Source organism: Acinetobacter sichuanensis, assembly GCF_003024515.2.
In the GTDB taxonomy this organism is placed as follows: domain Bacteria; phylum Pseudomonadota; class Gammaproteobacteria; order Pseudomonadales; family Moraxellaceae; genus Acinetobacter; species Acinetobacter sichuanensis.
Window position 1 is genome coordinate 1 of sequence record NZ_PYIX02000004.1, and the last position, 57,671, is coordinate 57,671.

62 protein-coding genes (1 of these 62 running past the window's edge) are annotated in these 57,671 nt (G+C 37.3%); 38 read left to right on the forward strand and 24 right to left on the reverse strand.

The window, feature by feature from the left end; all coding sequences use genetic code 11:
• Positions 1-67 precede the first annotated feature (67 nt).
• Positions 68-1,438 carry a dihydrolipoyl dehydrogenase gene (locus C9E89_RS03865; RefSeq protein WP_107008273.1) on the reverse strand — a complete coding sequence of 457 codons (1,371 nt, stop codon included), beginning with the start codon at positions 1,436-1,438 and terminating at the stop codon, positions 68-70.
• A 144-nt stretch (positions 1,439-1,582) separates the two neighbouring features.
• On the opposite strand from C9E89_RS03865, the gene C9E89_RS03870 reads away from it, so the two are divergent.
• Positions 1,583-3,118, forward strand: coding sequence for a hypothetical protein (locus tag C9E89_RS03870; RefSeq protein ID WP_107008274.1), 1,536 nt, complete (start codon positions 1,583-1,585; stop codon positions 3,116-3,118).
• A gap of 384 nt (positions 3,119-3,502) precedes the next feature.
• Here the strand turns inward: C9E89_RS03870 and C9E89_RS03875 are convergent, their stop codons facing one another.
• Complete coding sequence (locus C9E89_RS03875) at positions 3,503-3,838, reverse strand: TIGR01244 family sulfur transferase (protein ID WP_107008275.1); 336 nt, start codon at positions 3,836-3,838, stop codon at positions 3,503-3,505.
• A 123-nt stretch (positions 3,839-3,961) separates the two neighbouring features.
• On the opposite strand from C9E89_RS03875, the gene C9E89_RS03880 reads away from it, so the two are divergent.
• The 4 genes from C9E89_RS03880 (at position 3,962) to C9E89_RS03895 (ending at position 6,551) form a co-directional block, all read left to right on the forward strand.
• The gene (locus C9E89_RS03880) at positions 3,962-4,864 is read left to right on the forward strand and encodes an alpha/beta hydrolase (protein WP_107008276.1); all 903 of its coding nucleotides are present in this window, start codon (positions 3,962-3,964) and stop codon (positions 4,862-4,864) included.
• On the forward strand, positions 4,861-5,289 hold the full coding sequence (gene trxC / locus C9E89_RS03885; RefSeq protein WP_107008277.1) for a thioredoxin TrxC: 429 nt from the start codon (positions 4,861-4,863) through the stop codon (positions 5,287-5,289). The genes C9E89_RS03880 and trxC overlap by 4 nt, the downstream gene beginning before the upstream one ends.
• A gap of 77 nt (positions 5,290-5,366) precedes the next feature.
• A complete protein-coding gene (locus C9E89_RS03890; RefSeq protein ID WP_378227166.1) occupies positions 5,367-5,735 on the forward strand; it encodes an acyl-CoA thioesterase in 369 nt (122 codons plus the stop codon).
• A 72-nt stretch (positions 5,736-5,807) separates the two neighbouring features.
• Positions 5,808-6,551 (forward strand): SMI1/KNR4 family protein, encoded by a 744-nt coding sequence (locus tag C9E89_RS03895; RefSeq protein ID WP_107008279.1) that lies wholly within the window; start codon positions 5,808-5,810, stop codon positions 6,549-6,551.
• A 42-nt stretch (positions 6,552-6,593) separates the two neighbouring features.
• On the opposite strand, the gene C9E89_RS03900 is transcribed toward C9E89_RS03895, so the two are convergent.
• The 3 genes from C9E89_RS03900 to C9E89_RS03910 all read right to left on the reverse strand — a co-directional run bounded on the left by C9E89_RS03900 (position 6,594) and on the right by C9E89_RS03910 (position 8,278).
• A complete protein-coding gene (locus tag C9E89_RS03900; RefSeq protein WP_107008280.1) occupies positions 6,594-7,112 on the reverse strand; it encodes a nuclear transport factor 2 family protein in 519 nt (172 codons plus the stop codon).
• A gap of 145 nt (positions 7,113-7,257) precedes the next feature.
• Positions 7,258-7,761 carry a DUF4442 domain-containing protein gene (locus C9E89_RS03905; protein ID WP_107008281.1) on the reverse strand — a complete coding sequence of 168 codons (504 nt, stop codon included), beginning with the start codon at positions 7,759-7,761 and terminating at the stop codon, positions 7,258-7,260.
• A 28-nt stretch (positions 7,762-7,789) separates the two neighbouring features.
• On the reverse strand, positions 7,790-8,278 hold the full coding sequence (locus C9E89_RS03910) for a YajQ family cyclic di-GMP-binding protein (RefSeq protein ID WP_107008282.1): 489 nt from the start codon (positions 8,276-8,278) through the stop codon (positions 7,790-7,792).
• A 91-nt stretch (positions 8,279-8,369) separates the two neighbouring features.
• On the opposite strand from C9E89_RS03910, the gene C9E89_RS03915 reads away from it, so the two are divergent.
• A complete protein-coding gene (locus C9E89_RS03915; protein ID WP_107008283.1) occupies positions 8,370-8,684 on the forward strand; it encodes a rhodanese-like domain-containing protein in 315 nt (104 codons plus the stop codon).
• A 61-nt stretch (positions 8,685-8,745) separates the two neighbouring features.
• Here the strand turns inward: C9E89_RS03915 and mnmC are convergent, their stop codons facing one another.
• From mnmC to C9E89_RS03935, 4 genes are all read right to left on the reverse strand, one after another.
• Positions 8,746-10,683 carry an FAD-dependent 5-carboxymethylaminomethyl-2-thiouridine(34) oxidoreductase MnmC gene (mnmC, locus tag C9E89_RS03920; RefSeq protein WP_107008284.1) on the reverse strand — a complete coding sequence of 646 codons (1,938 nt, stop codon included), beginning with the start codon at positions 10,681-10,683 and terminating at the stop codon, positions 8,746-8,748.
• 64 nt (positions 10,684-10,747) lie between these two features.
• Complete coding sequence (locus C9E89_RS03925; protein ID WP_107008285.1) at positions 10,748-11,236, reverse strand: hypothetical protein; 489 nt, start codon at positions 11,234-11,236, stop codon at positions 10,748-10,750.
• Positions 11,237-11,240: 4 nt separating this feature from the next.
• Positions 11,241-11,543 carry a YciI family protein gene (locus C9E89_RS03930; protein ID WP_107008286.1) on the reverse strand — a complete coding sequence of 101 codons (303 nt, stop codon included), beginning with the start codon at positions 11,541-11,543 and terminating at the stop codon, positions 11,241-11,243.
• Between the two features lie 14 nt (positions 11,544-11,557).
• Positions 11,558-12,169: an inner membrane-spanning protein YciB gene (locus tag C9E89_RS03935; protein ID WP_107008287.1), complete on the reverse strand. Its 612-nt coding sequence runs from the start codon at positions 12,167-12,169 to the stop codon at positions 11,558-11,560.
• Positions 12,170-12,216: 47 nt separating this feature from the next.
• On the opposite strand from C9E89_RS03935, the gene C9E89_RS03940 reads away from it, so the two are divergent.
• Positions 12,217-13,068, forward strand: a complete 852-nt coding sequence (locus C9E89_RS03940) for a PHP domain-containing protein (protein WP_107008288.1) — start codon at positions 12,217-12,219, stop codon at positions 13,066-13,068.
• 131 nt (positions 13,069-13,199) lie between these two features.
• Here C9E89_RS03940 and C9E89_RS03945 read toward each other — a convergent pair whose 3' ends face one another.
• Together C9E89_RS03945 and radC are read right to left on the reverse strand one after the other, a co-directional pair.
• A complete protein-coding gene (locus tag C9E89_RS03945) occupies positions 13,200-14,111 on the reverse strand; it encodes a bestrophin family protein (protein ID WP_107008289.1) in 912 nt (303 codons plus the stop codon).
• Positions 14,112-14,163: 52 nt separating this feature from the next.
• Complete coding sequence (gene radC, locus C9E89_RS03950; RefSeq protein WP_107008290.1) at positions 14,164-14,886, reverse strand: RadC family protein; 723 nt, start codon at positions 14,884-14,886, stop codon at positions 14,164-14,166.
• Between the two features lie 114 nt (positions 14,887-15,000).
• On the opposite strand from radC, the gene coaBC reads away from it, so the two are divergent.
• The 4 genes from coaBC to C9E89_RS03970 all read left to right on the forward strand — a co-directional run bounded on the left by coaBC (position 15,001) and on the right by C9E89_RS03970 (position 18,488).
• A complete protein-coding gene (gene coaBC / locus C9E89_RS03955; protein WP_107008291.1) occupies positions 15,001-16,266 on the forward strand; it encodes a bifunctional phosphopantothenoylcysteine decarboxylase/phosphopantothenate--cysteine ligase CoaBC in 1,266 nt (421 codons plus the stop codon).
• Positions 16,267-16,483: 217 nt separating this feature from the next.
• Positions 16,484-16,858, forward strand: coding sequence for a cytochrome b562 (locus tag C9E89_RS03960; RefSeq protein ID WP_107008292.1), 375 nt, complete (start codon positions 16,484-16,486; stop codon positions 16,856-16,858).
• A gap of 159 nt (positions 16,859-17,017) precedes the next feature.
• A complete protein-coding gene (locus tag C9E89_RS03965; RefSeq protein WP_378227164.1) occupies positions 17,018-17,905 on the forward strand; it encodes a methylated-DNA--[protein]-cysteine S-methyltransferase in 888 nt (295 codons plus the stop codon).
• The gene (locus C9E89_RS03970) at positions 17,877-18,488 is read left to right on the forward strand and encodes an alpha-ketoglutarate-dependent dioxygenase AlkB family protein (RefSeq protein WP_228198979.1); all 612 of its coding nucleotides are present in this window, start codon (positions 17,877-17,879) and stop codon (positions 18,486-18,488) included. The genes C9E89_RS03965 and C9E89_RS03970 overlap by 29 nt, the downstream gene beginning before the upstream one ends.
• Before the next feature lie 11 nt (positions 18,489-18,499).
• Here C9E89_RS03970 and C9E89_RS03975 read toward each other — a convergent pair whose 3' ends face one another.
• The 5 genes from C9E89_RS03975 to rsgA all read right to left on the reverse strand — a co-directional run bounded on the left by C9E89_RS03975 (position 18,500) and on the right by rsgA (position 21,458).
• The gene (locus C9E89_RS03975; protein ID WP_107008294.1) at positions 18,500-18,979 is read right to left on the reverse strand and encodes a hydrolase; all 480 of its coding nucleotides are present in this window, start codon (positions 18,977-18,979) and stop codon (positions 18,500-18,502) included.
• A gap of 145 nt (positions 18,980-19,124) precedes the next feature.
• Positions 19,125-19,583: a protein-export chaperone SecB gene (gene secB / locus C9E89_RS03980; RefSeq protein ID WP_107008295.1), complete on the reverse strand. Its 459-nt coding sequence runs from the start codon at positions 19,581-19,583 to the stop codon at positions 19,125-19,127.
• Positions 19,584-19,623: 40 nt separating this feature from the next.
• Positions 19,624-19,881, reverse strand: coding sequence for a glutaredoxin 3 (gene grxC / locus C9E89_RS03985; RefSeq protein WP_107008296.1), 258 nt, complete (start codon positions 19,879-19,881; stop codon positions 19,624-19,626).
• Positions 19,882-19,897: 16 nt separating this feature from the next.
• The gene (locus tag C9E89_RS03990; RefSeq protein WP_107008297.1) at positions 19,898-20,305 is read right to left on the reverse strand and encodes a rhodanese-like domain-containing protein; all 408 of its coding nucleotides are present in this window, start codon (positions 20,303-20,305) and stop codon (positions 19,898-19,900) included.
• Positions 20,306-20,399: 94 nt separating this feature from the next.
• Positions 20,400-21,458 (reverse strand): ribosome small subunit-dependent GTPase A, encoded by a 1,059-nt coding sequence (gene rsgA / locus C9E89_RS03995; RefSeq protein WP_107008298.1) that lies wholly within the window; start codon positions 21,456-21,458, stop codon positions 20,400-20,402.
• Positions 21,459-21,580: 122 nt separating this feature from the next.
• On the opposite strand from rsgA, the gene orn reads away from it, so the two are divergent.
• The 3 genes from orn (at position 21,581) to C9E89_RS04010 (ending at position 24,019) form a co-directional block, all read left to right on the forward strand.
• Positions 21,581-22,141 (forward strand): oligoribonuclease, encoded by a 561-nt coding sequence (gene orn / locus C9E89_RS04000; protein ID WP_171405072.1) that lies wholly within the window; start codon positions 21,581-21,583, stop codon positions 22,139-22,141.
• Between the two features lie 192 nt (positions 22,142-22,333).
• On the forward strand, positions 22,334-23,068 hold the full coding sequence (locus tag C9E89_RS04005; RefSeq protein ID WP_107008300.1) for a Bax inhibitor-1/YccA family protein: 735 nt from the start codon (positions 22,334-22,336) through the stop codon (positions 23,066-23,068).
• Between the two features lie 147 nt (positions 23,069-23,215).
• Positions 23,216-24,019: an enoyl-ACP reductase FabI gene (locus tag C9E89_RS04010; RefSeq protein ID WP_107008301.1), complete on the forward strand. Its 804-nt coding sequence runs from the start codon at positions 23,216-23,218 to the stop codon at positions 24,017-24,019.
• Between the two features lie 58 nt (positions 24,020-24,077).
• Here the strand turns inward: C9E89_RS04010 and C9E89_RS04015 are convergent, their stop codons facing one another.
• From C9E89_RS04015 to C9E89_RS04045, 7 genes are all read right to left on the reverse strand, one after another.
• Positions 24,078-25,508, reverse strand: coding sequence for an efflux transporter outer membrane subunit (locus C9E89_RS04015; protein WP_107008302.1), 1,431 nt, complete (start codon positions 25,506-25,508; stop codon positions 24,078-24,080).
• Between the two features lie 10 nt (positions 25,509-25,518).
• Positions 25,519-27,501, reverse strand: coding sequence for a MacB family efflux pump subunit (locus tag C9E89_RS04020; protein WP_107008303.1), 1,983 nt, complete (start codon positions 27,499-27,501; stop codon positions 25,519-25,521).
• A 2-nt stretch (positions 27,502-27,503) separates the two neighbouring features.
• On the reverse strand, positions 27,504-28,823 hold the full coding sequence (locus tag C9E89_RS04025; protein ID WP_107008304.1) for an efflux RND transporter periplasmic adaptor subunit: 1,320 nt from the start codon (positions 28,821-28,823) through the stop codon (positions 27,504-27,506).
• A gap of 98 nt (positions 28,824-28,921) precedes the next feature.
• Positions 28,922-29,914: a DNA polymerase III subunit delta gene (gene holA, locus C9E89_RS04030; RefSeq protein WP_107008305.1), complete on the reverse strand. Its 993-nt coding sequence runs from the start codon at positions 29,912-29,914 to the stop codon at positions 28,922-28,924.
• 12 nt (positions 29,915-29,926) lie between these two features.
• A complete protein-coding gene (locus C9E89_RS04035; RefSeq protein ID WP_107008306.1) occupies positions 29,927-30,469 on the reverse strand; it encodes an LPS-assembly lipoprotein LptE in 543 nt (180 codons plus the stop codon).
• 225 nt (positions 30,470-30,694) lie between these two features.
• Positions 30,695-33,316: a leucine--tRNA ligase gene (leuS, locus tag C9E89_RS04040; RefSeq protein WP_107008307.1), complete on the reverse strand. Its 2,622-nt coding sequence runs from the start codon at positions 33,314-33,316 to the stop codon at positions 30,695-30,697.
• 277 nt (positions 33,317-33,593) lie between these two features.
• The gene (locus tag C9E89_RS04045) at positions 33,594-34,151 is read right to left on the reverse strand and encodes a hypothetical protein (protein WP_107008308.1); all 558 of its coding nucleotides are present in this window, start codon (positions 34,149-34,151) and stop codon (positions 33,594-33,596) included.
• A gap of 638 nt (positions 34,152-34,789) precedes the next feature.
• Here C9E89_RS04045 and C9E89_RS23755 point away from each other — a divergent pair.
• Positions 34,790-36,631, forward strand: coding sequence for an MFS transporter (locus C9E89_RS23755; RefSeq protein ID WP_228198976.1), 1,842 nt, complete (start codon positions 34,790-34,792; stop codon positions 36,629-36,631).
• 73 nt (positions 36,632-36,704) lie between these two features.
• Here C9E89_RS23755 and C9E89_RS04055 read toward each other — a convergent pair whose 3' ends face one another.
• Positions 36,705-37,058: a DUF4124 domain-containing protein gene (locus C9E89_RS04055; RefSeq protein ID WP_107008309.1), complete on the reverse strand. Its 354-nt coding sequence runs from the start codon at positions 37,056-37,058 to the stop codon at positions 36,705-36,707.
• A gap of 566 nt (positions 37,059-37,624) precedes the next feature.
• Here C9E89_RS04055 and C9E89_RS04060 point away from each other — a divergent pair.
• The 23 genes from C9E89_RS04060 to C9E89_RS04170 all read left to right on the forward strand — a co-directional run.
• Positions 37,625-39,352: an acetolactate synthase 3 large subunit gene (locus tag C9E89_RS04060; RefSeq protein ID WP_107008361.1), complete on the forward strand. Its 1,728-nt coding sequence runs from the start codon at positions 37,625-37,627 to the stop codon at positions 39,350-39,352.
• On the forward strand, positions 39,349-39,840 hold the full coding sequence (ilvN, locus tag C9E89_RS04065) for an acetolactate synthase small subunit (RefSeq protein WP_107008310.1): 492 nt from the start codon (positions 39,349-39,351) through the stop codon (positions 39,838-39,840). Before C9E89_RS04060 ends, ilvN begins: the two co-directional genes overlap by 4 nt.
• A 113-nt stretch (positions 39,841-39,953) precedes the next feature.
• On the forward strand, positions 39,954-40,970 hold the full coding sequence (ilvC, locus tag C9E89_RS04070; protein WP_107008311.1) for a ketol-acid reductoisomerase: 1,017 nt from the start codon (positions 39,954-39,956) through the stop codon (positions 40,968-40,970).
• Positions 40,971-41,068: 98 nt separating this feature from the next.
• Entirely contained in the window at positions 41,069-41,878 is an 810-nt protein-coding gene (locus tag C9E89_RS04075; protein WP_107008312.1) for an XAC2610-related protein, read from the forward strand.
• A 36-nt stretch (positions 41,879-41,914) separates the two neighbouring features.
• On the forward strand, positions 41,915-42,322 hold the full coding sequence (locus C9E89_RS04080; RefSeq protein WP_107008313.1) for a hypothetical protein: 408 nt from the start codon (positions 41,915-41,917) through the stop codon (positions 42,320-42,322).
• Between the two features lie 260 nt (positions 42,323-42,582).
• Entirely contained in the window at positions 42,583-43,872 is a 1,290-nt protein-coding gene (locus tag C9E89_RS04085; RefSeq protein ID WP_107008314.1) for a glycosyltransferase family 4 protein, read from the forward strand.
• A gap of 28 nt (positions 43,873-43,900) precedes the next feature.
• Positions 43,901-44,452 (forward strand): phosphatase PAP2 family protein, encoded by a 552-nt coding sequence (locus C9E89_RS04090; RefSeq protein WP_107008315.1) that lies wholly within the window; start codon positions 43,901-43,903, stop codon positions 44,450-44,452.
• An 87-nt stretch (positions 44,453-44,539) separates the two neighbouring features.
• Complete coding sequence (gene iscX / locus C9E89_RS04095) at positions 44,540-44,740, forward strand: Fe-S cluster assembly protein IscX (RefSeq protein WP_107008316.1); 201 nt, start codon at positions 44,540-44,542, stop codon at positions 44,738-44,740.
• Between the two features lie 118 nt (positions 44,741-44,858).
• Positions 44,859-45,290 (forward strand): nucleoside-diphosphate kinase, encoded by a 432-nt coding sequence (gene ndk, locus C9E89_RS04100; RefSeq protein ID WP_107008317.1) that lies wholly within the window; start codon positions 44,859-44,861, stop codon positions 45,288-45,290.
• 169 nt (positions 45,291-45,459) lie between these two features.
• Entirely contained in the window at positions 45,460-46,695 is a 1,236-nt protein-coding gene (gene rlmN, locus C9E89_RS04105; protein WP_107008318.1) for a 23S rRNA (adenine(2503)-C(2))-methyltransferase RlmN, read from the forward strand.
• Positions 46,696-46,739: 44 nt separating this feature from the next.
• Positions 46,740-47,540: a type IV pilus biogenesis/stability protein PilW gene (pilW, locus tag C9E89_RS04110; RefSeq protein WP_107008319.1), complete on the forward strand. Its 801-nt coding sequence runs from the start codon at positions 46,740-46,742 to the stop codon at positions 47,538-47,540.
• Positions 47,531-48,325, forward strand: coding sequence for a helix-turn-helix domain-containing protein (locus C9E89_RS04115; protein ID WP_107008320.1), 795 nt, complete (start codon positions 47,531-47,533; stop codon positions 48,323-48,325). The genes pilW and C9E89_RS04115 overlap by 10 nt, the downstream gene beginning before the upstream one ends.
• A 22-nt stretch (positions 48,326-48,347) precedes the next feature.
• On the forward strand, positions 48,348-49,469 hold the full coding sequence (ispG, locus tag C9E89_RS04120; protein ID WP_107008321.1) for a flavodoxin-dependent (E)-4-hydroxy-3-methylbut-2-enyl-diphosphate synthase: 1,122 nt from the start codon (positions 48,348-48,350) through the stop codon (positions 49,467-49,469).
• Positions 49,470-49,472: 3 nt separating this feature from the next.
• Positions 49,473-50,768: a histidine--tRNA ligase gene (gene hisS, locus C9E89_RS04125; RefSeq protein ID WP_107008322.1), complete on the forward strand. Its 1,296-nt coding sequence runs from the start codon at positions 49,473-49,475 to the stop codon at positions 50,766-50,768.
• A 29-nt stretch (positions 50,769-50,797) separates the two neighbouring features.
• The gene (locus tag C9E89_RS04130; protein WP_107008323.1) at positions 50,798-51,499 is read left to right on the forward strand and encodes a YfgM family protein; all 702 of its coding nucleotides are present in this window, start codon (positions 50,798-50,800) and stop codon (positions 51,497-51,499) included.
• The gene (gene bamB, locus C9E89_RS04135) at positions 51,499-52,647 is read left to right on the forward strand and encodes an outer membrane protein assembly factor BamB (protein ID WP_107008324.1); all 1,149 of its coding nucleotides are present in this window, start codon (positions 51,499-51,501) and stop codon (positions 52,645-52,647) included. The genes C9E89_RS04130 and bamB overlap by 1 nt, the downstream gene beginning before the upstream one ends.
• A gap of 194 nt (positions 52,648-52,841) precedes the next feature.
• On the forward strand, positions 52,842-54,251 hold the full coding sequence (gene der / locus C9E89_RS04140; protein ID WP_107008325.1) for a ribosome biogenesis GTPase Der: 1,410 nt from the start codon (positions 52,842-52,844) through the stop codon (positions 54,249-54,251).
• Positions 54,252-54,449: 198 nt separating this feature from the next.
• Positions 54,450-55,073, forward strand: a complete 624-nt coding sequence (locus C9E89_RS04145) for a beta-ketoacyl synthase chain length factor (RefSeq protein WP_107008326.1) — start codon at positions 54,450-54,452, stop codon at positions 55,071-55,073.
• Between the two features lie 3 nt (positions 55,074-55,076).
• Positions 55,077-55,871, forward strand: coding sequence for a lysophospholipid acyltransferase family protein (locus C9E89_RS04150; protein ID WP_107008327.1), 795 nt, complete (start codon positions 55,077-55,079; stop codon positions 55,869-55,871).
• Entirely contained in the window at positions 55,864-56,124 is a 261-nt protein-coding gene (locus C9E89_RS04155; protein WP_107008328.1) for a phosphopantetheine-binding protein, read from the forward strand. Before C9E89_RS04150 ends, C9E89_RS04155 begins: the two co-directional genes overlap by 8 nt.
• Before the next feature lie 9 nt (positions 56,125-56,133).
• Positions 56,134-56,382, forward strand: a complete 249-nt coding sequence (locus tag C9E89_RS04160; RefSeq protein WP_107008329.1) for an acyl carrier protein — start codon at positions 56,134-56,136, stop codon at positions 56,380-56,382.
• Complete coding sequence (locus C9E89_RS04165; protein ID WP_107008330.1) at positions 56,379-56,927, forward strand: COG4648 family protein; 549 nt, start codon at positions 56,379-56,381, stop codon at positions 56,925-56,927. Before C9E89_RS04160 ends, C9E89_RS04165 begins: the two co-directional genes overlap by 4 nt.
• 44 nt (positions 56,928-56,971) lie before the next feature.
• Positions 56,972-57,671, forward strand: the start of a protein-coding gene (locus C9E89_RS04170; protein WP_107008331.1) for an AMP-binding protein. Its footprint extends 986 nt past the window's final position; the window shows 700 of its 1,686 coding nt (coding positions 1-700); it begins with the start codon at positions 56,972-56,974; the stop codon falls past the right edge of the window.

Below are 57,671 nucleotides of genomic sequence, written 5' to 3' on the forward strand. Positions count from 1 at the left end.
AGTTAGAAAATATAAATTCGATAAAAAGTAGGAATAACTGTTTCAATTATTCCTTGTTATATTTTTATTAATCTAATTGTCTCCTTGCATGTTTTAAAGCAGTGCGTAATCCTTCCTCAAGTGTTGGATGATAAAAAGGTTTTATAAGAAGTTCATCAAGGGTCACTTCTTCAGCGATCATCCAAGAGAGTAAGTGTGCTAGATGTTCAGCAGATTCTACAAAAAGTTCTGCGCCTAAGAGCTTTTTTGATTTTTTATCGATATAAATTTCAATAGCACCTTTATTTTTACCTAGTACGAGGGCACGTCCTTGTTTTTGATAGGAGGCGAAGCCAGTGATAAAATCAATGTTTTGTTCTTTTAAGGTTTGATAGCTTTGTCCTACTGTTGCCATTTCAGGTGAGCTAAACATAATAGCAAGTGGTGTTAATGTCTTAATATTTTTAATTGGAGTATTAAGACAGTTATGTGCAGCCATTCTACCTTCATGAGCTGCTTCATGTTGAATAGGTGTATTTGTAAAAGCATCCCCAATAATAAAAATAGGTAAGCTTGCTAATTGCTTCGTCTGAGTATTGACAGGTAGTTTTTTTAGATCTTGATATTCTGGATGAATATTTTCCAAACTTAGGGTGTTTAGCAAAGATTGTCTACCTGTAGCAACTAATAAATAATCAACCTCAAGCTTTTTATTTTCATTATTTTGAGAATAATGAATTTTTACTCCTTGTGTTATTTTTTCAACTTTTTGTGGTAGTGTTTTAAATAAAATATTTAGCTCTTGAGAAATAGTCAGTTGTGCTAACTCTTGTAATTGAGGGCTTGAAAGAGCACCAACTTTTTGACTACGTGCAAAAACGGTTGTCTCTACACCAAGCCGTTGCATTGCTTGGGCTAATTCAATAGCAATTACACCACTGCCTATAACAGCTAAAGATTTGGGAAGTTTCTCTAATTCAAAAATTTGGTCGGATGTAATCAGGCGTTCTTGTAATTCTTTTTTCCATTCTGAATCAAAGGTTGGTGTTGAACCGACAGCAATGATAAAATTTTTAGCTTGATATTGTTGTTGATTCACTTCAATAGTGTTGTGATTAATGAATTTTGCTTTACCTGAAATTTTATGTGAATTATCCCAACTTTCTACATCTTTTAATGTCGCTTTTGTAAATCGGTCACGAAGTTGGCGCACATGAGTCATGATTTGTGTTGTATCAATTTCTGCTTTAATCGCTAATCCAACTTCATCGGCATGTTGTATATCATATAGACGATTTGCACTTGAAATAAGAACTTTACTTGGCATACAGCCAACACGTGCACATGTTGTATCCCAAGGACCATCATTAATAATAAGCAGATTTTGGGTATATTTTACAGCTTCTTTATATGCAGCAATACCTGCTGTACCTGCACCAATAATAATAAGATCTAACATATTTCAAATCCTTAGCTATAAAAGGGATATTTAGTGTCTATTATCTATATATCATTATTTACACAAAACGTGAATTGTGGTTACATAGCAGGGATTTTAATTACAAATTTACTAAGAAAATAACCATAGGGTTTGGGGTAATCGATGACAAATAATAAAATGCATTTGAAGCTATCTGCTATTGCGATTTCTATTTTATTAGCAAGTTGTGGTGGTGGTGGGAGTGATGGCTATTTTGAGAGGGGAAATTCGGGTGGTGGAACAACAACACCTCCTACAACACCTGAAGCTGTTAAAACAAATTATCATTTAGTAATTTCATCAAATAAACCATCAATGTTAATCTCAGGAGATATTGCAACAATTACAATAAAACTTGTTGATGAAAATGGTGGTGGTGTAGTAGATCAAGATGTAACGTTAGCTATTGAAGATACCATTACTAATGGTATTACTATTGATGGAGCATCTAAAGTTAAAACAGATACATCTGGAAACGCAAACTTTAATATTAAACTAGATGCTCAAAATATTAAAGATAAAGCAGCTTTACTCGCAAAAGGTATTCGTTTAAATGCTTCGTTTACTGATGGAACGAAAAAAACGATTACACAAACAACGATTTTAAAAGCGCTTGAATCAATTAATAGTGAAACATCTACCGCGCAATATTTCCTAAATATGTCAACGAATAAACCAACGTTGCTTGTAACAGGGGATAATGCAAAAGTTACTATTAAGGCAGTAGATGTGAATGGTGGTGGGGTAGAAGGACAAACAGTTACTCTTGCTATTCAAGATACTTTAAAAAATGGCGTGACGATTGATGGTTCATCAAAGGCTTTAACAGATACTTCTGGTAATGCTGTTTTTAATATTTCATTACCAGCAGCCACAGGTACAAATGCAACTAACCTATTGGCGAATGGTATTACTTTAAATGCAGAGTTAACAGATGCGAATGGTGTAACAAGTAAACAATCAACAAAAATTTCAGTAGTCTCTGCTGCGGTTGCACAACCTATAGGAAATATCACATTTGGTAATTCGGGCGAATTACAAAAGACTGCTGATGCAAATTATTACAGTGAAGCAGCTTCTGCACATGTTGTTGATATTAATGGTAAACCTTTAGCAAATCAGACAGTTACACTTTCATTAAAAGTATTATCTGCTGGAACTGGTGTCTTTTATCTCAAGAAAGGGCTTGATCAAGCTAAAGATGGTCAAGTTTTAACTTTAAAATCGACACTTGCTGATCCTAAATTAACTGATGCTGAAAAAGTTCAGATTGAAGCATTAATTGAAGCATTAGAAAAATTTGAAAATGATGGTCGAGATCAAAATTATTGTCAATTAAATGACTTGAAAAATACACAATTGGCAACAGGTTTTGTTTCTCCGACAGGCGAAATTAACACAACCTTCACTTATACAACGGACAGTACTGGTAAATTTGACTTTAGAGTCAATTACTTACGTCGTTATGCTGGTTGGCAAAGTGTTGAAATTACAGCTAAAACAAGTGTTAGTGGTAAAACACTCCAGTCTAGTATGAATTATCGTTTAGGAATTTTAAAAACAGATTTGGACGCAGAAACAAGTCAACCATTTGATACCAGTCCTTATGGAAATGAATGTAATAATTACTCATTTCCTTGGAGTTATTTATTAAAATAATATAGTTAAAAACAGCGCCTCGGCGCTGTTTTTTATAGTATAGAGATTAAATAGAACTTCCCATACTCACACCAACAGTTGGCTTAACATTCATTGAGCTACATGCTGCTAGGCTTAAACAGCATAAAATAACCAAAAGAAATTTGTTCATACATTAAAATCCTCATACTTTTGAGCGTTTATTTTCAATCTAAAAGAAAAATAATTGCAGTATAGTAAGGAGAGAATAAAAAGAAATCTGTTGTAAATAGTTACTTAAGTTGTAAGTTTTAAAAATAATTGAGCAAACTAAAAATCAAAAAAATGAGGATATAGTGGAATTGATCTATAACTTTAATTTTGTATTTAAAATCATCATTAATGTTATAGATCAAAGCGAATAAATTAGTCGTCTAATAAATCCATCTGTTTTGCAAGTTGGTATAAGTTATTTGAGCGATTACCTGTACGACAAAACATTAAAACAGGTTTAGGTAGTTCATTGAAATGATTCGCAAAAGCACGTACATCCACTTCAGTAATTTGACCTGCAACTACAGGCTGATAAACATAATCTAAACCAGCATTACGTGCTGCTTCCTCAATTTGAGCACTTGTAGGTTGTTCAGAACCACCTTCTAGATCTGGGCGGTTATTAATAATCGATTTAAAGCCTTTCTCAACGACTTGAGAAATATGTTCAGAACCAATTTGACCTGCAAATCCAACATTGTCACTCATGATGACGCTCCACAATATTTAAAAAAACTATGTTAGTATCATAGCATTAAGCTTTGTCTTACTATTCAGTGATGAAGCAATTTATAAGATAAAACTAACAAAATATAACGTAATGGAGTGCTTATGTACGCGTATACAGTTGAGCCACTGTATGTACCAAGCGGTCAGGAGGTCATAGCTGCTGATTTTTATAGACCTAAAAATATAAAAAAACCAGCAGTAATTGTAATGGCACATGGATTTGCAGCTTTAAGACAATTTCGTCTGATTGAATATGCGAAGCGATTTGCACAGGCGGGTTATGCAGTTGTGTTATTTGACTATCGATATTGGGGTGGGAGTACGGGCTCTCCTCGTGAACAAATCTCATTAACAGATCAACTGAATGATTGGAAAACGGTTGTCGCTTATGTCAGTACCAAAAAATGTATTAATCAACGAAAAATTATATTGTGGGGAACATCATTAAGCGGAGGATATGTATTAACACTGGCTTCTGAAATTAAAAATATTCAGGCAGTGATGGTGCAAATTCCATTTGTAGATGGTGCCGAAACTGCGAAACTTTATCCTATTCATTACTTACCTAAAGCCTTGAAATTATCTAGTCAAGATTATATGAGTACTAAGATTATTGGAATGCAGCCAAAGACCTTACCCGTTGTGCATCCTTTTAACTTATGTTTTATTCCAACGAGAGAGAGTTACAATGGTTATATGTCGATTGTAAATCCTGACTATTATTGGAGTGGTGAAGTTCCTGCACGGGTATTTTTTAATTTAATTCGTTATCGTCCAATTCAAACTGTGAGAACAATTAACATTCCTGTATTGTTTATTGCTGCTAAAAAAGATCAAGTTGTACCGATTGCATCAAGTCGTGAAGCTGCAACGAATATTGCCCCTTTTGTGCAATATTATGAGTGGAATATCTCCCATTATGATATTTATCATGGTCAATGGTTGGAAAAAGCAATTTTGACCCAATTAGAGTTCTTACATCAACATATTGGAGTGAGCTCATGATCATTGTATGTCCAGCATGTGGCGCGAAAAATCGTGTCCCTGAAGATAAATTAACTGCACAACCAAGCTGTGGTCAATGTCATCAGAACTTAGTTCCACTTGCTCCAATTGAATTAAATGAGCAAAATTTTAGCCATTTTGTGAGCAATAGTGATTTACCTATTTTAATTGACTTATGGGCTGAATGGTGTGGACCTTGTAAAATGATGGCACCACATTTTGCTGAGGTTGCAAAAAATAATCCGCACGTGATTTTTGCTAAAATTGATACAGAAGCAAATCCTCGTTTAAGTAGTGCTTTTAGTATTCGTAGTATTCCAACATTAGTTTTAATGAATAAAACGACAGAAATTGCTAGAATAAGCGGCGCTTTACGTTCTAGTCAGTTGCAAGAATGGTTGGATCAGCAAGTGCAAGCTTCTTAATCAATTCTCAGCTTGGAGTTAATGTGTCAGATTCTCATGTAAAACCTGAAGGTACGCTTTCCCTTCAAACGATCGCAATGCCAGCAGATACCAACTGGAGTGGTGATGTCTTTGGTGGTTGGATTGTTTCACAAATGGATTTGGCTGGTGCAATTCATGCTGAGCGTTTTAGTAAGGGACGCTGTGCAACGATTTCAATTAATCAAATGACTTTTTTAGTTCCAGTCAAAGTTGGTGATGTCATCAGTTGCTATACCAAAATTTTAAAAGTAGGCAATACATCAATTCAAATGCAGATCGAAGTATGGGACAGCCATGACAGTTCACGTTCTGCAAAACGGGTAACCGAAGGTGTATTTACCTTTGTTGCAGTTGATGTCACTGGAAATAAACGCCAAATTCCTGATGAAGTCAAAGAGAAGTTTTTTGCTGCGCAAAGTGCTTAACTTTTCAATTAAAAATCCCAACATTGTTTGGGATTTTTAATTGAAGTTGGATTGAAAATAATAAGGAATAAAATGAAAAATTTTGGAAGTGTTTTTAAGGAACAAAGTAAATCTCCAGTTTCAGATCTCGAAATTGCGGTTTTTGAGCAACAATTAAAAACTGAGTTACCTTTAGATTACAAAGAATATTTGAAATTTTATGATGGTGTTCAACCTATTCACGAGGTTTTTTTAATATCTAAAGAAGAAGGGGCTTCGTTATTACATTATTTTTTTGGATTGAAAGAAACAAAATATGAGAGTTTACAAGAGAATTTAAATACATTTTTAGAATTACAAGAATATCCTGAATATGCGAAGACAAGTGAATTTTTAGCGATTGGACGAGATCAGGGTGGAAATTTACTTGCTTTGAATATTGCAGATCATAAAGATCATCATGTTTATTTTGTTGAAGTTCATGGGCTAGAAAATCCAATTTTTCGTGTTGCTTCAACTTTCACTGAGTTTCTAGAAAATCTTTATACATTGTCTTATAAGTCTGAAATTGAAAGGATAATGAAAATTGGTACACTTGAGGAGCTGAAAGCATATATTGGTGAAGACGTAGATATTTTGTTTAATAAGGATCAATATAATAGAGATCTTTTGCTTTATTCGGTGATTTGTATTCGTGAAGATTTTGTTGAATATTTATTACCTTTTTATGGCAAAGAACAAATTGAGGCTTCACAAGAAACAGCTTTAAGTAACTCAATTTTATTTGAAGGTTACGAAGGAATTATTTCTAAACTCAATATTGCTTTAAGAGAATAAGCGTAAAGTTTTATTCTCTTAAATTGCAAAGATCAGTGGTTTTTAAAACATCGTATTGGTGTTAGCACTTTGTGCAGGAACGTCTTGTTGTACATCCCAATGTTCAACAATTTTACCATTTTCAACTCTGAAAATATCAACAATTGCTACACCACGGTCTTGGTCGTTTTGGGTAGAATGAACATGTAAAAAGACTAAATTATCTTCAGCTACCGCACGTTTTATTACGCTTTTTGCTTCTGGATGTTCTTGAAAATGTTGAGTGAAGTAATTTACAAAAGGTGCTTTGCCATCAGGAACATGTGGATTATGTTGAATATATTGATCACCAATATAAAGGTCAGAATAGGCTTTGACTTGGTGTTTTAAAAATACGCCTTCATAAAAATCGACCACAATTTTTTTGTTTTGTTCAGCTTGTTGTGTAGATGAAATTGCATTAAGGGTTTTATCGGTGACAGAGGCAGCGACTTGGTGAGGGTTTTGCTGACATGCAACAAGTAACAAAGCCGTAAGAATAGAGCCAAGTGCTAAAGTTTTTTTAACAGTAAATACTGACATTTTTTTCTCAAGATGATTTTTGAAATATCATCTTGATGTTTTATGGATGATCAATAAAGTGAATAATCGTCACTTATTTTAAGTAATTTGGTAAAATTTTAACTTACCTAAAAGTAAGTTTTATTTACATTTATTTGATTTTTAGTTACTTGTTTTTCAGATGTGACTTTGCAACCCAAGCCCAAAGCATTTCACATTGAATAGGTTCTTGTCCTGACTCATCTTTTACGATGACATGAACAAGGGTTTCACCTTTTTCACTTTCTTGCATCATTTTACGTTGTTCATCTGTGAGCGTTGCAACGGCGGTTAAACCACCTTTAGATGGACGTTTAAATTGAATATTCATGTGTTTGATGAGCACAATGCATGAGTCAGGAATATTCATTCCTGTTACAAAACCTGTTGCAGTTTCAGCGACTAAAGCCATGGCGCAAGCATGTGCTTGACCAATATGATTTTGCATATTTTTATTATTTTCGATTTTCACTTCAACGCGTGAAGGGGTGATTTCTACATAACGTAATTTTGCTGTACCAACCATAGGTACGACTCGACCAAAAGCTTTACTGAGAATTGTACTTTGAATTCCTTTTGGAAGTTTTGAAGTGGCATTTACCAGCTTAGATAGACGATTGGTCTGAGTCATAATTTAACCTATAGCAAACAGGAAAGACTTAGTCTTTGAAGTTATTAAATTGTAAAGGAACACCAAACTGCTGTTCTTTTAAAAACGCCATGACTTGCTGTAAAGTATCGCGCTTTTTATCGGTCACACGAATTTTGTCACCTTGAATAGATGATTGCACTTTGATGCCACTTTCTTTAATGGCTTTATTAATTTTTTTTGCAGTATCAGAGTCAAGACCATCTTTAAGTTTAATGACTTGGATCACGTTTTTACCAGAAGCCGTCATTTTTTGTGGATCAAGTGCTTGAATATCGACTTTGCGTTTAAAGAAATGATTTTCAAGCATGCTATAGACTTGCTCGCATTGGAAATCACTTTCAGTTGAAATTTTAATTTCTTTGGCTTTTTCATTTAATTCAATAGAAACATCCTGTCCGCGGAAGTCAAAACGAGTTAAGATCTCTTTTTGAGTGTTTTGAACTGCATGATTTACTTCAAAAACTTCTAATTCTGAAACAATATCGAAAGAAGGCATGGTTTAGACCTTTACAAAGTGAAAGAATATCTGAGATGCTAGGGATGTTTTCTTCATTTGCCAAGTGTTGTTTACATCAAAGGAGTGTACAATGATCCGTAAACAAGAAATTACAACATTTGAGTTCCCAGAAAATGCAATTATCTGGGATGTTCGTGATGCGAAAGCTTTTGCTGAAGGGCATGTTAAAGGCGCTGTTAATCAGCCCATAGACAGCTTAACTGCGGAAAGTTTAACTCAAGTGGATTCGGATCAGCCTATATATATTTTATGCGGTGGTGGCAGTAAAGCACCACGTGCGGCTGAAAAATTAGAAAGTTTAGATGACTCTCGAGATTATGTCGTGCTTATGGGTGGTACACGTGCAGCACGTGATGCGGGCTTGCCTTTGGAGCAAGAAGCATAAAAAAAAGCGCCGTAAGGCGCTTTTTTAATATTGAAAATAAAAAATACTTTTTAAAAATAACTTAGCCATTTGGTGCTTGATAATAAGGTTTACGTACACGTACTTTCTTTTGACCTCGTTTGGGGCTGAGTTTTTCTAATAAAGTTTGTGAAATAGGGCAAGCTTCTTTTAAAACCAATGCAGCTAAGACTTCACTACACAACGGCGCAAATAAAAAACCTTTTGAACCTAAACCTGCTAGTGTATACAGCTCAATGTGCTCAACACCTTGCCCAACGACTGGAAAATAATCCAAAGTTTGTGCGCGTACAGAAGCACGACCTTGCCAAGTGTCTATACTGGGTAAAGTTTTGGCATATTCAGGAAAGGCATCTTCGATCAGACTATAATTATGAGCATGGTCTTCAGGCAGTACTTCTGTATCATCACGTTCAGGGTAAAAAGAAGCACCTGTAATCAAATGTTCAGCATCGAATTGCATACAATAACCACCAAAGCTATAGGCAAATTGGGGATTTAAAGTTTTATGACTATTTTTAAGCCAACTAACTTGTCCTCGAATTGCTCTAAGGCGTGGATAATGTGAAAAAAATGCTTGGCTTTCACGCGCACAACAAATAATAACGTGATCAAATTTCCCTAAGCTACTTTGATTTTCATCTAAAAGTTGAAGTTGCGTGTCATGCTCTGTATTTTTTGCACAGCTCGAAATATGTGCATGCTGGAAATGAATCAAAGGATGTTCAAGGATCTGATCACGAAGTTGATGTGGTAATACAGCACCTGCTTGTTTTAATTTTAAGTTGTCATATTGGGTTTTCAGCTCAAAGTTGCTTGCGACACCATATTCAAAAACCTCAGAACTATATTGTTCAACTAAAGCCAATGCCTCTTCTGGGTTTTTTTGCAGCATTTGATGAATACTAAGCGGGCGAAAAGCATGAAACTGAGGATAGTAGTGCTTGGCATATTGCCATGCTAATGTCATCAAATGATCTGATGTCTGTGCAATTGGGCTAAGTTTTGGATTCAGTAAGGCAAGGGGGTTACCTGAAGCACCTGCCAATGGCGCTGATTGGTCGTAAATGCTGACTTGATGACCACGCTCGGCAAATGCCCATGCAGCACTTAAACCTGCGATTCCAGCGCCAATAATCGCAATCTGGCGCTGAGTAAAGTTAGGGGATGCATTTAATACAGTTTTTTTTTGAGTTAAATGAATATTTTCAGAGGCTTCATTGTTTGAATCAATATTTTCCTGTGTTTCTGGTGCATTCCACATCGCTTTGAGCATTTCACGTTTATGCCCAAAACCTTTTGGTCGTGAAATTGAGATACCATGTTGTTTTAAACCGCGTTTTAGTACCCCTGCAACACTAAATGAAGCAAAGCTTGTTCCAACGTCAGAAAGTCGAATAATATGATGAAGAATATTTTCTTCCCATAAATCAGGATTACATGACGGCGCAAAACCGTCTAGAAACCAAGCATTGACCTGATGTGTTTTTGCCATTAAAGGAAATACATCATGTGCATCACCAAGCCACAGATCAATAGAAAAACGTTCATCAGGAAAGCTTAAACGGTGACAACCTGCAATTGGCAATGGATATTGTTGAATGAGTTGTTCTGCCAATGGCTTAAGTTCAGTCCAAACATTCAGAGCACGAATCAAATCTTGTTTAGACAATGGAAATTTTTCAACGCTAATCGCATGTAAATGACTGTGATTATTTGGACGTACTTGTTGCCATAACTGCCATAACGCTAAAATATTTAGACCTGTGCCAAAACCTGTTTCACCCACACTAAAATATTCAAAATTATTTAAATTTGCTAAACGATCGGGTAGCTCATTCCCATTTAAAAATACATGGCGTGTTTCAAGTAATCCATTATCTTTTGAAAAATAGACATCACCAAATTGTTTAGAAATAGGAACTTCGATTCCATCAACACATTGCCAATCTAAGTCGGCGGTTTGAATGGCATTTGACAACGTAGATAACCTTTTAAGCGATTAAATAAGTGAGAAAGTGGTTAGACGAGGCAAAGTCAGTGGCTTACCACTGACGACGACGTTTGGTATAAATATAACTTGCAATTAAAAAACCGAGGAGTACGCCAACTGCAATTGTGGCAGCACCATACAAAAACATTTGAGCACTTTGTTCACTTTGTAACACTTGAACTTGTACACCTAAATTATCATTTTTTAACTGTAATTCTTGGTTTTGTGTAAGGGCTTCTAAATTGGCTTTTTCAAGTTGTTGTAGACGAGTTGCTTGGTCTTTGACCAAAGCTTTGACTTTTGCATCTTGAGAGGCTTTTTCTTTGACAATTTGTTCGGCTGTTAACGGTTTATTCTCTTTAAGCTGTGCTTGATTTTGTACAATTGCATTTGCACCAGCCACAGCAGGAATAATACTGGGTTTATGAGGTTGAGTAAGTTGACTCTCAGTCGTTGTGGTAGCGCTTGGAGCTGGTTCAGCCCATGAGAGGGATGAACCAAATAGGGATAAAACAACTAAGCTTGGGATGACAGCGCGCATCATTTTATCCTTTAGGAAACGCTTTATTAAATGGTTTGACATCCACATGACTATAAACCCGTTCTTTTAGGAAAGGTTCATCTTTTAACCATTCATCTAGTGCTTCACGACTTTCAAAGTCTAAAATCATCGTGCTGCCGTAAAAACCTGCTTGAGGGTTTTCACGATCTTTTGGCATTGCACCAGCAACGATTACACGTCCTTCAGCATCTAATTTTTCTAAACGAGCAATATGTTGAGGGCGAACTGCAAGACGTTTTTCAACTGTACCATCTTGGTCGGTACAGGTAATGACAAATAAAGGCATGAAATCTGACCTAATTAATCTGAGGTTTTAAAATGTTTTCTTAAGCAAAACAGTATAACAGCTAGGTAGCTCAAGGATACGATAATATCGCCAAATGCAGTAAATTCGCCCCAGTATTTGCCATCCATATACAAGAAACCAAAAAAGTAATGTAATGCTGCTAATAGAAAGAATTGACCACACCATGCCCAGTTTAGACGCATCCAACCTTGACGTGTTAAATCTAGCATAGAGCCTAGCATCTTTTGAATAATCGGTAAGCGTTCTTTGTTAAACAAAGGTGTAACTAAAAAGCCTATACCTATACCAAGATTTAAAATGACTGCTTTCATTTTAATAAAAGTAACATCGCTAAAAGCAAGCGTAACTCCACCAAAAATCAAAGACATAATGACAATAAACCATTGCATCTTTTCGAGTTTGAATTTTTGAGCAAAGAATAAGCAGCCATAGACCACAAGGGTCGAAATCATCAACGCACAAGTGGCAACCAAAATATGGTTCTGATCGGCATTGCCTGTACTGCCAATGAGTTCAAGGAGAGGATGTTGATTGTCTTTGGGATCTGTCGTTTTATAAAAATAAAAGAAGATAATAATAGGTAGGTAATCAAATAGCGCTTTCATGCTACAGTACAATATTCCAATTTTGGTGGCTTAGCATAATACAAACAATGATTGGTGTCGATTTACATACGCATAGTACAATTTCAGATGGAACTTTCAGTCCTGAAGAATTAATAGAAGCTGCACATGCACTGGGTATAAAGACCTTTGCATTGACAGACCATGACACGATGGATGGTGTGGTACGCGCGCAAAATTGTGCTGAACGTCTGGGAATGCAACTGATTTCAGGGGTGGAAATCTCAAGTCAATGGTCACGACCTGCTACAAAAAAAAGTTATGGAGTACATATTGTTGCATTAAATATGCAAAATCCTGAGCCATTACAACAACTTTTAGCAGAACAAAAAAAAATTCGTGCTGTACGTTCCAAACAAATTTGTGACTTGCTGATTCCTTTAATTGGTCAAGATATTTATGCCGATGTCATTGCAAAAGTAGACGGTGAAGCGGATCGTGTGACACGAACGCATATTGCTAAAACTTTGGTTGAAAAAGGTATTGTACAACGTCCACAACAAGCCTTTGATAAATATATTAAAGAAGGTAAAAAAGCCTATGTGAAATTTGATGGTTTAGGTCTAAAAGAAACCATTGATGTGATTCATCAGAGTCAAGGCTTTGCCGTATTGGCACATCCAACACGTTATGATTTATCAGCAACCAATATTCGTTATCTGATTGAAATTTTTGCTCAATTTGGTGGCGATGCTGTCGAGCTTCCACCAGCGATTGAGTCCGTATCTACCCGACAAATGGTCGATCGGATGATTGAGCAGTTTAATTTAAAAGTATCGGTTGGTAGTGATTTTCATGGCAGTCATATGCCTTGGATTAAACTGGGCAATATTCCACGTGTAAAAGAAGGGCAAGTGGGGATTTGGGAGAGTTTTCATTAATTCATCGTTTAATTTCTCTCTAACCTTATTCCTAAAAAGAAGCAAAACTTCTTATTACTGAAATTTAGAATAGATAAAGCTTCTTCTTGTGGAGGAATGTTAGGTTAGGATCAGAGAAAAGAAAATTCGAGTTAAAGCAAATTATGATCCTGTGCTTGAATCGGCGGTGGTGTTGGTCGACCTAAAGTACCTAATAACTCGATCTCAATCGTACGTACCATCGCATCTAAGGGTAAATCATTACTTTGTGTACCAAAAGGTTCTTCAATTTCAGAGCTTAAAGCATCTAAGCCTAAAAATGTATAAGCTAAAATTCCAACTAAAAGTGGTGTTGCTAAACCCAATAATGAGCCTAAACTAAAGGGCAACATAAAACAGAAAAAATACACAGTACGATTGAGTAAAACAGAATAAGCAAAAGGTAAAGGTGTCGTGGCGATGCGGTCACAACCTGTTTGTACAAGACTTAATTCATTAACATGCTCATTGAGTTGAGTGTAAATAATATCGGAAATTTCACCTTCTTTCAGAGCTTGCATCAGCTCCCATTGGATCAAGCTGAGTGTGTATTGGGGGGCATTGGACTGTTGATATAGCTGTTTTAAAGCCTGTTGACTCATCCCACTCGTTTCAACTAAGACATCGGGACTTGCTGTTTGGTGACGTAAGCGATCGCGTAATACATTTGCAAAAACAATAACATGTTGAATAATTCGCTCACGACGACCTTGAGGGAACATACGACAATCACGGTCAAAATGGCGTGCATTGGCAATGAGCATGCCCCAGAGTTTACGTGCTTCCCACCAACGGTCATAACAAGCCGTATTTTTAAAGCCTAGAAAAATTGATAGTACAACACCGATTAATGTAAATCCGACTAAAGGTAATTCTGGGAAACGATATAGACCCGTATATTCAATTCCACCCACAATGGCAGAAATCAGCATGACAAAACCTAACGGTGGTAGTACCTTGGGTAAAATTGTGCCACGCCATGAAAAAAGTAGTTTAAAAGTATCGTTTTGTTCCCGAACAATCATGTAAATCGAATCATTTATTTTTCTACGATCTTCCTCACTTCCTCACACCTTGTCAATACGATTTCGTAGTTAAATGTACGGCTTTGATTTGTTGATGCTCTGCAAATGAATAATTTTTATCTATTGTAATGATAATATGATCAATGAGTTGAATTTCGACTAACTGACATGCCTGAAAAATTTCTTCTGTTAATTGTAGATCTGTTTCCGAAGGCAATGCTTGACCATAAGGATGGTTGTGTGCGATGACTAAAAAAGTCGCTTGCTTTTGGATGGCATAACGTAAAATTTGATTGATAGAAATAGAACAATAATTAAGTGAACCATAAAATAATTTTTTAAAACTAAGTTTGCGTAATTGGCTGTCTAAGCACAACACAGCAAAAACTTCTTGTGTTTCACCAACCAGTTCATAACGTAGGTATTCTTGAATTAAATCAGAACGACTTAAGTCCATTCCTTGGTATAAATGATGTCTTAGATAGCGCCGCCCTAACTCTTTAACTGCCATCAGTTGTGAGTACTTCATTTCAGCAATACCATGAAATTGTTTTAAATCTTCAAGTGCGGCATCAAATACACGATTTAAACTACCAAAATGTTGAATGAGTAAGCGTGCGAGTTCAACAGCAGAGTGCTGTTTTGATCCTGAGCGTAAAAATATTGCCAATAATTCGGTATCAGAAAGACTTTCTGCACCTTGCTGAAGTAAACGTTCTCGTGGGCGTTCTTGTTCTGGCCATTCTTTGATAGAGGATTTTGTGGAATGATTCATTCTTATTCACTGTATTGATTTATTTTAATTTTCACTTTTCTCCTTTGAGTTACTTGGGAGATACATTATTTAATGATATTGTGAGCGCCACTGCAACAGAAAGGTAGCCTGATCGTGAGTTTCGATCTCAGTGTATTTTCTAATAAAAATATTATTCTTGCTGTCACTGGCGGAATTGCGGCATATAAAAGTGCGATTCTTGTCCGTCGTTTAAAGGATTATGGTTTTAATGTTCGTGTGGTCATGACTAAAGGTGCTCAGGCATTTATTACGCCATTAACCTTTCAGGCATTATCAGGTAATCCAGTTCATACTGAATTATTAGACCCCGAAGCAGAAGCGGGCATGGGGCACATTGAACTGGCACGTTGGGCAGATTTAGTTTTGGTTGCACCTGCAAGCTGTGACACGATTGCTAAGTTTGCAGCAGGTTTAGCAGATGACTTACTCAGTACATTATATTTAGCCACGAAAGCACCTGTTTGGGTTGCACCTGCAATGAATCAACAAATGTGGGCAGCAAAAGCAACTCAACGTAATCTCAATACGTTGGTTGAAGATGGTGTACATGTCATCATGCCTGAAGCAGGTTCACAAGCATGTGGTGATGTGGGTTTAGGTCGTATGCCTGAGCCTGAAGTATTAGCTGAACAAGTCAAAGATTATTTCCACCAAGCCCAAAGAGCAATTGCAGAAAAATTTGGTTTATTGGCAGGGAAAAGAGTGACAATTACGGCAGGTCCTACACGTGAAGCCATAGATCCTGTGCGCTATATTTCTAATCATAGTACTGGGAAAATGGGCTTTGCGATAGCTGCTGCATGTTATAGCGCAGGAGCAAAAGTCACTTTATTAGCAGGTCCTGTGAGTTTAGATACACCAAATGGTGTGAAACGTATCAATGTTTCATCTGCCTTAAAAATGCTAGATGAAAGTATGAACCAGCTCGAAGAAGGCTGTGATATTTTTATCGCAACCGCAGCCGTAGCAGACTATAGAGTGGCTGAAGTTGCTGAACATAAAATTAAAAAATCGGGCGATGAACTCAATGTTTCGCTGATTAAAAACCCTGATATTGTCGCAACGATTGCTCAGCAAGAAAAGCGCCCATTTATGGTAGGTTTTGCTGCTGAAACACGTAATGTCGAAGAATATGCAGCAGGTAAGCTTGTAGCAAAAAAACTAGATATGATTGCTTGTAATGATGTATCTCGTGCGGATATTGGCTTTGCTTCAGATCAAAATGCCATGATTGTGTTCTTTGCTGAACAATATCAAATGGAAAAACGGGATTTAGAGAAAGCATCTAAACAAGAAATTGCTCAGCAACTTGTTGAGGCAATTCATGATGCCTTACATCATGAAATAGAACCCGTTTAATACGATTTAATATTTTAATGATTGAATATTTTAAGATGTATTGCTTAGGTGAAATAAGCTGATCATAACCAAAGAAAATGCAACGAATTCGTTGCATTTTTTATTTGCAATTTTCAATGATTTTAAATTATGTTTAAGCATATAAATGGACAATAAATATAACACTATTGCGCTATTTAATTTTTATTTACAGCCACAGTTTTAAAGGATGATCGAGATGATCAAAAAAACTTTAGCCACGATGATACTTGCTTCAACATTTGTCATGAGCTCAATGAGCTTTGCTGCAAGTCTAGAAGATAATATGAAAACCCTTGCGAAAAACTATAAAGCATTTAATCAGAGTAATAACGCTGCTGATGCCAATAAAGCTTTAGATAATATGCGTGTTGCAGCAAATGATGCTAAAAAAGTTAAACTTAAAGGTCGTGGTGATACACAAGCTCTAAGCTCAACACAATTATATGATCAGATCATTGCAGAAATTGATAAAACTCAATCATTGGTCAAAGGTGGTCACTTAGATCATGCCAAAATAGAAGCAAAGAAAATTGCTGAGATTCGTGATCAAGGGCATAAAATTTATCGTTAAATTGATCATCAAATTTGAAAGTTAAATCTGTCCCTTTTAAAGCCGCATTGAGATGCGGTTTTTTATGGTATGAAATATTAGAAAAGTGCGCATGATCTGGATTTATTTTTATCTTTTCGGTTGATAAGGTGGTTTAAAAGCAAGACGAAAAAGGAGAGCATGATGCAGCAACATATACAGTTTGAGCGTATTGCCAAAGCCATCGAATATATTCAACAGCATTTTAAAGAGCAGCCTAATTTAGATCATGTTGCGGCACAGCTTCATTTAAGTCCTGCACATTTTCAACGTTTATTTACAGAATGGGCAGGGACTAGCCCTAAAAAATTTTTACAATACATCAGCTTACAACATGCTAAGACACTTCTAAATACACCAAAATCATCTTCTATTTTAGATGCGAGTTTTGCGACAGGTTTATCAAGCTCAAGTCGTTTGCATGATTTATTTATTCAAATTGAAGGAATGAGTCCTGCTGAATATAAAAATGGTGGTTCAAATTTATGTATTGAATATGATCTGGCAGAAACACTTTTTGGAAAAGTCTTTATCGCTTCTACATCTAAAGGAATTTGTGCGATGAGTTTTGTGGAAAATAAAGATCAAGGTTTGCAAAATTTAAAAGAAAAATTTTCAAATGCACAGTTTTTGGAAAATAAGAATGAAAGACAAAATAATGCTTTAGATTTTTTTCATGCGATCAAGCGAGGTCAAGAAAAAGATCAAAAACAGCGTTTAGCACAAATAAAATTGCATCTAAAAGGTACAGACTTTCAACTCAAAGTATGGGAATGTCTATTAAAAATTCCTCAAGGACAATTGTCGAGTTATGGCGAAATCGCTGAGTATATTGGAAATCCAAAAGCCTCACGTGCCGTTGGAACCGCAATTGGTCATAATCCTGTGGCATTTTTAATTCCTTGTCATCGTGTCATTCAAGCTACGGGTGCTTTAGGAGATTATCATTGGGGAAAGACACGCAAGAGCGCAATGATTGGCTGGGAAGGAGTACAGTGTGATGAAACGTCTCGCAATGAATCATATTGACCCACAACAAAATTTATTACCCTATGACGGTTATGTCTATTATTTAGGTCAAATATTGACTGAAACTGAAGCAAATGATTATTTTGAAAAGCTACTGATGTCCATTGCATGGCAACATGATCAAGCCATTATTTTTGGTAAAACCCTAACGACAAAAAGAAAAGTGGCATGGTATGGCGATCAAGCATTTGAATATACATATTCCAACATTCACAAATATGCTTTGCCGTGGACACCTGAATTATTGACATTAAAAGCTTTGGTCGAAGCCAAGACAAATGAAACCTTTAACGCTTGCTTATTGAACTTATACCATACAGGTGACGAAGGAATGGCATGGCACAGTGATGCTGAAAAAGACTTAAAAAAGAATGGTGCCATAGCATCATTAAGTTTTGGTGCTATACGAAAATTTGCATTTAAACATAAACAAAGTAAAGAAAAGATAGATGTCATTTTAGAAAATGGTAGTTTATTGGTGATGAAAGACACTACACAGACGTTTTGGCTTCATCGCCTACCACCGACCAAGAAAATAAAGACAGCAAGGATTAACCTAACATTTAGAACGATTGTTGAGTAATTTTGTATGTTCTATGATTCGTCACGGCGAATTAAAAAGCCTATTCCACCAATTGCCAATCCAACCAAACAGCCATAAAAAATAAATGAATAAGGCACTAAAGTTGCCAGTATTTGCGTTTGACTGAGTGGGAAAAATGGATACATATCTGTATGCATGAGCGCATCTAAAAATACATGACTAAAACTACCAATGAATGCACTCAAGATTGCAGTTTTCCATGAGATTTGCCAGTTACTTTCTTTGAAAATGACTCTCAAGGTAAATTCGCTGATCGGCTTCCCGATCACGATGGCAATGCAGCCTATGAGCAATGCACCAAGTAAATGATGAGTGTAGAGGTGTAAAGTGTTCCAACCTAAAATCATGCCAAATAAGGGTTCCAAATCCATTAACACTTGTGTACCTGCAAAAATCATAAAACTAAATTGTTGATGAGCAATCGCTTTGCAGCTTGCACCTAAGCCTAAATGTAATGGGGTAAATGGCATGTTGAAGCCTTTATTTTTTGTTTATTTTCAAAATTATAAAATGGTGTTGTTGTGAGGAGTGTGAAGTTTAGGTGAAATCGAAAGCGCATCAAAATAAAAAAAGACCGCATAAAGCGGTCTTTTTAGCAAAGTCATGGCTTAAAAATTAAGCTTGACCTTCAACAGCAGCGGCTTGAGCACGTTCCATATTTGCTTCGAACTCTGCATCAAAATTGATTGGAGTAAGAAGTAATTGTGGGAAGCTACCTTTAGTCACTAAATCATTTACCGCTTCACGAAGGAAAGGGAATAAAATATTTGGACAATATGCGCCTAAGATGTAAGGAAGACGGTCTTCTTCGATTCCATCAATAAGGAAAATACCCGCTTGAGTGACATCAACGATAAATGCAGTTTCACCTGCATTGTTGGCTTGGACAACAACTTTTAAAGACACTTCAAAGTGAGTAGGATCTACTTTTTCTGCAGAAGAAGACAAATTGATGTTTAACTCAGGTTGCCATTCTTTAGTAAAAACTTGTGCTCCTGGTACTTCAAAAGATAAGTCTTTTGCATAGATACGTTCTAAAGCAAGTTGTGGTTGAGCTTGTTGTTCTTCAGTCATTCTTTATATTCCTTAAGATGAATAGCTAATGTACAGTTGTTTATGCCAATAAATCGTCAAGTTTGCCTTCTTTTTCTAAAGCGTAAAGCTGGTCAAACCCACCAATAAATTGATCTTTAATAAAAATTTGTGGCACAGTACGGTGACGAGTTTTTTGCATAAGCTCAACTTTCACTTCAGGTGCCTCTTGATCGAGATTGATTTCGGTAAAAGCAACACCTTTACGCTCAAGAAGACTTTTTGCACGAACGCAATATGGACAGAAAGTGGTTGAATATACGATTACTTCAGCTGTCATTTTATAACTCCTTAAGTTATTTCGCTTTGACCAAAGGTAAACCTTGGGCTTTCCAATTGCTAATACCGCCATCTAAACGATAGCTGTCGGTATGACCGACTTGTTGTAAAGCACTGCCTGCAACTTGTCCCATATTACAAATGAATACAAGTGGACGATCAGCAGTTTTTAACTCTTCGAGGTGACTGGTAATTTTGCTGTATGGAATATTTCGGCTACCACTGATATGACCTTCGCGAAAATCTTTGGCATCACGTAAATCAATCAACATTGCATTTTTAGCTTTAACTAAAATACCCAATGATTGTGGAGAGATTTTGCGACCGTTGCGTTGACCTTCGAAAACGAAGAACAAAACAACCAATACAGCTAAAATACCGAATAAAAAGGGGTGATTCCCCATAAATTCAAACCAACGTTCCACAATGCACCTAATTACAATCAAAATTTGTGTCGACGAGTATAGCCTATATATATGGTGATCAAAATCACTGCTTCAAGGCTACATTTAAAGAAAATTAATTTTTTTGTTGCGCCTCAGTAATTTCTTCAACTAAGCGTAAATAACTGTCTAAGCGTCGCGGTAAAATTTTACCTTCTGCTACAGCATTTTTTAAAGCGCATTGTTTTTCATGGGTATGGGTACAATTACGATACTGGCAATGCCCTAGAAAATCCGCAATATCAGGGAATCCTGCATCAATTTTCTCTAAATCTAAATGCCAAAGCCCAAATTCACGAATACCCGGTGAGTCAATCAGCGCACCATTTTCACCAAAGCGAATTAAACGTGTAGAGGTCGTGGTGTGTTGCCCTAAAGCTGAATTTTCAGAAATGATATTGGTTTTTTGTGCCGCATTAGGAACAATGACATTGATCAGAGAGCTTTTACCCACACCAGATTGACCGACAAAAGCAACCGTTTCATTATCAAGACGTTGTGCAAGTGGGCTTAAGTCGCCTTCAGATTGTGTAATGAGGACTTCATAACCTAAATCTTGATATTCTTTGAGCATATCTAAAATAGGATCATTTCCTTTGAGTAAGTCAGACTTATTGAGTACCAATAACACTGGAATATCTGCATCAGCGCAAGCAACGAGATAACGATCAATCAGTGTGGGTGCAGGCTCAGGTAAAGCAGCAAACACAATCACAATTAAACTAATATTTGCTGCTACAGGTTTAACCTTATGATAACGGTCAGGGCGGGTGAGTAATGATGTTCGTGGATGAATGGCTGTGATAATACCCAAACCTGTATTGGGATCAGCTTGCCATCTGACTTTATCACCTGTGACCAAAAGTTCTAAGTTTGTACGTGTGTGACAACGCCAAACACTGCCGAGCTCAATGGCTTTCCAAAATGGTTCAGGATCACCTGCTTTAACCTGCGGTTTTTCAGGATGTTGATCAGGAACAGAAAGGGCTTGTACTTCAAGTTGGCGTCCATAATGTTGGACAACCAAACCTTCGAGGTCATTTGAAGTGTCGATTTCTTCTTGACGTGTTTTATGTTGTTTCTGAATGCGACGTTGTTGCTGTTCAGTTAAACGACGTTTACGAATTAAAGCCATTCATGTCCTAAAAAACCATAAAAATAAGAAGGCAAAAATAACATGCTGAACGAATGAATTACAGCGCAGATGTCAGAAATTTGCTACTATTCATGTTTTATAGCCTAATAAGATTGCACTTTATGAGCAGCAGCACCCCAGATACACGCTTGATTTGGATTGATCTTGAAATGACAGGTCTTGATACAGACAATGATCAAATTATTGAAGTTGCGACCATTGTAACGGATGATCATTTAAATATTCTTGCGGAAGGTCCAGTGCTAGCAGTACATCAGTCAGATATTATTTTAAATGCGATGGATGAATGGAATACCAAACAACATGGTCAGTCAGGTCTGATTGAGCGTGTACGTCGTAGTAAATTGACTGCACGTGATGCAGAATTACAAACTTTAGAGTTTTTAAAGAAATGGGTAAATCCAAAATCATCGCCAATGTGTGGTAACTCAATTTGCCAAGATCGTCGTTTTTTACATCGTTTAATGCCTGAAATGGAACAATATTTCCACTATCGTAATTTAGATGTATCGTCTGTGAAAGAGTTAGCAAAACGCTGGCGCCCTGAGATTATGAGTGGTCTTAAGAAAAATGCCTCACATTTGGCAATGGATGATATTCGTGACTCAATTGCAGAGTTAAAATACTATCGTCAATATTTCTTTATCTCAAATCAAGATTAATTCGATATTTTGTAAGCGAAGAAGGGGCAGAAATTGCCTCTTTTTTATGCACTGTGTATTTTAAAAAATTAAGTTATACTGCTTTAGGCAATATTTTTGGTTTTGTTACAAAAAGAAGTAAGCTGTACATCAATTTTAAAATAATCCGTTTTACAATCCCTTTATATTTTAAATATTACAATGAGTTGAAATATGCAAAGTAATAACCCTATTTTAACCCGTGTGGAAACACATGCAGATTATAGTCAACCCATGACCATTCAAGGTGCAATCCAAAAGTCAGTATTATTGACTGTAATTGCGGCTGTGCTTGGTTTAGGTGTTTTTCTTTATAGTTTCGCCACTGCGAATTTTGGTCTTGCTTATGCAGCGGCAATGGTCGGTGCTATTGGTGGTTTAATCATTGCTTTAGTGGCAACTTTTAAGCCAAATACAGCGCGTGTTCTTGCAATTCCTTATGCTTTATTTGAAGGTGCATTTTTAGGTGGTGCATCTGTGATTTTTCAGTTGAAATTTCCAGGTGTTCCTTTACAAGCATTACTGGCAACTTTTGTAACGACTTTTGTGATGTTTGGTTTGTATCGTTTTCAAATTATTCGTGCAACTGAAAAATTTAAATCGATTGTGATGTCTGCAACAATCGCAATTGCTTTGGTTTTTGTTGTGCAATTCATCATGAATTTGGCATTTGGTTCAAGTATTCCTGGTCTATTTGAAAGCAGTTGGTTAGGCATAGGCTTTGCAGCTTTTGTTGCTGTAATCGCATCATTAAACTTGATATTAGATTTTGATTTGATTGAAAATGCTGCTGCGCAACGCGCACCGAAAGCATTTGAATGGCTATGTGGTATCGCATTATTAGCAACCTTAGTTTGGATGTATTATTCATTCATGCGTTTATTTAGCTTATTACAAGGCGATGATTAATCCTTGATGATGAACATTTGAGAAATCGCTCTTTATGAGCGATTTTTTTATGATTTAGTGAAAGATATAAAAAAAGATGCATTATGCAATTTTGTTCTGTCTTGAGTCTTGGCATTATGCATACAAACTTATTCGAGTGAGAATTTCATGGCACAAGGACTTTTGGCAGGTAAACGCTTCCTGATCGCAGGTATCGCAAGTAAATTATCGATTGCATTTGGTATTGCTCAAGCACTTCATCGTGAAGGAGCAGAGCTTGCATTTACTTATCCAAATGAAAAACTGAAAAAACGTGTAGATGATTTTGCTGAACAATTTGGTTCAACACTTGTTTTCCCTTGTGATGTTGCTGTTGATGCTGAAATTGATCATGCATTTGCTGAGCTTGCTAAGCATTGGGATGGTTTAGATGGTGTTGTGCATTCGATTGGCTTTGCACCTGCACATACTTTGGATGGTGACTTTACGGACGTAACTGATCGTGAAGGTTTTAAAGTTGCGCATGATATTAGTGCGTATAGCTTTATTGCAATGGCGCGTGCAGCAAAACCATTATTACTTGCGCGTCAAGGTTGCTTATTAACATTGACTTACCAAGGTTCTGAGTCAGTCATGCCAAACTACAATGTAATGGGCATGGCAAAAGCATCTTTAGAAGCAGGTGTACGTTATTTGGCATCGAGTTTAGGTGCTGAAGGGATTCGTGTAAATGCGATTTCGGCAGGTCCAATCCGTACTTTAGCAGCATCAGGTATTAAATCTTTCCGTAAAATGTTAGATGCGAATGAAAAAATTGCACCGTTAAAACGTAATGTTACGATTGAAGATGTCGGAAATGCCGCACTTTTCCTTTGTTCACCTTGGGCAAATGGGATTACAGGTGAGATTTTGTATGTAGATGCAGGTTTCAATACTGTGGGTATGAGTGCATCAATGATGGATAGCGAATAAGTTATTCATGACTTGATGGTAAAAAGGCACTGAATTCAGTGCCTTTTTTATATGAAATTTATGGTGTGACTTCAGTGATGTTGGTATTTGGTAATTGCTGAATCGGGCTACCACCGAGTGCTTGCATTAAGGTTACATAAGCATTGTATTGATTTTGCTTGACTTGTACTAAAGACAGTCGTGCATTACGCGTGGTTTCTTGCGCATCTAACAGATTTTTTAAAGCAATTGCACCATTGCGATAACGTACATCTGTTAAACGTTCAGTTTTCTCAGCCAATTCTAAATTTTTCTGCTGCAAAGCAACTTGTTTATCTAATTCAATTCGATTAGAAAGTGCATTTTCAGTATCAGCAAAAGCTTGATATAAGGTTTGTCGATATTGAATAATGGCTTTTTCATAATCCAATTCACTGATTTTTAAATCCTTTTTCATATCATTATATTGCAAGAAGGGCAGGCTTAAACTTGCACCTAAAGTCAGGGCAGGATTTTTCAGTAGATTGGTCAGTGAAGTACTGCTTGAGCCTAAATTTCCAGTCAAACTTATAGAAGGATAATAACTAGCTTTTGTGGCATCTTTAGAAGCCAGAGCTTCACGTAAACGTAATTCTGCGGCACGTAAGTCAGGACGACGTGACAAAATATCGGCAGGCAAACCCGCTGTAATATTCGGTAAGCGAATACGTGGTAATTTTTTTGGTTCTTGAATATTGAGTTGCTGTACAGGAATTTGTAATAGCACCGCCAAAGCAGTGCGTGTTTCTACTAACTGCTGCTCAATTTGACTTAAACTGGCTTTTTGACTTTGCACAGATTGTTCTGCTTGAGTCAGGTCTAAGCCTGAAACTGCACCTGCACGATATTGAGTACGTACCAGTTCATACAGTTTTTGTGTGGTGGCTAAACTTTGCTGTGCGACGGTATAGCGCTCATTTAAATAACCTAATTGCCAATATAGATTTGCTGTCGTGCCAATCAGCGTTTGACCTGTCGCTTGTAGATCTTGCTCAGTAGCTAAAGATTCCCATTTTGCCGCTTCAGTTTGCCGTGCTAATTTTCCAAATAAATCGACTTCATAGCTGACACCAGCACTTAAGGATAAACCTTTTGCACTGTCATCACCTGAGTTTAAGTCAAAGCTATGTCCTGTAGAAACGCCTGAACTTACACGTGGACCTTGTTGGTCACGTGCTAAACCTGCTCTTAAACGTGCAGTTTTTAAATTAATCCCTGCTACCGCTAAGTCCGCATTTTTAGCAACAACTTGCTCAACAAGTTGATTAAGCTGAGCATCATCAAATAAAGTCCACCATTGGTCTGCATAAAGACTGGCTTGAATATCCTTTTGATTGGCTTTGTTATAAGCAAAGCTATTTGGAATATCGACAGTAGGGGCTTGATATGGGGTTTTGACCACGGCAGCGCAGCCAACGAGTGAACTGCCTAAGATCAATGCACTTAAAAGTTTGGTGACATTCATTTGCATGGTTATTTCCTTATTCTCTAGACAGGGCATCAACAGGGTCAAGCTGTGCTGCATTACGTGCAGGAATAAATCCGAACACGACACCAATTAAGGTTGAACATACAAAAGCTGCAATGATGGAGGTTGTTGAATACGCCATTTCAAAGGAACCTTTAGCAACATGACTGATAATCTGCCCAATACCAAGCGATAACAGCACCCCTAAAATTCCACCTAAAATACACACCAAAATCGCTTCAATTAAAAACTGTTGTAAAATATCACTTTGACGTGCGCCAACAGCCATACGTACCCCAATTTCTTGTGTTCGCTCAGTGACGGAAACTAGCATAATATTCATTACCCCAATTCCACCAACAACCAATGAAATCACAGCAATCGCAGAAACCAACAAGGTCATGGTTGCAGTAGTTTGCTCAATGGTTTCACGAATACTGTCAGAGTTTTGTGTAAAGACATCCTGTGCGCCATGACGCTGTTCTAGCAAGCTGAGAATGGCATTTTCTGCCACAGCCGTAGGATATTCATCTTTAATACGGACAATAATACTTCGCACGTTAGATTGTCCTAACATTCGACTCATCACTGTTGAATAGGGCAAATATACATTTAAACTGTCAGAATTGCCCATCATGCCTTGTTGAGCATCAACAATCCCTATAATTCGACTAGGTACAGTACCTAGTAAAATGACTTGACCTACAGGGTCTGTACCATCAGCAAAAAAAGTATTTTTTGTATTGGTATCAATGACAACATCTTGAGCGCGTTGAGTCACACTATGTTTATCAAATGCTTGTCCTGCGGTAAATGACATTCCTCTAACATCAAAGAAGTCTTCGCTAACACCATTGACTGTAATGGCTGCTTCAGTATCTTTATAGCGTCCTGTTAAACTAGAATTCACAGATGGACTTACACCTTCGACATAAGGCTGCTCTGCTAAAGCATCAGCATCTGCGGGAATTAAAGTTTTGACTTGTGCAGTTTTAGAATTATCACCAAAGCCGCGCCCTTGGAAAATGGTAATGGTATTGGTGCCTAAACTGCTAATATTCTCCAAAATTTGCTTTTGAGAACCATTGCCTAAGGCAACCACCGAAACCACCGAAGCAATCCCGATAATAATCCCGAGCATCGTCAAAAAAGTTCGCATACGATGGGCATTCATTGCTAATAAAGCCATGCGAAATGCTTCACTAAAACGATCTAATGCAGCTCGCCAAACAGAAGATTTTTTTTGCTTTTCAATGCCATCAAGTGTAGCTTCAGGATCTCGAATAACTTCTGTTTCAGGTGTATTTGGTGTATCTGCAATGATATTACCATCACTGATTTCAATAATACGAGTCGCATTTTTTGCCACATTCATATCATGGGTGACAAGAATAATGGTATGACCTTTGGCATTAAGTTCACGCAAAATTCGCATCACTTCAATACCGCTATTTTTATCCAATGCACCTGTTGGTTCATCAGCAAGAATAACATCACCACCATTCATTAAGGCACGAGCAATAGACACACGTTGTTGCTGACCACCTGACAATTGGTTTGGGCGGTTTTGAGTTTTTTCAGCTAAACCCAGTTCTGTGAGTAGTTCTTTAGCGCGTTCTTGGCGTGCTGTTGGATTAACACCTGCATAAATTGCAGGGACTTCGACGTTACCTGCGGCATTAATATCACCTAATAAATGATAACGCTGGAAAATAAATCCAAAATATTCACGGCGTAACTGGGCTAATTCATCAGGTTCTAATTGTCTGGTTTCACGTCCTTTGACCTTGTAACTACCAGAAGTTGGTTTGTCCAAACAACCTAAGATGTTCATTAGGGTTGATTTACCCGACCCAGATTGACCGACAATGGCGACCAATTCACCTGCATAAATCTTTAAGTCGATGCCTTTTAAAATCTGAACTGTAGAATCACCCGCAGGAAATTCACGGATCAGATTATTCACCTCCAGAAGAGGTTGCTGATTTTGATCCATGTTTAAAATCTCATTCCGCCACGATTACTACGTTTTGCTGAGTCATTGCTTGTGTCTGAACCATCAGCGATCACCACTTGATCTCCTTGTTTTAGACCACGAATGACTTCAGCAGTTACACGGTTATTTAAACCAATAAGGACTTGTTGACGTTTGGCTGTACCATCTGCTTGTACAACACGAACAGTGGCAATAGATGCTTTGCCTTGATCAACTAAAGCTTTTTCATCCGCAGTAAGTTCTAGACGCTGTGGACGATCTGCATCGGCTTGATTTTTTGTATTTGTTTTATCTGCATCAGATTTTTTATCAGTATTACGTTTGGCACGTTGTGGGCGGCTTTGTAATGCAGAAGCAGGGACAGTCAGTACATCTTTTGCTTCAGCCAAAATAATATATACCTGCGCTGTCATATCAATACGCAATTTTCCATCATCATTAGGAACATCAAATAAAGCATTATAGTAAATCGCTGTACTCGAAGAAGAAGATGAGTTATTTGAATTTTCTGTATTAATTGACTCTGGTGCAGGTTCAACTTGACGTAAAGTTGCGTAACGTTTTTTCTCACTATCTCCTAAGGTTGTAAAATAAACTTTTTGACCTTCTTCAACTTTCATCACATCTGCTTCAGAAATTTGCGATTTAATTGTCATCGTGTCAAGTTGTGCTAATTTTACAATTGTAGGCGCGCTTTGGTTTGCATTTACCGTTTGACCTTCTTCAGTCACAATAGCCACAACAGTACCTGTTATTGGCGCAACAATTTGGGTATAGCCTAAATCTTCTTTGGCAGTTGCAAGAGTGAGTTTAGATTGCTCAATCTGTGCATTCATAGCAGTAATTTCAGCTTGTGCTGTTTTAAATGCCGCTAATGCACTTTCGTATTCAGCTTTAGAGGTTGCATCTTGGGCAAACATACTTTTTTGACGATTATATTCAGCTTCAACTTTCGCTAAATTGGCTTGTTTCGTGGCTAATTGGGCTTGTTGATTTTTAATACTCGCTTCAGCCGTTTTCAAATCATTGGTTTGGCGTACTGAGTCAATTTGTGCAATCAGTTGACCTTGTTTCACTTGGTCACCTAACTTGACATACATTTTTTTGACCTGACCTGATACCTGCGCACCAACACTGACCATTTTAGTGGCTTCTAAATCACCCGTTGCTAAGACCGAGTCTTCAATATCACCGCGGACAACTTCTGTGCTAATAAATTGTGGTTGTTCATTTTTAGGTTTTAACATAAACCAAGAAATTGCTGCAATAATGGCAATACCAACCACAATTAAAATGACTTTGGATGATTTTATTTTAGGCATATTGGTCTTGAGCAAATGAGATAATTGCTTAAATTATAAGGGGTAAATAAGGATAAAAAGTGAATTTTTTTAACAAATATAAATGATAATTATTTTCTTTAAGCTGGTTCAAACAAACTGTACCCACATAATAGGGCAACTGCTTGCTGAATTAAATGTTCAGGTTTTTCTTGACTTAAGCCTTTTATCGCTGCATCAATACGCAATAAAACCGTAGGCCAAACTAAAAAAGACTGTGGCTTTAAGCGTCTGAGCGCTTGTTGGTAATTTGCAACTTTATTCTTCCAAATACCAAGCTGTAAAGCATTTTGCGGTTGTTCATAGAGTTGCATCAGCAAACGCATTTCTTTACTTAATGTCCATAAAATTAAACTTGCAGGCTCACCAGACTCGATTAAGTAATTTAAAATTTTAGCAGACTGCGCATAATGACCAGCGAGAACAGCATCACTTAAATCAAAACTACTATAACGAGACTGGTCTTGTAAGCATTCATAGAGATGTTCAATTTGAATATGATTTTGTTCTGGAAACGTATCTGCAACACGCATCAAGCTGTTTTTAGCTGCGAGTAAATTATGTTCATGATGCTGTTCAAGCCAAAGCCAAGCGTCTTGATCGAGTTGAATACCAAGCTGATCGGCTTCTATTGATAAAATACGTTGACGATCTTTGGGATAATGAGCAGCGAGTTGTACCACAACGCCATTAGCTTCAACGGTTTGGAAAAAACTAGATTTTAAGCTGCTCGCATCTTGTTTTGGCATCACAATCAAAAGAAGATTGTGCTCATTGTGTTGAATATATTGCTTAAGCAGTTTTAGACCATTTGCATCAGGTTTGATATTGCCATGGACTTCCACAGCTAAGTGCTGAGAAAATAAAGATAAACTGTCTAAGGCATTAAAAACTTGCTTCCAGTCACTGGTATTATTTAAGTCGTAACGTTGCCGCTCAACTTCTTGAGCATTCCATTCCTTACGAAAAGCATCTAATAAATTTTGCTCAAGCAGTGGCTCTTGACCATGCATAATCCAAGCACCACGTGCTTCCTGTGTACGTTTAAGGGCTTGGAGATAGTCGAGTTTCATAATCTAATCAATTTACTGTGCTGTTTTTGGTGTTGCAGTACTTGGTAAGTATTTGGCTTTAGGTAAGCGATTTGCTGAAATTTGACGGCTAATTTGCTGTGCAATATCGTCAATAATGACTTGTTTTAAATATTTCTCTTGTTGATCATCTGTATTCACAGTTGCAACATCATACTGATAACTACGCGCTGCTGTTAAAGTACGTGCTTCAGTAACAGGATTACCTTGCTGATCTTCGATTTGAAATGTCACACTTAAACGTAATAATGTTTCAATCAATTGACCATTTAGCTCATGGCGAATTGGTTTGTAGTCTAAAATACGTAAGACATAAGCATCACTTGCTTGACCTAATTGAACACCTGACGCAGTTAAATAAACACTCAGCTTACTTTCTAAGTCTTCTGTATTTTTAGGAAGCTGTAAATTTAATTTGGTATAAACTAAAGGAGTTGCTTGCGGATTTGTTCCTTTTAAGTGAAAACCACAGCCGACTAAGCCTGCACTCAGCCCTAAAGTTAAGACAATCGCTGCAACACGTTGAACCAAATGCATGTGGAGTCCTCTAAAACTTCCTGAATGGAAAATAATTTTAAATCTTGAGTTAGATTGTAAAGTCAAAGCCCGTTGATTGACAACGGGCTTTGTTTGGGTTTTGTTTTTATCCTTAAATTCCCTCTCCTTTTAGGAGAGGGTTAGGGAGAGGTAATTTATTTAAGAACCCTCATCCCCTTGCGGAATATATTCCTCATCCCAGAGGGAGAAGGGGGTGTAAGGCTTTTAAACCACCAAATTCACTAACTTGTTTGGTACCACAATTTCTTTCTTGGTTGGACCTGTCAAGAATTGTTGCACTTCAGGTAAAGCTTTGGCTTGTGCCAAGATGTCATCTTTAGATGCATCCACAGAAACTTCCAACTTACCACGAAGTTTACCATTGACTTGAACCACAATCGTTTGCGTATTACGCGTGAGTGCAGACTCATCGACAGCAGGGAATAACACTGAAGTTAAATCAATGTTGAACTGTGCCAATAAAGTCTGACTTAAATGCGGTGCAAATGGAGCAAGCAAGGTTAATAGCGTGATGATCGATTCACGAGCAACCGCGATATCGTTGTCATCTTTTGCTTCAAACTTGTTGTTGGCATTCAAAAGTTCCATTAACGCAGCAATTGCTGTGTTAAAAGCATGACGACGTTCAATGTCATCACCTACTTTTTGGATGGTTTCATGAGTTTTACGACGTAAATCCTGAGCACCAGTCGAAAGTTGTGCAGTATCAATCGCAGAAGCATTATTGCTTTTTTCAAGGAAACCAGTCGTTAAACGCCAAACACGTTTTAAGAAACGGTTTGAACCTTCAACCCCTGCATCAGACCATTCAAGAGATTGATCTGGTGGAGCAGCAAACATCATGAAGACACGTGCAGTATCTGCGCCGTATTGGTCAATAATCGCTTGCGGGTCGATACCGTTATTTTTCGATTTCGACATTTTTTCCTGACCGCCAACAGTCACATCCTGACCATCACCTTGGTATTTTGCTGAAATGATACGACCTTTTTCATCACGTTCGAGATCAATATCAGCAGGGTTGAACCAAGTTTTTTTGCCTGAATCTGCTTCACGGTAGTAGGTATCCGCCAATACCATACCTTGAGTTAACAAGTTGGTGAATGGTTCATTACCTTGAACAACACCTTCATCACGCATCAATTTATGGAAGAAACGTGCATAAAGTAAATGAAGAATTGCGTGTTCAACACCACCAATATATTGATTCACTGGTAACCATGTTTGAGCAGCTTCAGGCTTAACCAAACCACCTGTAAAGTCAGGAGATGCATAACGTGCATAGTACCAAGATGACTCTACGAAAGTATCCAAAGTATCGGTTTCACGACGTGCGTCGCCACCACAGCAAGGACATTGGGTTTCGTAGAATTCAGGCATTTTATTTAAAGGATTACCTGAACCATCTGGAACAACATCAGTTGGAAGTACAACAGGAAGTTGTTCTTCAGGAACGGTGACCTGACCACACTTGTCACAGTTGATCATTGGAATTGGACAACCCCAATAACGCTGACGAGAAACACCCCAATCACGTAAACGGAATTGAACTTTAGAATTTGCTAAAGTTTGTGGTTCCAGTTTTGCAAGGAATGCATCAAATGCAGCTTGGAAGTCTAAACCGTCAAATTCAGCTGAATTGACCAATTTACCTTCTTTAGAACCATACCATTCTTGCCACTCAGTTGCAGAGTAATCTGCATCATCAGCGCCTTTGGCATCAATTACTTGTTTAATTGGCAAGTTGTATTTATTGGCAAATTCAAAATCACGTTCGTCATGCGCAGGAACAGCCATCACCGCACCTGAACCGTATGACATCAACACATAGTTGGCGATCCAGACTGGCACTTCTTCACCCGTCACAGGATGCTTCACTGATAAACCTGTTGCCATACCTTTCTTTTCAGCAGTGGCAAGATCAGCTTCAGCGACTGAACCCATACGACATTCTTCGATGAATGCTTTGAGTTCAGCATTATTTTCCGCAGCTTTTAATGCCATAGGGTGTTCTGCTGCAACCGCAACATAAGTCACACCCATTAAGGTATCGGCACGTGTGGTATATACCGTTAAACCATCGGCATAAACTTCTGTATTCGCTGAAGGGAAAGTAATTTCCATACCTTGTGAACGACCAATCCAGTTGCGCTGCATGGTCAAGACTTGTTGTGGCCAACCGTCTTTTAAAGTATCTAAATCATCTAATAATTCTTGTGCATAATCTGTGATGCGGAAGTAATACATTGGAATATCACGTTTTTCTACCAATGCACCTGAACGCCAGCCACGACCATTTTCAACTTGCTCATTGGCTAAAACGGTTTGATCCACAGGATCCCAGTTTACAGTTGAGAGTTTGCGATAAATCAGACCTTTTTTATACAGTTGAACAAATAACCATTGTTCCCAGTGATAGTATTCTGGAGTACATGTCGCAAATTCACGATCCCAGTCGACTGAAAGACCGAGTTTTTTCAATTGGTCACGCATGTAGGCAATGTTTTCAAATGTCCATTTTGCAGGCGCAACTTGATGGGCAATTGCCGCATTTTCAGCAGGTAGACCAAAAGCATCCCAACCCATCGGTTGTAGAACAGTTTCACCTTTGAGACGGTGAAAACGGCTGATCACATCGCCAATGGTATAGTTACGCACATGACCCATATGCAGTTTGCCACTTGGGTAAGGGAACATCGAGAGAATATAACGACGTGGACCTTCTACAGTGTCGGCAACTTTAAATGATTTGCGATCTGCCCAGTCTTGCTGGACTTGAGGCTCAATCGCACTCGCTTGGTATTCAGGGTCAATATGAGTAGTCATAAACGTATTTAAGAAAAAAGGTTAAAAAACTGTGTTGCACAGCATAGCTTAAAAATCGTGTAAATGTCAGTTATTCAGCGCGGATTTTGTGTAAATAGTCATTATTTTAGAAAGTAAACCAGATAAAGCATTCGATTTAAATTTATAAATAAAATAATTAAAATGAAGTAATCTAGGGATTAATTTTGTATTAAAATTAAACAAGAAGGCTGAGGTTAAATAATACTCATAAAATAATAACTTTAATAAAAAGTATAAATGTAAACTTTGAGATTATTTATAAATCATTTTTTAATTCCTGTGTGAGTAGGTTAATTTTTTCTTGGTATGCATTATAAGCGATTTCACCATACTTCTTTTTAACCTTTTCAAGTAAGTTATCTTTTAAAATTGCTAGCTCATTTATATCGCTGGCACGTTCAAGTTTAAGAATTTGGGTAAAAGATAATATGCCAAAAAACTCTGGTATTTGAATGGATAAAAATGCATATAAACGATGAAACGGACTACTATTTTCTAAAGGTGGTAAAGCTATATTTAATTTTTGTTGTATAGGATCAGCTGTTATATCTTGTTGGGGTATGTTTTGTGATACAAGAGTTGGTGACTCTCCCCAATCTGAAATTTCTAATAATTTATTTTGTAAAAGAGAATTTACTGTATCAAAGGGAACACCTAGCATGGTGATGATTTCTTGTATAGTAAGCTGACCATTGGCAATAATTAAAAAATTACGTTCAGCACGTGTGAGTTGAATCGCATGACTTGAAATAATCATACGTCCTTGGTTTGATTTTTTAACGATTGTATTCCTGTTTAATTGTTGTTGAGACATCGTGTTTCTATCCTTGAGACGTATTTTTTCTAGCATTTATATTCAAGCATTTGCTTGTAAAAAATAATATTAAGTAAGTTTGAGAACTTGTATTTTATTTTTTAAAGTGAATAAAATAATTCTAAGTTTTGATCATTTAAAATTATTATTAAGATATTTTAAATAGTAAAGTTTTTTATAGCAAATAATTTTTTTAAAAATTATAAAATATTTATTAAGTTTTTGAATTTTAATTAATTATTTGATTGTTTCGAGTGTTTCTCATAATTTTTAAAGTACATTTTTATTTTGCTTTTGTGATGTATATCACATTATTATTTTATGTTTAAAGTATTTGAATTATTGAAATTTTATTTGAAAAATATATTATTTTTGACACGGTAAATCTATATACCCTTAAATTTGTAGTTTTTATTCTTAAATTTATCTAACAAGTAAAAAGTGTTTATGTTATCTTTGCGGTAGATTTCATCTGTAAGACACTATTTAAAATAATTGCAATATCTAATAAGTAAAAATTTTTAAGTGTGATGAATTCAGGGGATTAATAAAATGTTTTCATAAGATTTAATAAAAATAGTTATTAAAACATTTTTATTATGCAGTTTTATTTTAATAAAAATGAAAGGAATAAATAAATGCATACAAGCACTAGGGGAGTGCCAGATCAGAAAATGACAAAGGAAGAGAAAAAAATCATTTTCGCTTCAAGTTTAGGAACAATATTTGAATGGTATGACTTTTATTTATATGGTGCATTAGCACTTATTTTGGCTCAGCAGTTTTTTACCGATCTTGATAGTACAACAGGGTTTATTTTTGCCTTACTTGCATTTTCCGCAGGTTTTATTGTACGACCTTTTGGGGCATTAGTTTTTGGTCGATTAGGAGATAGGGTTGGGAGAAAATATACATTTTTAATCACTATTTTAATTATGGGAATATCAACTTTTTTGGTTGGATTATTGCCTAATTATAATGCAATAGGAATTGCAGCACCCATAATGCTAATCATATTACGTTTAATACAAGGTTTAGCATTAGGAGGCGAGTATGGTGGGGCAGTAACATATGTTGCTGAATATGCACCTCAACATAAACGAGGAGCATATACTGCATGGATCCAGATTACAGCGACGACAGGATTATTGTTATCGTTATTGGTTATTTTAAGTGTACGAACATTGCTTGGAGAAGAAGCTTTTAGTGCATGGGGATGGCGAATTCCTTTCTTATTTTCTTTTATTTTACTGTTTGTAAGTGTTTGGGTGCGTTTATCAATGAGTGAACCTCCTGCATTTAAAAAGCTAAAAGAAGCAGGAAAACTGTCTAAAGCACCTATTTTTGAATCATTAGGGCAGTGGAAAAATTTAAAACTGATTTTATTAGCATTGTTTGGTTTAACCATGGGACAAGCTGTCATTTGGTATACAGGTCAATTTTATAGCCTATTCTTTTTAACCCAAGCATTAAAAGTAGAAAGTGCGACAGCTAGTATTTTGGTGGCATGTGCTTTACTGATTGGTCTACCTTTCTTTATTTTATTTGGTTATTTATCGGATCGAGTTGGGCGTAAACCTATTATTATTTTGGGTGGGATATTAGCCGCAGTCACATATATACCGATTTATCATGCCTTGACCTATGCAGCAAATCCTCAGCTTGCAACAGTCTTAAAACAATCTCCAATCGTGTTAAGTGTTGATCCTTCTGAGTGTTCATTACAATTTGACCCAATTGGGCGTAAAACATTGGAAAGTAGTTGTGATATTGCCAAGAAGCTGTTAGCAACAAATGCAGTAAATTACTCCATTGAGCATTTACCTCACGGTGAAAATGCAAAAATTTTAGTGGGTCATACTTTAATTCAAGGTTTTTCACCTTTGCATATCACAGAAGAAAGTATTTTTGCTGCACAAGGAATTGCACAGCAAAATCAGTTTAAAGCCATGCAGCAACTTGAGTTGGCAGAACAAAATGGTGATCGAAAAGCGATTTTACTTGCTCAGAGAGAACAAGCTTTAACAGCGAAAACTTTGGATGATTTTACCAAAGATGCAAAAGCAACCGCAATTAAAGTGATGGAGACTGACTTTAGAAATCAGGTCAGTGCGGCATTGATTGAAGCGCAATATCCAACGAAAGCAGATCCTAAAGAAATGAATAAACCACTCATTGTCTTGTTACTGTCTTTATTGGTGATCTATGTTGGTATGATGTATGCGCCAATTGCAGCCGCATTGGTTGAAATGTTTGCAACAAAAATTCGTTATACTTCAGTAAGCTTACCTTATCATATTGGAAATGGTTGGTTTGGTGGTTTATTACCGACAATTTCTTTTGCCATCGTTGCGCAAACAGGCAATATTTATAATGGTTTATGGTTCCCAATTATTGTTGCTGTTATTTGTGTGATTATTTGTGCGTTATTTATTCAAGAAACGAAGAATATTGATATTTTTAAAGATGATTATAAATAAGATTCTTATTGCTAAAAAACCTTTCATATTCGTATGAAAGGTTTTTTTATTGCTGATATTTTTTAATTTGAATTTATTGAGGACGCTCTTGACCACGTTGTAAAGCTGCATTGGCTTCACCTTGCTGATCGACTTTGGGAACATCTGCTCTTTCATTATGATTTTGTACAGGTTGAGAAGTTACTGGTGTTGCAGGTGCCACAGGTGTTACAGATGATGTTGATGGTGAAGCATTATGCCCATAAGTTGTCACTGTGGTTCTGCTCTTGGCATTTTTAGGTGGAGGTGTTTCGGTATAGTGAGTTGCGCCTTGATGATCGACCCATTTGTAGTATTGTTTTGCAAAGCTTTGCGACGTTGCACTAAGGCTTAAAACTAAAAATGTGGTGGAAATAATCTTGGTGTATAAATGTTTTGGTTTTTGCATGACAGAACCTTTGAAATGAGGATTTTTCCATTCTTCTAAATATTATGCGGTAATTGTACACATAAAATAAAGAATACTTATTGTGATTTTATTTTGTGTTTATTTTAATCGTATTTAGAAAAAATGATAGATTTTTATTGAAAATTTATTAAGTTATAACTTGCTGAATTTTTTATTATAAATCGAATAAAAAAAAGTAATAGTTTAAAAAAAATGCGTATGGGAAATAAACAATAAAAAAGCGAATAGAAACCTTGACTTTGCTTGCTAAAACAACAAAAATGCTGATTCAGTTTTGTATGTTTTTATTCGATCACCCTTCGGATAATGGCATCGTAAGCAATATCATTTTTCTCTAAACCGAGAAAGTGACCCCCTTACATTAAATATGTTTATCCCAACATATTTTTGTTATGAACATCATTTAAACAGTGATGTGACTATAAAATTTTTATATTGCTGCAAAAACTAGTAAATATGTGTGCTATAACAGAGCGCACAAATCAATGAATGAAGCACAACTTGTGTCTCCCATAAGTTGTGGAAAAAAGATTAGGGTGAATACGTTGGAACTTTTATCTGGTGGTGAAATGCTCGTTCGTGCATTGGCGGACGAAGGCGTTGAGCATGTTTTTGGGTACCCAGGCGGCGCAGTTTTACATATTTATGATGCGCTATTTCAACAAGAGAAAATCAATCATTACCTCGTGCGTCATGAACAAGCAGCAGGTCATATGGCTGATGCTTACTCACGTGCGACAGGTAAAACAGGTGTGGTGCTTGTCACATCTGGTCCTGGTGCGACCAATACCGTAACGCCAATTGCAACAGCTTATATGGACTCAATCCCAATGGTGATTTTGTCTGGTCAGGTTGCAAGCCATTTAATCGGTGAGGATGCGTTCCAAGAAACGGATATGGTCGGTATTTCTCGTCCAATCGTGAAGCACAGTTTCCAAGTGCGTCATGCAAGCGAAATTCCTGCAATTATTAAAAAAGCATTTTATATTGCTGCAAGTGGTCGTCCAGGTCCAGTTGTTGTTGATATTCCAAAAGATGCAACAAATCCTGCTGAGAAATTTGCATACGAATACCCTGAAAAGGTAAAAATGCGTTCGTATCAACCACCACACCGTGGTCATTCTGGTCAAATTCGTAAAGCAATAGATGAATTGATTAATGCAAAACGTCCTGTCATTTATACAGGTGGTGGTGTGGTTCAAGGCAATGCTTCTGAACAGTTGACTGAACTTGCACATCTTTTGGGTTATCCAGTGACCAATACTTTGATGGGCTTAGGTGCATTCCCAGGCAATGATCCACAGTTCATTGGCATGTTGGGTATGCATGGTACATACGAAGCCAATATGACCATGCATAATGCGGATGTTATTTTAGCGATTGGCGCGCGTTTTGATGACCGTGTAACAAACAATCCAGCGAAATTCTGTCCAAATGCAAAAGTCATTCATATTGATATTGACCCTGCAACAATTTCAAAAACGATTATTGCGCATATTCCAATTGTTGGTGCTGTAGAGCCAGTTCTTCAAGAGATGTTGGTTCAATTGAAACAAATGAATGTTTCAAAACCAAATCCAGAAGTAATCGCAGCTTGGTGGGATCAAATCAATGAGTGGCGTAAAGTTCATGGCTTACGCTATGAAAAAGCAACTGATGGTTCAATGAAGCCTCAGCAAGTTGTTGAAGCTTTAGACAAAATAACTAATGGTGATGCCATTATTACTTCTGACGTTGGTCAGCATCAAATGTTTGGTGCAATGTACTATAAGTACAAACGTCCACGTCAATGGTTGAACTCTGGTGGTTTGGGCACAATGGGTGTGGGTTTGCCATACGCAATGGCTGCTAAACTTGCATTTCCAGATCAACAAGTTGTCTGTATTACAGGTGAAGCATCGATTCAGATGTGTATCCAAGAGCTTTCGACATGTAAGCAATATGGCTTAAATGTAAAAATTCTTTGTTTGAATAACCGTGCTTTAGGTATGGTTAAACAATGGCAAGACATGAACTATGAAGGGCGTCATTCAAGTTCTTATGTTGAGTCATTACCAGACTTCCCTAAATTGATGGAAGCATATGGTCATGTTGGTATTCAAATTGACCATGCAGATGAGCTTGAATCTAAACTTGCAGAAGCAATGGCAATTAATGATAAATGCGTATTTATCAATGTCATGGTTGATCGTTCAGAGCATGTTTATCCGATGCTGATCGCAGGTCAATCAATGCAAGATATGTGGTTATCTAAAGGGGAGCGTACTCAATGAGACATATAATTTCTGTACTCATGGAAAACGAAGCAGGTGCGCTTTCTCGTTTGGTGGGTTTATTTAGTCAACGTGGTTATAACATTGAAACATTAAATGTTGCACCAACAGAAGATCCAACTTTGTCACGTTTAACATTAACGACCTATGGTGATGAGCACAAAATTGAGCAAATTACTAAACAACTGAACAAATTGGTTGAAGTGGTAAAAGTGGTTGATTTGTCAGAAGGTGCACATATTGAGCGTGAATTAATGCTCATTAAGGTCAAAGCTTTAGGTTCAGCACGTGCTGAGATTAAGCGTACAGCCGATATTTTCCGTGCGCAAATTGTTGATGTAACACCAACGACTTATACCATTCAAATTGCTGGTACAACTGAAAAAATTGATGGTTTTATTGATGCGCTTGCTGAAAATACCATTCTTGAAGTTGTACGTTCAGGTGTGTCAGGCATCGCACGTGGCGAAAAAGTTTTAACTATTTAATTTATTCACCTATAATCCTCTCCTAGAAAAAAGGAGAGGGCTTAGTTGATCAGTACACAATAAAGCCGTACCAACTAAGTAAAGGAAACAAAAGCATTTAAGCGGAGACAGCAATGCAAATTTTTTATGATAAAGACTGTGACTTATCTATCATCCAAGGTAAAAAAGTAGCAATCATTGGTTATGGTTCACAAGGTCATGCGCATGCGCTTAACCTTAAAGATTCTGGCGTTGATGTAACTGTAGGTTTACGTGCAGGTTCTACTTCTTGGAAAAAAGCTGAGAATTCAGGTCTTAAAGTATCTGAAGTTCCTGCTGCTGTTGCTCAAGCTGACGTTGTTATGATCTTGACTCCAGATGAGTTCCAATCACAACTTTATCGTGATGTGATTGAACCAAATATCAAGCAAGGTGCAACTTTAGCATTTGCTCATGGTTTCTCTGTTCTTTATAACCAAGTTGTTCCACGTGCTGACTTAGACGTAATCATGGTTGCACCTAAAGCACCTGGTCACACTGTACGTTCAGAATATCAACGTGGTTCAGGTGTTCCTGATTTAATCGCAATTCACCAAGATGCTTCTGGTAATGCACGTAACGTTGCACTTTCTTATGCTTCAGGCGTAGGTGGTGGTCGTACTGGTATCATCGAAACTTCTTTCCGTGAAGAGACTGAAACTGACTTATTTGGTGAGCAAGCAGTTCTTTGTGGTGGTGCTGTTGAATTGGTTAAAATGGGCTTCGAAACTTTGGTTGAAGCTGGTTATGCACCAGAAATGGCTTACTTCGAGTGCTTACACGAGCTTAAATTGATCGTTGACTTAATGTTCGAAGGCGGTATCGCTGACATGAACTATTCAGTATCTAACAATGCTGAATATGGCGAATATGTAACAGGTACTGAAGTGATCAACGAACAGTCTCGTGAAGCGATGCGTAATGCACTTAAACGTATTCAATCTGGCGAATACGCGAAAATGTTCATTAACGAAGGTGCATTGAACTATCCTTCAATGACTGCTCGTCGTCGTCAAAATGCTGCACACGGTATCGAAGTAACGGGTAACAAGTTACGTTCAATGATGCCTTGGATTCAAGCGAACAAAATCGTAGATAAAGAAAAGAACTAATTTTTAGTTTTTGACTTTATAAAAAGCCTATTCTATTGAGTAGGCTTTTTTTATGATAAATTACTCATTATTTTGCTGTTTTTGAATGTGGTGAAATTATGAAATTTAAAATTTTCTTAGGTATGGTTGCTATAACATTTTCAAATTTAAATCATGCCGAAACTGTAGTAAATTCAAAAGACTTCAAGCCCCTTAATGAAGTTCGGGTATCTATGCAGCGTATGTTGCGTTCTACTGAAGGGCGTTATTTTTTAAGTCTTTATGCGGGTATTTGGAATCCACATGCTGTGATGACGGATTTAGTTGAAAATAAAAATATTTCATTTAAAGGTTTGCAAAAAGCAGATCAATTAACGCTAAAATCAGTAAACTCTGAAACTGATGCAACAGAAAATAGCATGTACCAACTTACAGGTACTTTAAATGCAAATACAGGTTATTTTAAAACTTTACTCTCAGAAGGCTCGGACACTTTTGGTAAAAATATTCAGTTTGAGCCAGCAGTTAAAGTCAACAATAAGCCTTCATTTGTCTTCAAATTTTATAGCGGTGATCAAACTACAACGTATGGCGCACCTTTACAACGTGTAGATGTAGTCAATAAAAATAATAATCAGACGATTCAGTCTTTGACAGGATTTGCAGCATATCCAAAAAGTATAGGTTATATGGATATTAATTTTGATGGTTATTATGACATTATTTTATCTGACATTTCACAGTCTTATTCTGTAGAAGATAAGCGTTATATTTATTGGATGTATAACCCAAAAACAGGGCAATTTCAGCGTTCGCCACAGCTTGAGAAAATTATTGGTTTCCCAAATCTGCATGGTGAAAAACAGCAAATTGATTTTGGAGGGGGCAAGATTTATCAGGTTGAAAATGGTTTGTTAAATCGAATTTAGTTTGTTTTTAATTCAAATCATAAGTATAGAGTCTTGATGAATCGGCACTTTTTGGTCTGGAAAATATTTTCTAGTGCATGGACTGAAAATGGTTTTGATGCTCAAGACTTGACTCATTTTTCTGAAATAAAACAAAATTATCCACATTGGTCAGATCTTCGCACAGTTATTTATCGTGATGTGTTTGGATATTTCGCTTTGCCTAGTTTTTGTATGTTATTTGTTTGGATTCCTATTGTTGGCTCTCTATTTTTAATTGCTGCATTGCCTGATTGGGAGTTTGAAAATACGTGGCTGCAAAGAAAGATGCAAAAATGGTATGCCATTCCTTGGTGGATGCATTATTTAAACCCATTACGTTGGATCGGATATTTTATTGCATTTGGAATGGCGTATCGTGTGATCAATTGTTTAAAGCGGTATTATAAAGCTGAAAATATATGATCAAAGTTGCATGATGTTTGGATCTGTTTGAGGCATGTTTGATATTGAGTCATGATTTTTTTATGCTCTTATTTTTTATTGAATTATAAACGGAATATTGGTTCGACAGGTTGGTGCTGTTTATCTTTATTTTTGTATTGGGAAATAGTTAAACAATTTGATGAAAATATAGTTTCAAAAAACCGTCATCTTAAAATCATCAAAGTGTAAAAAAGATCGCCTACACTTATAAAAAATGAAGAGAAGATAGAGGTAATCGTATGACAAAGACGTACGCAGAAGCCTTATTATACAGACAACGAGATTTTCCTGATTATTTTAAATTTTATTTAAAGAAAAATAATAAGCAGCAACATATTTCTGAAAATTTAAATATTCTTCAAGAGCTTGTACGTCCAAGGCTGAAAATTGCAATTGTGACAGAAACATGGCCTCCTGAAATTAATGGCGTAGCAATGTCATTGATGCAATTGTGTAAAGGTTTACAGAAACAAGGGCATAAAATTTTACTGATTCGCCCAAAACAAAAACATGTATGTGATGAGTTTTCGCCAAATAAAGAGTGCTTAGTGACGGCTCAAGCAGTACCTAAATACCCTGATATGCGTTTTGGTTGGCCACAATATTTAAAAGTATCCCAAGCAATTTCTGATTTTGCACCGCATGTTGTTCATATTGTGACAGAAGGACCTTTAGGTTTTACGGCACTACATGCAGCAAAATCTAAAAAAATCCCTGTTTCTAGTGGTTTTCATTCACCATTTCAAGAATTTAGTCGCTTTTTTGATTTGGCATTTTTGGTGAAACCTGTACAGCGATATTTGAAGTGGTTTCATAATCATACTGACTTAACTTGTGTACCGAGTTGCGATACAGAACAAGCTTTAAAGCAGTTTGGGGTAACTTGTCCGCTAGTTATCGTTGGGCGTGGTGTTGATGTAGAAAAATTTTCATCCAGTCATCGCTCAGAGCAGTTACGCCGCAGTTGGGGCGTTGATCATGACACGACAGTATTGCTTTATGTTGGACGTTTATCTCCTGAAAAAGAGATCAATGTTTTGATTGAGGCTTATGTTGCACTTAAAAAGTGTTCACAGAAAAAAGTGCATTTTGTCATTGTGGGCGATGGTCCAGATCGTAAGCGTTTAGAAAAAATGCTTGGTGCAGAAGATATTATTTTTACAGGTAGCTTAAGTGGTACAAGCTTAGCGCAAACTTATGCAAGTGCGGATGTTTTTGTTTTTGCAAGTCAAGTGGAAACGTTTGGTAACGTTGTTTTAGAAGCAATGGCAAGTGGTTTGCCTGTTGTTGCTTATGATTATGCAAGTGCGCAACTATATTTGAAACATCAACAAACAGGTTGGTTGAGCCCATTGGGTGCAACTGATCAATTCATTCAATCTATTTTACAGCTTCCTGACCATGTAAGTTTGCGTGTAATGGGGCAGCAAGCTATGCACGATGTTCAAAACATTGGCTGGCGACATGCGGTACAACAATTCGAACAGGCACTTTATCAGGTTACACAAGATCAGGTTTTAGTAACGTAAATCATCTCGTCAAGAGAGGAGAGCTAAAATGAATTTTAAAGAAACTAAAATAAAAATACTCGATTTAGATTTGAGAGGCTGTGTATATCTAAATAATTTGTCGCATATGCAATATGTGGCTTTGTTTTTTAAAATCATTAGTCGTTTAGGCGATGGCGCATTTTGGTACTTGATGTTGCTGATTGTGTGGCTGAATAAAGGCTTTGCGTATGGATTAAAGTTAATTTATGTCGTATTAAGTGCTTTGATTGGTACAGGTATTTATAAAATATTAAAGCATAAAACAGTTCGTCCACGTCCTTATCAAGTACACCAAGTGATTATCTTAGGCGAACGACCTTTGGATCACTTTAGTTTTCCATCTGGTCATACTTTACATGCGGTGATGACTACCGTGGTATTAGGTTATATCCAACCTGCGCTTTTATTTTTAATGATGCCTTTTACAATTTTAGTTGCATTATCACGCATGATTTTGGGTTTGCATTATCCAAGTGATGTGATTGTGGGGGCTTTAATTGGAGCGACAGTGGCAAGCATGATTTTAGTCGCTGCACCATTTTTGCATATTAGCTTATAAATTGTATTTTAAAATGAATTCTATTTTGGTAAATGGCTAGATTTTGCTAAAGTAATTGCCAAGATGGAAAAGGATAGGATGACCTCAATGGGTTTACGTTGGACAGATACAATTGATATCGCGATTGAGCTATATGAAGCTCACCCAGATGTTGACCCACAATGGGTGCGTTTTACAGACTTACACACATGGATTTGTGCATTACCCGATTTTAGCGATGATCCAACAAAGTCCACAGAAGGCTTATTAGAAGCAATTCAAATGGCTTGGATTGATGAAGCTAGCTAAAAAAATGTCTTAATCTGTCTAAAAAATCATTTTTTTACAGTTTAAAAAGCGGAAAATCGCGCATTATTCGGTATAATGCGCCAAAATTTTCATGTCAATTTGACTTAAGGAGCCAATCATGGCTATTGAACGTACTTTATCTATCGTAAAACCAGATGCAGTTGCTAAAAACCACATTGGTGATATCTTTGCTCGTTTCGAAAAAGCTGGTCTTAAAATCGTTGCGACTAAAATGAAACACCTTTCTCAAGCAGAAGCTGAAGGTTTCTATGCTGAACATAAAGAACGTGGTTTCTTTGCTGATTTAGTTGCATTCATGACTTCTGGTCCAGTTGTTGTTTCAGTTCTTGAAGGCGAAAACGCAGTTCTTGCTCACCGCGACATCTTAGGCGCTACAAACCCTAAAGAAGCTGCTCCTGGTACAATCCGTGCAGATTTCGCTGTAAGCATCGATGAAAATGCTGCTCACGGTTCTGACTCTGTAGCTTCTGCTGATCGTGAAGTTAACTACTTCTTCGCTCAAACTGAAGTTTGCCCACGTACTCGTTAATTCTGAGTCAATAGGGTCGTCTTAAAATTCACAGAAGCGTTTTACGTTTTGTAAATTGTTAACAGACCCTGAACCAGATAAGTGTTATACTACTTGTCTGGTTTTTTTATTTTTAATGTTCGAAAATTGAACAATCCTCATCCATTGACATGTTTTTTAGGTAATACACATGAATTCTGAAGTTGTCGCTTCATCATTAACTCAAGATGAACAGAAGCCTGCATCATCAAAATCTGCACAGCAAACACATGTACAGAAAGTGAATTTACTTGGCATGTCACGTCCGCAATTGGAAAAATTCTTCGAAGATTTGGGAGAGAAAAAATTCCGTGCAGGGCAAGTGATGAAGTGGATACATCAATTTTTTGTAACAGATTTTGCTGAAATGACCAATATTTCAGGAAAGTTGCGTGAAAAATTAGAAAAAATTTGTGTCATCGAAGCACCAGAAGTTGTTCATCGTAACTATTCAAAAGATGGTACTCGTAAATGGGTATTTCGTGTTGGTGAAGGCGACGGTTCACTGGTTGAAACTGTTTTAATTCCTGCCGAAGACAAAACAGGTTCTCGAAAAACTTTGTGTATTTCTTCACAAGTTGGTTGTGCACTTGATTGTTCATTTTGTTCGACAGGTAAACAAGGCTTTCAACGTGATTTAACACCAAGTGAGATCATTGGTCAGTTATGGATGGCTAACTATTCTTATATGGAAGAAGTGCCTGTTGCAGAGCGTGAACGCTCAGTGACCAATGTCGTGATGATGGGTATGGGTGAGCCATTACTCAACTATGATGCTGTTTTAAGCTCAATGAATATCATGTTAGACGATTTTGCTTATGGTATGTCAAAACGTCGAGTGACCTTGTCTACATCGGGCGTGGTGCCAAAAATTGATCAATTAGCACAAGATATTGATGTTGCTTTAGCCATTTCTTTACATGCGCCAAATGATGAGCTACGTAATGAACTTGTGCCGATTAATAAAAAATATCCATTAGAACAACTCATTGCAGCATGTCAGCGTTATATTGCTAAAGATGGCAATGAAAGCTCACGTAAACATGTCACCATTGAATATGTCATGTTAGATGGTGTAAATGATCATCCTGAACATGCACAACAAATGATTAAGTTATTGAAAAATTTACCAAGTAAAATTAATTTGATTCCATTTAATCCTTTTCCACATGCACCTTATGGTCGTTCAAGTCGTAATCGAATTATTTCTTTTCAAAAAACTTTGTCTGATGCAGGATTTGTGTGTACGATTCGTCAGACGCGTGGTGATGACATTGATGCTGCGTGTGGTCAATTGGTCGGTCAGGTGGCTGACCGTACTCGCCGTGCAGAACAATGGAAGAAGAAAGTTGCGCAGCAGAACGAGATTTTGCGTTCACAAGGTTGACCATTTTTAAAATTAAATATGGGGAACAAGCTTTGAGAAATAATATGTACACAAAAATGATCACAGTCACTGCTATCAGTTGCGCTGTGTTCTTGACTGCTTGTCAAACCACACAAACAGGGTCGGTTTTAAAAAAAGATCCCGAAAAAGCAGTCAAAGTACGTACTCAATTGGCTGCAGAATATATTCGAACACATGATTTAGATGCAGCAAAGCGTTCACTTGATCAAGCTTTAGAAATTGATTCAGGTGATGCAACAGCAAATATGATGATGGGTGTCTTACTTCAACAAGAAGGAAGTAAGCACAGTATGGAAAGGGCAGATAGTTACTTTAAACGTGCTATCTCTCGCGATCCTGAAAATGCTCAAGCACGCAATAATTATGGTACTTACTTATATTTGATGAAGCGTTATAATGACGCGATTGCACAGCTTCAAATTGCAGGTGCGAGTTTAGGTTATGATCAGCGCTATAAAGCTTTGGAAAATCTTGGCAAAGTTTATATGGTGATCGGCGATAAAGAAAATGCTGAAAAAACGTTCAAGCAAACCCTGCAAGTGAATCGAGACTCTGTTATATCTTTAATCGAGTTGTCAGAACTATTATATTTAAAACAACAAACTGCTCAGGCAAGTCAACTTTATGAGCAGTTTGTGCGTTTAGTGGGTCAGAAAAATCAAGATCCAAGGGCGCTTTGGATCGGTATTCGTATCGCTAGAGCCAATGGTGATCAAATGGGATCGCAAGTATTGGTTAACCAATTACGCGCATTATTCCCTGAAAGCCAAGAATATCAACGTTATTTGCAATTACAGTACAGTACTGAGGCCGTATGGAAGTAAATCCTAATTCACAGCAACCTACTGGTTCAAACGTAGCACCTAATGGTTTAGGAAATGTTCAACGTCCGGGCGAGTACTTACGTCAAGTTCGTGTTTCACAAAATCGTGATATTAATGCTGTTGCAGCGGACTTAAATATGCCTTTAAAAGCGTTACAAGCTTTGGAAAAAGATGATTATAAATCTTTGCCTGAAGCGACTTTTATCAAAGGTTATTATCGCTCGTATGCAAAATATTTAAAAGTAGATGCAACTGCAATTATTCAACGTTTTGATGATATTTATCAAAATGATACTGGATTATTGCCAAATCATGCTTTAAATAATTCTCCGATCAAAATCATGGGTAAGCTTCCAGGTTCAAATAGCGATCGCAATAAAAAATGGCTAAAACGAGCAGTGATTGCAGCGATTGCAATGCTGGTGATTTGGGCTGTTATTGCGGGTGTTCAGAAATGGTCATCAAATAAAAATGATGATGCTGATGCAAAACCGCAGGAATCGAATGTTGAAGTTTTATCAATGAATAATAATGGTACGACAGCAACATCTGGTGATCAAATGGTGCTAAATTTTAGTCGTCCAACATCGATTAAAATTGTGGACAGTACAGGTAAAGTATTGGCTACAGGTCGTCAATCTGAGGCTTTAACATTGACAGGTGAATCTCCATTCCAGATTCGACTTGATGATGCATCAGCAGTGTCATTAAGCCTTAATAATGAGCAGATTTCATTGTCTCCATATACTGTGAACGGAAAGGCAGAATTCCGTTTATCTCGTTAATCAAATTGAGTCGAGCGGTACAATGATTGAAAATCCTATAAAACGTCGCCCAACACGAAAAATTCGTGTTGGTTCAGTCTATGTCGGTGGCGATGCGCCTATTAGCATCCAAAGTATGACCAATACAGAAACATGTGATGTTGATGCGACAGTTGCACAAATTCAGCGTTGTGTTGATGTAGGTGCTGACATCATGCGTGTTTCTGTGCCAACCATGGAAGCTGCAAAAGCCTTTGGTGAAATTCGCAAACGTGTACAAGTACCATTGGTTGCCGACATTCACTTTGATTATAAAATTGCTTTGGCTGTAGCAGACTTTGGTGCAGATTGTTTGCGTATTAACCCAGGCAATATTGGTTCTGAAGCTAAAATTCGTGAAGTGGTTGCAGCAGCAAAACATCATGATATTTCAATGCGTATTGGTGTAAATGCGGGTTCACTAGAAAAAGACATTCAGAAAAAATATGGCGAACCTACTGGTGCTGCTTTATTAGAGTCTGCAATGCGCCATATTGATATTTTAGACCGTTTAAACTTTCATGAGTTTAAAGTATCAGTCAAAGCATCAAATGTATTTTTAACCATGGATGCATATCGCTTATTATCTCAACAGATTGATAATCCATTACATTTAGGTGTAACTGAAGCAGGTGTATATCGTACTGGTTCGGTTAAATCAGCCATTGCACTGGGTGGTTTATTGATGGAAGGTATTGGCGATACCATGCGTATTTCTTTGGCAGCTGAGCCTGAGGAAGAAGTAAAAATTGGTTTTGATATTTTAAAATCATTAAGCTTGCGCTCAAATGGGATTAATTTTATTGCTTGTCCAAGCTGTTCACGCCAAGAATTTAATGTCATCAAAGTGATGCAAACATTGGAGGAACGTTTAGAAGATGTTCGCGTTCCAATGGATGTATCTGTGATTGGCTGTAAAGTGAATGGACCAGGTGAAGCCAAAGAAGCAGATATCGGTGTTGTTGGTGCAGCACCACGTTCGCTAGTTTATCTTAATGGTGAAAAAAGCCATTTAATTGATACAAACCAGTTGGTTGATGAAATCGAAGCTATGGTTCGTCAACGTATTGTAGAGCTTGAAGAAGCTAAATCTAAAGAGATAATTCGTACAAGTTTTTCTGAGTAAGTCATGAGTTCAATAGTCGCAATTAAAGGTTTTAATGACGTTCTTCCATCACAAACAGCTGCATGGCGACGTCTAGAGCAACATTTAGCATCATTAATGGATGCTTATGGCTATCAACAAATCCGTTTGCCCATTGTTGAACAAACGCATTTATTTAAGCGTTCAATTGGTGATGCAACAGATATTGTTGAAAAGGAAATGTATACATTTTTAGACAAAGGTAATCCACCTGAGTCTTTAACTTTGCGTCCTGAAGGTACCGCAGGTTGTGTTCGTGCAATGTTGGAACATAATTTGTTACGTGGTGCAAATCCACGTGTTTGGTATGTGGGTCCAATGTTCCGTTATGAAAAACCACAAAAAGGTCGTTATCGTCAATTCCATCAGTTTGGTGTAGAAACATTTGGCGTGGCAACACCTGATCAAGATGCTGAGCTCATTCTCATGACAGCACGTTTGTGGAAACGCATGGGTGTTGCAGATAAAGTTCGTTTAGAATTAAATACTTTAGGTGAGTCAGAAGAACGCGCAGAATATCGTGCAGCTTTGGTTGAATTTCTAAAAGCACATCAGGCAGAGTTAGATGAAGATTCACAACGTCGTTTAACGACAAACCCGTTGCGTATTCTTGACTCTAAAGATGCGCGTACCCAAAAAATTTTGGAAAATGCACCAAAATTACATGATTTTATGGGTGAAGAAACCATGCAGCATTTTGCTCAATTAAAGCAATATTTGAGTAATGCAGGTATTGAATTTGTAATTAATCAAAAACTCGTACGTGGTTTAGATTATTACAATAAAACAGTGTTTGAGTGGACAACAACACATTTAGGTTCACAAGGTACGGTATGTGCTGGTGGGCGTTATGATGGTTTGGTTGGGCAGTTAAAAGGTAAACCAGAACAATCTGTTCCTGCGGTTGGTTTCGCAATGGGAATGGAACGTTTATTGTTACTCCTTGAACAAGTTGAAGACAATACATCTACACGTGAGTGTGAAATGTTCTTGGTTTCAGATGCTGCGACTCAAGGTCAAGCTTTGGTACTTGCTGAGCAAATCCGTGATCAGCTTGAAGCTAAAAATAGTACAATACGCTTAAAAGTAGGTTCACAAGGTTCAATGAAAAGCCAGATGAAAAAGGCGGATCAGTCAGGTGCTGTTTATGCTTTGATTTATGGTGAACGTGAATCAGAAGCACAACAAGTCTTGATTAAAGAGCTTGCAACCGCGGAACAGCACGAAGTGGCGGTAAATGATGTTGTACCGTTCTTTATAGAAAAATTTTCTGCAAAATAAGTTAAAAACATTAGGAAAAGGGCAATCAGATGAACGCAACGGCTGACGAAGAACAACTAGATAGTTTAAAGTCATTTTTAAAAAAATATGGCTCAGCTATGGTGAGCGGTGTCCTCATTGCGTTGATTGCCTTTTTTGGATGGCAGTATTGGCAGAAAAATGACTTAGCAAAGGCTCAAAACCAAACTGCTAAAGTTCAACAACTGCTTGACCAAGCTAAAGTTGCAAGTGGTGATGCAAAAGCCAGTGCTGCTTTAGTGACTGCTGCGGATAAGTTAGTTAAAGAAGATCCAGATTCAATTCAAGCCATTCAAGCTCAATTTGCGATGGCAAAATTGGCATATGAACAAGCAGATTATGCAAAAGCTGAACGTGAACTGAAAAAAGTTGAAAACTCAAAAATAGATGATCAAGGTATTTTACAAGCTGTTAAAATACGTTTATCTGATGCTCAGTTTGCACAAAATAAATATGATGAAGCATTAAAAACTTTATCTACTGTGACAGAACCAACGTTTAAAGCAACAGCAGATGAAATGAGAGGTGACATCTATGTTGCTAAAAATGATCTTGAAAATGCTAAAAAATCATATCAAGCTGCATGGGCTGCGTTGTTAGAACGTAAACAAGAACGTCAAATTTTACAAATTAAACTCGAAAGTGTTGGTGTATTAGTAGATGATCCTGAATTCGAACGCCCAATTTTAGAAACACAAGTGGATGAGTCTTAATGGATAGAAAATATAAAATACCTTTTGCTTTAGCAATTTTATCAGCAGCACTTATGGGCTGTTCAAGTAATAAGGTCAAAGAGGAAAAAGTTAAGCCCAATCCACTTCCTAAGATTGTGCAAGCAACAGGTCTTACACAAGTATTTTCACAAAGTGTTTCTTCAACCAATAAAGAAGATCCATTACGTTTAAGACTTGATGCTGATAATGGTACGATTTTTTTACTTGATCCAAATGGTAAAGTTGAAGCTTATAAAGGCAAACAACGCTTGTGGTCAACCAAAGTCACTAAGAATGGTCTCAGTTCTGGTGTAGAAGCTGCACAAGGCTTGGTTGTTGTTGGTAATACCAAAGGTCAGTTATTTGCTTTGGATCAGGCAACAGGTCAACAAAAATGGGTTGCACAATTATCAGGTGCAATTATTAGTCCTGCGCATATCCAAACAGGTCGTGTCATTGTGGTTGCCAATGATGGTACTGTTTACGCTTTTGATCAAGAAACAGGTCAACAAGCATGGACATATAAACTTTCAAATGCATCTTTCAGTTTACGTGGGCAAGCATCGCCTGTAGAACTTGATCCAAGAACAATTGCTGTTGCGACTTCAACAGGCTATGTTTATGCCATTGATAGTTTGTCTGGTATGCCACGTATGCAACGCCGAGTTGCAGTGACAGAAGGACGTTCAGATATTCAGCGTTTAATTGACGTTGATGGTGATCCTGTTGTGGTTGGTCAATTTATCGTGACCAATAGTTATCAAGGACAGGTCACTGTACTCGATTTAGCTTCACAACGTGTTATTTCAAGTGTAGATGCGGGAAGTTCAACTCGTCCAGAAGTTTATGATAACAAAGTGTTTGTTGCACAAACGAATGGTAAAGTTGCAGCATTTGATTTGACATCAGGGCGTGTGCTTTGGTCAAATGACCAATTATTAAATCGTCAACTATCTAATCCTGTAATGTTAGGACAATACCTCGTTGTAGGAGATTTAGATGGTGTCTTACATATGATTGACCCAAATACGGGCAATATTGTTGGACGTGCAAAAACAAGCGGTGAAGTTCGTACTTTACGGGTGATTGATAATCAACTTTTTGTTGCAACACGCACAGGTAAATTAACTGTTTGGCAGAATCGTTAATTTTCTTTGCGCTTATGTTAAACTAATACATATTCGTATTTATAAAGGCTCGGGGTGATTGAAGATTCAACGCCCCGAGTTCTTTGTTTTATTTTAGCTGATCGAAAGATCTTGGAGCATTTGCTCTTACCTTCTTCCTCACTATCTGATGTTCAGACCAGTCCAACTGGCTGATCTTGAATTAAGGTTAATCTATGAAACCCGTAATTGCGCTCATTGGACGTCCGAACGTCGGAAAATCAACGTTATTCAATCAAATTACTAAAAGCCGTGATGCGCTTGTTGCAGACTTTGCAGGTCTAACACGTGACCGTAAATATGGCGATGCTGTCTATCAAAATAAATCTTTCATTGTTGTCGATACTGGGGGTATCGGTGAAAATGAAGGTGGTATTGACTCTTACATGGCTGAGCAGTCTAAAACAGCCATCAATGAAGCAGATATTATTGTATTTGTGGTTGATGCGCGTGCAGGCTTATTGGCTTCCGATGAGCAAATCGCACGTGAGTTACGTACACTTGGTAAAAAAGTTTACTTAGTTGCGAACAAAGTTGATGGTGTTCATGCAGAAGCAGCTTTGGTTGAATTCTTCAAATTAGGTATGGGTGAACCATTACAAGTGGCAGCAAGCCATGGTCGTGGTGTTCAGCAAATGCTTGAAGATGTTCTTGCTGATGTTCCTGAAGATGAAAGCGAAGAAGAGCATGATAAAGCGACTGGTCTACGTTTAGCAGTTATTGGTCGTCCAAATGTGGGTAAATCTACATTAGTTAACCGTTTATTGGGTGAAGAACGAGTCGTTGCTTTTGACCAACCAGGTACAACACGTGATTCGATTTATATTCCCTATGAACGAGATGGTCGTAAATATACCTTGATCGACACCGCGGGTGTACGTCGTAAAGGTAAAGTCGATGACATGATTGAGAAATTCTCAATTGTAAAAACTTTACAAGCGATGAAAGATGCGCATGTTGTTGTGATTGTGGTCGATGCACGTGAAGGTATTGTTGAGCAAGATTTGCATTTGATAGGTTATGCGCTTGAAGCAGGTCGTGCAATGGTGATCGCCATTAATAAATGGGACAACATGTCTGAGTATGACCGCAAACAGTGTAAGCTCGATGTTGACCGTCGTTTTGACTTTATTCCTTGGGCGAAAATTCATTTAATTTCTGCATTGCATGGTACAGGTGTAGGTGATTTATATCCTTCAATTCATCGTGCTTATGACTCATCACATTTAAAAGTTTCACCTGCAAAATTAACCCAAATTTTAAATGATGCAACTGAGGCGCATCAACCTCCTATGTTTAGTGGCAAACGTATTAAAATGCGTTATGCACATATGGGCGGACAAAACCCACCAACGATTGTGATTCATGGTAATAAAGTTGATAAAACCCCTGCGGATTATCGTCGTTATTTAGAAAATGTATTCCGTAAAGTCTACAAGTTAGAAGGTACGCCTGTGCGTATTGATTTTAAAACTTCAGAAAACCCATTTGAAGGACGTAAATCACAAATGGATGAACGTACTGCTGCACGTAAGCGTCGTTATATTCAGAAGTTTAAGAAAGCGGAAAAGAAATTTAAACGTTAATATTTTAATTGATCATTGAACCATAAAACCCAAAGTCTACTTTGGGTTTTGATCATTAGAATGATAGAAAATACAAATAATCGTCCTCGATTTTCTATGCGTTTTTTTTTTATAGCAGTGATATAATCTGCAAAGTAATTTTAGATTTTTCAAAAAAAAATATAATATTGATTGATAGACAGGGTATATGATTTTCACATGATTCAATTTAATGTCTCACAACTTAAACTCAGTTGTGCAGGAGAGACATATCCTGCACTTGAGCATATCCCTGCTATGCAACGTCGACGCTTATCAGCGATTGCCAAGTTGGCACTGAATAGTGCAATTGAGTGCTTAGCAGAGCAGCAAGTTGATTATATTGTGTGGGCATCTCAATATGGTGATGAACATAAAACCTATAAAATTTTAGAAGATGTTTTACAAGATATAACGCCATCACCAACACAATTTTCAACTTCTGTTCATAATGCAGTTGCAGGCTTATATTCAATTTTATGTCAGGACGCGACACCTTCAACAAGCTTATGTGCAGATTGGTCTGAAGCATTGATTGAGGCTTATGTATATTTAAAAACAATGGCACCTACTGGGCGTGCTTTAGTGATTTATTATGATGAACCATTGCCGCAAGTTTATGTAGAACATCAAAATTTTAATGGCTTTGCATTGGCTACTTTAGTGGATTTAACTTCACCCAATATGGCATTAGATGAAACTCAATTGCTACAAGTGGAACCTAAATATTTAGATGCACTGAGTTTTTATAATTTTTGTGGACAATCTACGCAACAAAGTTGCGGTATATGGTCAAAGATCTAAAAGATGAAAACATTTCGTAAAAAATTAAATTATGCTTGGCGTGTTGGCGCGACAGGTTTTAGCTTTGCAAGTTTTGGTTTAGGTGGTGTGGCAATCGGTAGCATCATTGCACCTTTGGTAAATTTATCCAGTTCAGATGCTAAAATCAGGCAAGATCGTGCTCAGCAAGTGATTCGACACAGCTTTAAGGGTTTTGTCGAAATGATGGTCAAATTGGGCATCATGACCTATGAAATTGAGGGGCTAGAAAAACTACAACAAAGCCGTCAGGAATTGGTGATTGCTAATCATCCGACATTGGTTGATGTTGTGGTCTTAATTGGTTTAATGGAAAAAGCCAACTGCGTGGTGAAAGAGGCTTTATGGTCAAATCCCTTCACTCAAGGACCTGTGCGCTCAGCAGGTTATATTTTAAATGCTGGGTCTGAACAGTTTATCCATGATTGTGTAGAACGTTTACAGGAAGACCAGGCGGCTTCATTGTTGATTTTCCCTGAAGGCACACGGACTGCCAAAGGGCAGACTTTAAATGACTTTCAACGTGGCGCTGCCAATATTGCTTTACGTGCAAATGTGCCGATTCGCCCAATCATCATTCGCTGCACACCATCAACGCTGACCAAAAATGAAAAATGGTATCACATTCCATCCGAACCATTTCATATTGAAATTAAAGTCCTAGATGCGATTTATATTGATGAAATCTTAGCAGAAACCCAAGTTTCACCTAAGCATGTTCGTCAATTAAATCAAAAACTTCAACAATTTTTTAATCAAGAGTTATCGAATCATGAGTAATCTTGCTGATGAGCTAAAAAAAATGATCATTGATGTACTTGCCCTAGAGGACATCAGCATAGAAGATATCGACACTGAAGCCCCTTTATTTGGTGATGGCTTAGGACTGGATTCCATTGATGCATTGGAATTGGGTTTGGCTTTGAAAAAGCGCTATAACATTCATCTCAATGCCGAATCTGCTGAAACCAAACAGCACTTTAAATCGATTCAAAGTCTGGTGGCTTTGGTTGAAAACCAACAAAAAGCATAAGAGGTTCAAATGTTAACGCAACCACAAATTTTAGAAAAACTCCGTGAGTGGATGGAAGAATTATTTGAAATTGAAGCGGACGATATTCAGCTTGATTCAAATTTATATTCTGATCTGGATGTAGACAGCATTGATGCCATTGATCTGGTGGTTAAAATTAAGGAATTGACAGGCAAACAAGTACAGCCTGAAGATTTTAAAAATGTAAAAACCGTACAGGACGTGGTCACTGTCATTCATAACATGTTGGCTGAATGAAGCAAGTCATTAAGGGAATTATTCTCCTTTGCATGATTTTGTACCCCTTTCTGGTTGGATGGGGACTGTCACAGGGGTATTTTCTCTGGGTGAGTGTTTTGCTGATCACTTTGGGGGTGGTCAGATTATTCAGTCAGGGCAATGCATTGCTGTTGCCACTGACATGGTTTGCGATACTTTGCGGTACATTGAGTGTGTTGTTAAAAGATCACGCATGGCTGAAAATGTACCCTGTGTTTATGAGTGTGGGTGCGGGGATCATTTTTGCCTCGACCCTGATTCGACCACCCTCCATGATTGAGCGTTTTGCCCGTTTGGTGGAACCTGATTTACCTGAGTCAGGCATCCTCTGGACACGTAAGGTGACCATGGTGTGGTGTGGTTTTTTTGTGGTAAATGCCGCCATTGCGCTGTATACCGTTGTGTTTGCACCCATGAAAATATGGGTGATTTATAATGGTTTTATTTCCTATGTGTTGATGGGCATTTTATTTTTAGGTGAATTTGTGTTGCGTAAACGTCATCAACGTTTAAATCAGTCATGAATACAGCCCCATTTACCTGACGATTAGTAAGAGTGATCTCCATCATGTCCTGTCATTTCCAGACGCATATTTTTTCTTCACATGTATTGTCCATTCGAGATGACCTGAGTGGCATTGCTTTTCGTGAGTTTTGGCAGGATGTAGGACAGCAAAGCCTTGCCATTGCACAGTTACAGGCTGAACAGTACGCCTTGTGGGAAAATGACAGCCATGAATTTCTGGTTTTATTTTTTGCAGCACTATTGGCAAATAAGCAAGTGCTGATTGCACCACATCGAGTGAAAGCATTGGAAGAGGAACTGGCACAGCAGGGCATTCATTTCTTGAGTCGTCAGTCTGAGTCGTTATTGGAAAATGGAACATTTGAGTTACAACATCTTGATCTGAATGAGCAGTTTCTACAACAGGCACAGGTTTATTTTTATACCTCAGGCTCTACAGGACAACCTAAAAAAATTCCAAGAACATTGCGTCAACTGCTGAATGAAGTACAAGGTCTGGACCAAAGTTTTGATTTGTTGCAAGACAGCATTGCCATTGCAACGGTCAGCCATCAACATATTTATGGCTTATTGTTTAAATTATTGTTGCCTTTGGCAAGTGGACGCAGTTTTTATATTCCACAGCTCGCCTTTCCCGAAGATGTGGTCGCAGTACAGCAAAAATTAAAGCATTTGCAATGTAAAAATTATGTTATTTCAAGTCCTGCTTTATTAAAGCGTTGGACAAGGGATGTGGTATTGC

Bases quoted from the DNA above. Each gene is read 5' to 3' on its own strand.
- C9E89_RS03900 (WP_107008280.1), bottom strand. From the start codon at position 7,112: ATGTCAGTATTTACTGTTAAAAAAACTTTAGCACTTGGCTCTATTCTT.
- C9E89_RS03970 (WP_228198979.1), top strand. From the start codon at position 17,877: ATGAAACGTCTCGCAATGAATCATATTGACCCACAACAAAATTTATTA.
- C9E89_RS03935 (WP_107008287.1), bottom strand. From the start codon at position 12,169: ATGAAAGCGCTATTTGATTACCTACCTATTATTATCTTCTTTTATTTT.
- C9E89_RS04055 (WP_107008309.1), bottom strand. From the start codon at position 37,058: ATGCAAAAACCAAAACATTTATACACCAAGATTATTTCCACCACATTT.
- pilW (WP_107008319.1), top strand. From the start codon at position 46,740: ATGTACACAAAAATGATCACAGTCACTGCTATCAGTTGCGCTGTGTTC.
- secB (WP_107008295.1), bottom strand. From the start codon at position 19,583: ATGACTGAAGAACAACAAGCTCAACCACAACTTGCTTTAGAACGTATC.
- C9E89_RS04005 (WP_107008300.1), top strand. From the start codon at position 22,334: ATGCAAAGTAATAACCCTATTTTAACCCGTGTGGAAACACATGCAGAT.
- trxC (WP_107008277.1), top strand. From the start codon at position 4,861: ATGATCATTGTATGTCCAGCATGTGGCGCGAAAAATCGTGTCCCTGAA.
- C9E89_RS23755 (WP_228198976.1), top strand. From the start codon at position 34,790: ATGCATACAAGCACTAGGGGAGTGCCAGATCAGAAAATGACAAAGGAA.
- ispG (WP_107008321.1), top strand. From the start codon at position 48,348: ATGATTGAAAATCCTATAAAACGTCGCCCAACACGAAAAATTCGTGTT.
- der (WP_107008325.1), top strand. From the start codon at position 52,842: ATGAAACCCGTAATTGCGCTCATTGGACGTCCGAACGTCGGAAAATCA.
- grxC (WP_107008296.1), bottom strand. From the start codon at position 19,881: ATGACAGCTGAAGTAATCGTATATTCAACCACTTTCTGTCCATATTGC.
- C9E89_RS03875 (WP_107008275.1), bottom strand. From the start codon at position 3,838: ATGAGTGACAATGTTGGATTTGCAGGTCAAATTGGTTCTGAACATATT.
- C9E89_RS04075 (WP_107008312.1), top strand. From the start codon at position 41,069: ATGAAATTTAAAATTTTCTTAGGTATGGTTGCTATAACATTTTCAAAT.
- hisS (WP_107008322.1), top strand. From the start codon at position 49,473: ATGAGTTCAATAGTCGCAATTAAAGGTTTTAATGACGTTCTTCCATCA.
- bamB (WP_107008324.1), top strand. From the start codon at position 51,499: ATGGATAGAAAATATAAAATACCTTTTGCTTTAGCAATTTTATCAGCA.
- ndk (WP_107008317.1), top strand. From the start codon at position 44,859: ATGGCTATTGAACGTACTTTATCTATCGTAAAACCAGATGCAGTTGCT.
- C9E89_RS03925 (WP_107008285.1), bottom strand. From the start codon at position 11,236: ATGCGCGCTGTCATCCCAAGCTTAGTTGTTTTATCCCTATTTGGTTCA.
- C9E89_RS04160 (WP_107008329.1), top strand. From the start codon at position 56,134: ATGTTAACGCAACCACAAATTTTAGAAAAACTCCGTGAGTGGATGGAA.
- C9E89_RS04155 (WP_107008328.1), top strand. From the start codon at position 55,864: ATGAGTAATCTTGCTGATGAGCTAAAAAAAATGATCATTGATGTACTT.
- C9E89_RS03965 (WP_378227164.1), top strand. From the start codon at position 17,018: ATGATGCAGCAACATATACAGTTTGAGCGTATTGCCAAAGCCATCGAA.
- C9E89_RS04035 (WP_107008306.1), bottom strand. From the start codon at position 30,469: ATGCATTTGGTTCAACGTGTTGCAGCGATTGTCTTAACTTTAGGGCTG.
- ilvC (WP_107008311.1), top strand. From the start codon at position 39,954: ATGCAAATTTTTTATGATAAAGACTGTGACTTATCTATCATCCAAGGT.
- C9E89_RS03960 (WP_107008292.1), top strand. From the start codon at position 16,484: ATGATCAAAAAAACTTTAGCCACGATGATACTTGCTTCAACATTTGTC.
- C9E89_RS03910 (WP_107008282.1), bottom strand. From the start codon at position 8,278: ATGCCTTCTTTCGATATTGTTTCAGAATTAGAAGTTTTTGAAGTAAAT.
- C9E89_RS04130 (WP_107008323.1), top strand. From the start codon at position 50,798: ATGAACGCAACGGCTGACGAAGAACAACTAGATAGTTTAAAGTCATTT.
- ilvN (WP_107008310.1), top strand. From the start codon at position 39,349: ATGAGACATATAATTTCTGTACTCATGGAAAACGAAGCAGGTGCGCTT.
- leuS (WP_107008307.1), bottom strand. From the start codon at position 33,316: ATGACTACTCATATTGACCCTGAATACCAAGCGAGTGCGATTGAGCCT.
- C9E89_RS04085 (WP_107008314.1), top strand. From the start codon at position 42,583: ATGACAAAGACGTACGCAGAAGCCTTATTATACAGACAACGAGATTTT.
- C9E89_RS04080 (WP_107008313.1), top strand. From the start codon at position 41,915: ATGAATCGGCACTTTTTGGTCTGGAAAATATTTTCTAGTGCATGGACT.
- C9E89_RS03945 (WP_107008289.1), bottom strand. From the start codon at position 14,111: ATGATTGTTCGGGAACAAAACGATACTTTTAAACTACTTTTTTCATGG.
- C9E89_RS04090 (WP_107008315.1), top strand. From the start codon at position 43,901: ATGAATTTTAAAGAAACTAAAATAAAAATACTCGATTTAGATTTGAGA.
- C9E89_RS03895 (WP_107008279.1), top strand. From the start codon at position 5,808: ATGAAAAATTTTGGAAGTGTTTTTAAGGAACAAAGTAAATCTCCAGTT.
- holA (WP_107008305.1), bottom strand. From the start codon at position 29,914: ATGAAACTCGACTATCTCCAAGCCCTTAAACGTACACAGGAAGCACGT.
- C9E89_RS04045 (WP_107008308.1), bottom strand. From the start codon at position 34,151: ATGTCTCAACAACAATTAAACAGGAATACAATCGTTAAAAAATCAAAC.
- iscX (WP_107008316.1), top strand. From the start codon at position 44,540: ATGGGTTTACGTTGGACAGATACAATTGATATCGCGATTGAGCTATAT.
- C9E89_RS04165 (WP_107008330.1), top strand. From the start codon at position 56,379: ATGAAGCAAGTCATTAAGGGAATTATTCTCCTTTGCATGATTTTGTAC.
- rsgA (WP_107008298.1), bottom strand. From the start codon at position 21,458: ATGGCTTTAATTCGTAAACGTCGTTTAACTGAACAGCAACAACGTCGC.
- C9E89_RS04010 (WP_107008301.1), top strand. From the start codon at position 23,216: ATGGCACAAGGACTTTTGGCAGGTAAACGCTTCCTGATCGCAGGTATC.
- C9E89_RS03870 (WP_107008274.1), top strand. From the start codon at position 1,583: ATGACAAATAATAAAATGCATTTGAAGCTATCTGCTATTGCGATTTCT.
- C9E89_RS03880 (WP_107008276.1), top strand. From the start codon at position 3,962: ATGTACGCGTATACAGTTGAGCCACTGTATGTACCAAGCGGTCAGGAG.
- C9E89_RS03890 (WP_378227166.1), top strand. From the start codon at position 5,367: ATGCCAGCAGATACCAACTGGAGTGGTGATGTCTTTGGTGGTTGGATT.
- C9E89_RS03905 (WP_107008281.1), bottom strand. From the start codon at position 7,761: ATGACTCAGACCAATCGTCTATCTAAGCTGGTAAATGCCACTTCAAAA.
- C9E89_RS03915 (WP_107008283.1), top strand. From the start codon at position 8,370: ATGATCCGTAAACAAGAAATTACAACATTTGAGTTCCCAGAAAATGCA.
- C9E89_RS04020 (WP_107008303.1), bottom strand. From the start codon at position 27,501: ATGGATCAAAATCAGCAACCTCTTCTGGAGGTGAATAATCTGATCCGT.
- C9E89_RS04115 (WP_107008320.1), top strand. From the start codon at position 47,531: ATGGAAGTAAATCCTAATTCACAGCAACCTACTGGTTCAAACGTAGCA.
- C9E89_RS04150 (WP_107008327.1), top strand. From the start codon at position 55,077: ATGAAAACATTTCGTAAAAAATTAAATTATGCTTGGCGTGTTGGCGCG.
- C9E89_RS03930 (WP_107008286.1), bottom strand. From the start codon at position 11,543: ATGCCTTTATTTGTCATTACCTGTACCGACCAAGATGGTACAGTTGAA.
- C9E89_RS04015 (WP_107008302.1), bottom strand. From the start codon at position 25,508: ATGCAAATGAATGTCACCAAACTTTTAAGTGCATTGATCTTAGGCAGT.
- C9E89_RS03940 (WP_107008288.1), top strand. From the start codon at position 12,217: ATGATTGGTGTCGATTTACATACGCATAGTACAATTTCAGATGGAACT.
- orn (WP_171405072.1), top strand. From the start codon at position 21,581: ATGAGCAGCAGCACCCCAGATACACGCTTGATTTGGATTGATCTTGAA.
- C9E89_RS04145 (WP_107008326.1), top strand. From the start codon at position 54,450: ATGATTCAATTTAATGTCTCACAACTTAAACTCAGTTGTGCAGGAGAG.
- C9E89_RS04025 (WP_107008304.1), bottom strand. From the start codon at position 28,823: ATGCCTAAAATAAAATCATCCAAAGTCATTTTAATTGTGGTTGGTATT.
- C9E89_RS03975 (WP_107008294.1), bottom strand. From the start codon at position 18,979: ATGCCATTTACCCCATTACATTTAGGCTTAGGTGCAAGCTGCAAAGCG.
- radC (WP_107008290.1), bottom strand. From the start codon at position 14,886: ATGAATCATTCCACAAAATCCTCTATCAAAGAATGGCCAGAACAAGAA.
- rlmN (WP_107008318.1), top strand. From the start codon at position 45,460: ATGAATTCTGAAGTTGTCGCTTCATCATTAACTCAAGATGAACAGAAG.
- C9E89_RS03865 (WP_107008273.1), bottom strand. From the start codon at position 1,438: ATGTTAGATCTTATTATTATTGGTGCAGGTACAGCAGGTATTGCTGCA.